42 protein-coding genes are annotated in these 41,323 nt (G+C 60.3%); 29 read left to right on the top strand and 13 right to left on the bottom strand.

From position 1 onward, the window contains the following. Positions 1-86: 86 nt before the first annotated feature. Positions 87-806: a M23 family metallopeptidase gene (locus NQ018_RS09005; protein WP_257060483.1), complete on the bottom strand. Its 720-nt coding sequence runs from the start codon at positions 804-806 to the stop codon at positions 87-89. 195 nt (positions 807-1,001) lie between these two features. Here NQ018_RS09005 and NQ018_RS09010 point away from each other — a divergent pair, with 195 nt between their 5' ends. The 4 genes from NQ018_RS09010 to NQ018_RS09025 all read left to right on the top strand — a co-directional run bounded on the left by NQ018_RS09010 (position 1,002) and on the right by NQ018_RS09025 (position 5,957). Next, complete coding sequence (locus NQ018_RS09010; RefSeq protein WP_257060484.1) at positions 1,002-2,693, top strand: cell division protein PerM; 1,692 nt, start codon at positions 1,002-1,004, stop codon at positions 2,691-2,693. Positions 2,694-2,834: 141 nt separating this feature from the next. Next, a complete protein-coding gene (purN, locus tag NQ018_RS09015; protein WP_257060530.1) occupies positions 2,835-3,440 on the top strand; it encodes a phosphoribosylglycinamide formyltransferase in 606 nt (201 codons plus the stop codon). Then, positions 3,437-5,023 carry a bifunctional phosphoribosylaminoimidazolecarboxamide formyltransferase/IMP cyclohydrolase gene (purH, locus tag NQ018_RS09020; protein WP_257060485.1) on the top strand — a complete coding sequence of 529 codons (1,587 nt, stop codon included), beginning with the start codon at positions 3,437-3,439 and terminating at the stop codon, positions 5,021-5,023. Before purN ends, purH begins: the two co-directional genes overlap by 4 nt. A 103-nt stretch (positions 5,024-5,126) precedes the next feature. After that, entirely contained in the window at positions 5,127-5,957 is an 831-nt protein-coding gene (locus tag NQ018_RS09025) for an HpcH/HpaI aldolase/citrate lyase family protein (RefSeq protein WP_257060486.1), read from the top strand. On the opposite strand, the gene NQ018_RS09030 is transcribed toward NQ018_RS09025, so the two are convergent. From NQ018_RS09030 to NQ018_RS09065, 8 genes are all read right to left on the bottom strand, one after another. Further along, positions 5,938-6,609, bottom strand: coding sequence for a TetR/AcrR family transcriptional regulator (locus NQ018_RS09030; protein ID WP_257060487.1), 672 nt, complete (start codon positions 6,607-6,609; stop codon positions 5,938-5,940). The two genes, NQ018_RS09025 and NQ018_RS09030, sit on opposite strands and share 20 nt — an antisense overlap. A gap of 94 nt (positions 6,610-6,703) precedes the next feature. Then, the gene (locus NQ018_RS09035; RefSeq protein WP_257060488.1) at positions 6,704-7,576 is read right to left on the bottom strand and encodes a putative nucleotidyltransferase substrate binding domain-containing protein; all 873 of its coding nucleotides are present in this window, start codon (positions 7,574-7,576) and stop codon (positions 6,704-6,706) included. A 421-nt stretch (positions 7,577-7,997) separates the two neighbouring features. Further along, positions 7,998-8,246, bottom strand: a complete 249-nt coding sequence (gene rpsR, locus NQ018_RS09040) for a 30S ribosomal protein S18 (RefSeq protein ID WP_257038339.1) — start codon at positions 8,244-8,246, stop codon at positions 7,998-8,000. Between the two features lie 12 nt (positions 8,247-8,258). After that, entirely contained in the window at positions 8,259-8,564 is a 306-nt protein-coding gene (rpsN, locus tag NQ018_RS09045) for a 30S ribosomal protein S14 (RefSeq protein ID WP_257038340.1), read from the bottom strand. A 3-nt stretch (positions 8,565-8,567) separates the two neighbouring features. Continuing rightward, on the bottom strand, positions 8,568-8,732 hold the full coding sequence (rpmG, locus tag NQ018_RS09050; protein ID WP_006063179.1) for a 50S ribosomal protein L33: 165 nt from the start codon (positions 8,730-8,732) through the stop codon (positions 8,568-8,570). 3 nt (positions 8,733-8,735) lie between these two features. Continuing rightward, complete coding sequence (rpmB, locus tag NQ018_RS09055) at positions 8,736-8,972, bottom strand: 50S ribosomal protein L28 (RefSeq protein WP_257038341.1); 237 nt, start codon at positions 8,970-8,972, stop codon at positions 8,736-8,738. Positions 8,973-9,282: 310 nt separating this feature from the next. After that, positions 9,283-9,951 carry a response regulator transcription factor gene (locus NQ018_RS09060; protein WP_257060489.1) on the bottom strand — a complete coding sequence of 223 codons (669 nt, stop codon included), beginning with the start codon at positions 9,949-9,951 and terminating at the stop codon, positions 9,283-9,285. Positions 9,952-9,963: 12 nt separating this feature from the next. After that, positions 9,964-11,031 (bottom strand): sensor histidine kinase, encoded by a 1,068-nt coding sequence (locus NQ018_RS09065; protein WP_257060490.1) that lies wholly within the window; start codon positions 11,029-11,031, stop codon positions 9,964-9,966. A gap of 200 nt (positions 11,032-11,231) precedes the next feature. Between NQ018_RS09065 and NQ018_RS09070 the strand changes: the two genes are divergently transcribed. The 8 genes from NQ018_RS09070 to NQ018_RS09105 all read left to right on the top strand — a co-directional run bounded on the left by NQ018_RS09070 (position 11,232) and on the right by NQ018_RS09105 (position 18,124). Beyond that, entirely contained in the window at positions 11,232-12,473 is a 1,242-nt protein-coding gene (locus NQ018_RS09070) for a DUF418 domain-containing protein (RefSeq protein ID WP_257060495.1), read from the top strand. A gap of 281 nt (positions 12,474-12,754) precedes the next feature. Beyond that, the gene (locus tag NQ018_RS09075) at positions 12,755-13,021 is read left to right on the top strand and encodes a type B 50S ribosomal protein L31 (protein WP_257038345.1); all 267 of its coding nucleotides are present in this window, start codon (positions 12,755-12,757) and stop codon (positions 13,019-13,021) included. A gap of 14 nt (positions 13,022-13,035) precedes the next feature. Beyond that, positions 13,036-13,209, top strand: coding sequence for a 50S ribosomal protein L32 (gene rpmF, locus NQ018_RS09080; RefSeq protein WP_013241515.1), 174 nt, complete (start codon positions 13,036-13,038; stop codon positions 13,207-13,209). A gap of 175 nt (positions 13,210-13,384) precedes the next feature. Beyond that, a complete protein-coding gene (locus tag NQ018_RS09085; RefSeq protein ID WP_257060497.1) occupies positions 13,385-14,077 on the top strand; it encodes a response regulator transcription factor in 693 nt (230 codons plus the stop codon). A gap of 71 nt (positions 14,078-14,148) precedes the next feature. After that, on the top strand, positions 14,149-15,573 hold the full coding sequence (locus tag NQ018_RS09090) for a HAMP domain-containing sensor histidine kinase (RefSeq protein WP_257060500.1): 1,425 nt from the start codon (positions 14,149-14,151) through the stop codon (positions 15,571-15,573). A gap of 155 nt (positions 15,574-15,728) precedes the next feature. After that, positions 15,729-17,195, top strand: a complete 1,467-nt coding sequence (locus tag NQ018_RS09095) for a S1C family serine protease (protein ID WP_257060502.1) — start codon at positions 15,729-15,731, stop codon at positions 17,193-17,195. Between the two features lie 174 nt (positions 17,196-17,369). Further along, positions 17,370-17,939, top strand: coding sequence for a MogA/MoaB family molybdenum cofactor biosynthesis protein (locus tag NQ018_RS09100; protein WP_257038349.1), 570 nt, complete (start codon positions 17,370-17,372; stop codon positions 17,937-17,939). Beyond that, complete coding sequence (locus tag NQ018_RS09105) at positions 17,936-18,124, top strand: hypothetical protein (protein ID WP_257060505.1); 189 nt, start codon at positions 17,936-17,938, stop codon at positions 18,122-18,124. Before NQ018_RS09100 ends, NQ018_RS09105 begins: the two co-directional genes overlap by 4 nt. A 65-nt stretch (positions 18,125-18,189) precedes the next feature. Here NQ018_RS09105 and mscL read toward each other — a convergent pair whose 3' ends face one another. The 3 genes from mscL to NQ018_RS09120 are packed head-to-tail and all read right to left on the bottom strand — an operon-like array spanning position 18,190 to position 19,851. Further along, positions 18,190-18,597 carry a large conductance mechanosensitive channel protein MscL gene (gene mscL / locus NQ018_RS09110; protein WP_257038351.1) on the bottom strand — a complete coding sequence of 136 codons (408 nt, stop codon included), beginning with the start codon at positions 18,595-18,597 and terminating at the stop codon, positions 18,190-18,192. 42 nt (positions 18,598-18,639) lie between these two features. Beyond that, entirely contained in the window at positions 18,640-19,278 is a 639-nt protein-coding gene (locus NQ018_RS09115) for an SAF domain-containing protein (RefSeq protein WP_257060506.1), read from the bottom strand. Positions 19,279-19,284: 6 nt separating this feature from the next. Then, positions 19,285-19,851 (bottom strand): 5-formyltetrahydrofolate cyclo-ligase, encoded by a 567-nt coding sequence (locus NQ018_RS09120; RefSeq protein ID WP_257060507.1) that lies wholly within the window; start codon positions 19,849-19,851, stop codon positions 19,285-19,287. Between the two features lie 86 nt (positions 19,852-19,937). On the opposite strand from NQ018_RS09120, the gene NQ018_RS09125 reads away from it, so the two are divergent. The 6 genes from NQ018_RS09125 (at position 19,938) to NQ018_RS09150 (ending at position 25,281) form a co-directional block, all read left to right on the top strand. Continuing rightward, entirely contained in the window at positions 19,938-20,846 is a 909-nt protein-coding gene (locus NQ018_RS09125) for a UTP--glucose-1-phosphate uridylyltransferase (protein WP_257060508.1), read from the top strand. A 115-nt stretch (positions 20,847-20,961) separates the two neighbouring features. Further along, positions 20,962-22,227, top strand: coding sequence for a molybdotransferase-like divisome protein Glp (gene glp, locus NQ018_RS09130; protein WP_257060510.1), 1,266 nt, complete (start codon positions 20,962-20,964; stop codon positions 22,225-22,227). Positions 22,228-22,244: 17 nt separating this feature from the next. Next, complete coding sequence (locus NQ018_RS09135; protein ID WP_306429017.1) at positions 22,245-22,901, top strand: GNAT family N-acetyltransferase; 657 nt, start codon at positions 22,245-22,247, stop codon at positions 22,899-22,901. Between the two features lie 105 nt (positions 22,902-23,006). Beyond that, positions 23,007-24,032 carry a divisome protein SepX/GlpR gene (gene sepX / locus NQ018_RS09140; RefSeq protein ID WP_257060511.1) on the top strand — a complete coding sequence of 342 codons (1,026 nt, stop codon included), beginning with the start codon at positions 23,007-23,009 and terminating at the stop codon, positions 24,030-24,032. Between the two features lie 156 nt (positions 24,033-24,188). Next, positions 24,189-24,590: a DoxX family protein gene (locus NQ018_RS09145; RefSeq protein WP_257060512.1), complete on the top strand. Its 402-nt coding sequence runs from the start codon at positions 24,189-24,191 to the stop codon at positions 24,588-24,590. Further along, positions 24,562-25,281: a zf-HC2 domain-containing protein gene (locus NQ018_RS09150; protein ID WP_257060513.1), complete on the top strand. Its 720-nt coding sequence runs from the start codon at positions 24,562-24,564 to the stop codon at positions 25,279-25,281. Before NQ018_RS09145 ends, NQ018_RS09150 begins: the two co-directional genes overlap by 29 nt. A 17-nt stretch (positions 25,282-25,298) precedes the next feature. Here NQ018_RS09150 and NQ018_RS09155 read toward each other — a convergent pair whose 3' ends face one another. Further along, positions 25,299-26,789, bottom strand: coding sequence for a dolichyl-phosphate-mannose--protein mannosyltransferase (locus NQ018_RS09155; RefSeq protein WP_257060533.1), 1,491 nt, complete (start codon positions 26,787-26,789; stop codon positions 25,299-25,301). 230 nt (positions 26,790-27,019) lie between these two features. On the opposite strand from NQ018_RS09155, the gene rsmI reads away from it, so the two are divergent. The 11 genes from rsmI to NQ018_RS09210 all read left to right on the top strand — a co-directional run bounded on the left by rsmI (position 27,020) and on the right by NQ018_RS09210 (position 41,160). Continuing rightward, complete coding sequence (gene rsmI, locus NQ018_RS09160) at positions 27,020-27,868, top strand: 16S rRNA (cytidine(1402)-2'-O)-methyltransferase (RefSeq protein WP_257060514.1); 849 nt, start codon at positions 27,020-27,022, stop codon at positions 27,866-27,868. Positions 27,869-28,135: 267 nt separating this feature from the next. Continuing rightward, the gene (locus NQ018_RS09165) at positions 28,136-29,974 is read left to right on the top strand and encodes a BCCT family transporter (RefSeq protein WP_373566930.1); all 1,839 of its coding nucleotides are present in this window, start codon (positions 28,136-28,138) and stop codon (positions 29,972-29,974) included. A 117-nt stretch (positions 29,975-30,091) separates the two neighbouring features. Next, complete coding sequence (gene metG / locus NQ018_RS09170; protein ID WP_257060519.1) at positions 30,092-31,924, top strand: methionine--tRNA ligase; 1,833 nt, start codon at positions 30,092-30,094, stop codon at positions 31,922-31,924. 20 nt (positions 31,925-31,944) lie between these two features. Beyond that, positions 31,945-32,778, top strand: a complete 834-nt coding sequence (locus tag NQ018_RS09175; RefSeq protein WP_257060521.1) for a TatD family hydrolase — start codon at positions 31,945-31,947, stop codon at positions 32,776-32,778. A 258-nt stretch (positions 32,779-33,036) separates the two neighbouring features. Beyond that, positions 33,037-34,173, top strand: coding sequence for a resuscitation-promoting factor (locus NQ018_RS09180; protein WP_257053602.1), 1,137 nt, complete (start codon positions 33,037-33,039; stop codon positions 34,171-34,173). A 467-nt stretch (positions 34,174-34,640) separates the two neighbouring features. Continuing rightward, the gene (gene istA / locus NQ018_RS09185; RefSeq protein WP_257060523.1) at positions 34,641-36,248 is read left to right on the top strand and encodes an IS21 family transposase; all 1,608 of its coding nucleotides are present in this window, start codon (positions 34,641-34,643) and stop codon (positions 36,246-36,248) included. A gap of 16 nt (positions 36,249-36,264) precedes the next feature. Then, entirely contained in the window at positions 36,265-37,023 is a 759-nt protein-coding gene (locus NQ018_RS09190) for an ATP-binding protein (RefSeq protein ID WP_257060524.1), read from the top strand. A gap of 135 nt (positions 37,024-37,158) precedes the next feature. Next, positions 37,159-37,407 (top strand): hypothetical protein, encoded by a 249-nt coding sequence (locus NQ018_RS09195; RefSeq protein WP_257060526.1) that lies wholly within the window; start codon positions 37,159-37,161, stop codon positions 37,405-37,407. Between the two features lie 21 nt (positions 37,408-37,428). Beyond that, positions 37,429-38,304 (top strand): 16S rRNA (adenine(1518)-N(6)/adenine(1519)-N(6))-dimethyltransferase RsmA, encoded by an 876-nt coding sequence (gene rsmA, locus NQ018_RS09200; RefSeq protein WP_257038365.1) that lies wholly within the window; start codon positions 37,429-37,431, stop codon positions 38,302-38,304. Then, positions 38,297-39,259 (top strand): 4-(cytidine 5'-diphospho)-2-C-methyl-D-erythritol kinase, encoded by a 963-nt coding sequence (locus tag NQ018_RS09205; RefSeq protein WP_257060527.1) that lies wholly within the window; start codon positions 38,297-38,299, stop codon positions 39,257-39,259. The genes rsmA and NQ018_RS09205 overlap by 8 nt, the downstream gene beginning before the upstream one ends. Positions 39,260-39,264: 5 nt before the next feature. Beyond that, the gene (locus NQ018_RS09210; protein WP_257060529.1) at positions 39,265-41,160 is read left to right on the top strand and encodes an ABC-F family ATP-binding cassette domain-containing protein; all 1,896 of its coding nucleotides are present in this window, start codon (positions 39,265-39,267) and stop codon (positions 41,158-41,160) included. The last annotated feature ends 163 nt before the right edge of the window (positions 41,161-41,323 follow it).

Genomic DNA, 41,323 nt, shown 5'->3' on the forward strand with positions numbered 1-41,323 from the left:
CCCCCAAACCCCCACACCAACCCGCCCAACAAAAAACCCAGCTCCAAAAAAGGAGCTGGGATGGGAAGTCAAAGCTCAAACGCTAGTTAGGAGATAACAATGCCGCGCTCTGCGAACCATGAGACTGGGTCCACTGCGCCTTGGCCGCCGGGGTGCACCTGGAAGTGGAGGTGGGAGCCGGTGGAGAAGCCACGGTTGCCCATGCCTGCGATGTTCTGGCCAGCCTCAACGCGCTCACCAACGCTGACGGCGAGGGTTTCCATGTGGCCGTAGACGGTGATGGTGCCGTCGTCGTGGCGGATGCGGATCCAGTTGCCGTAGCCTGAGGCTGGGCCGGAGTCGATGACCTCGCCTGCCATTGCCGCGTAAATTGGAGTGCCGACGGCGTTTGCAATGTCAATGCCGGAGTGGAACGCGCCCCAACGTGGGCCGTAGCCGGAGGTAAATGCGCCTTCGGCAGGGCGTGCCACACTCACCTTGACGGTGCGTGCCTTTTGGTCAGCCTCGGTGAGCTGAGTTGCCAGCTCCTGGGCCTTCGCGAGCTGCTCGTTGATGCCAGCGAATGGCTTGAACTCGTTGATTGGCAGAATCTGTGGGGCTGCCTCTGGGGTGATCGGTGCAACTTGATCGTTTGCCAGTGCGATCTCGGAGGTGTTGGTGTTCGCGGTGTGTGCGAGTGCTACGCCGGTTGCGCCGGCGGTGGACACGGCTCCGGTTGCAACGGCAACAAAAGCAACGCTGCTTTTGATCTGAGAGGTGGACTGCTTGCGGTGCTTTCCACCGGCTACGCGCCGCGACTGCTTCATTGAAGGCCTACTTCCCGTTTTGTTACATTCCGTAACCAAGTTGTTATCTACCGGAGCCAACAGTAATGGTTTGTAACGATTTGAGCAAGCGAATCGAAAAATAACTTTAGTTTGTTCCAAAACCCCACAGAACCGGCGGGCTAAACCACAAGGATGAACCACGGTTGGCTAACACTTCGTGGCAGAGTTGAACCCATGAGTTCTCAACGCACTCGCCGACCCCGCACACGCCCGGCCGGCGCGGTCCCGGAGGGGAAGTCGCGTCCGGTTGCCGTCGTCCGTAAGCAGGAGCCCCAGACCCCCGAGCCGCAACCAGTGGAGGCCTTGCCTACCTTGCGCACGCGGCTGCGTCGTTTTGCTCCGGTGGTGCTCCTGAACAATGCCTTGATTCTGCTGTTGAGCATTGCCTTTGCGCTGATTGCGCTGATGTCTACGGCTACGTCGATGGCGGCGTTGGCGGCAGGTACTGCGGAAGCATGGATGGTTTTCCAGCTCATCGACGTCCATGGCCGAGGCCAGCAAATCGGAGTGTTGCCGATGCTGCCTGCGCTTCTCATGGTGTGGGGATTTTCGCGCCGCATCTACCGGGCGGTGAAGGAGCGGGTGTCGCTGGCGGATCTTGCGGTTCTGGCGGTGCTGACCCTGGGCGTGCCACTCATTGTGACGTTGGTCATGTGGGGCATGCTTCTCGACGCTTCCGTGGTCTACGACCTCACCGAACCACACCTCGGCCGCGCGATTGGCATGACCCTGCTGCTTCACGCCACCGCGCTCATTGCGGGCATGGGAGTGCGATTGTGGAAGGCGCTGGCGCGGAAGTTCGGGGTTGCGCTGTGGATTATCGACGCTGCCAAGGCGGCAGCCATCAGCGTTGGCCTGCTCCTTGCGGTGAGCTTGGCGGTGTATGCCGTGAGTTTGGCTGTGCACTGGCAGCAGGTACAGGCGTCCACGTCTACCTTTACGCAATGGGGAACCGCCGGTGCTTGGGGTTTGAGTGTGCTGTATCTGCCCAACGTGGCCGTCGGTGCGCTTGCGGTTATGTTTGGTTCCGAGGTCTACCTGGGGGCCGGCGGTGTCTCCCTGTTTGGTGTGAACATGGTGAACCTGCCGCCGCTGCCGATCCTCGCGGGCATTCCTAGCTCGGCGGCGGCGTGGGCACCGGCGCTGCTGGTGGTTGTGCTGGGTGTTTTGGTGTGGCGGGTGTACCGTGCCGGAGGCTCGGGTGTGGCGGGTGAAGTGGGCAAGCACTGGGGATTCCTAGGTAGCCTCACGCAGGCCGGTATTGCGGCATTGATTATGTTGCTGCTCGTCATCGCCGCCGGAGGCAATCTGGGTGTGTACGGCGAGTTCGGTCCAAATCTATGGCTGACCCCTTTGTTTGCGTTTGTGTGGGTTGGCTACGTGCTCGCCGCTGCTGCAGGTGTTCGGATGCTGCAACAGCGTGGCCGTGGCGACCGCCGCCGTGGCGAAAACGAAAGCCTGGCGGCAGAGGACACGGTAGTTGAGCCGGCGGAAGATGCGGTGCAAGCAGCGGTGGAACCCGAGGTTGAGGACAGCGCGGAGACTACTGCGGAGACTGCTGCCGTGGAGGCTGATGAGCTAGAGGAACCCGAGGAGCCCGTGGAGGCTGAGGAGCTTGAGGATCCTGAAGACGCTGACGGCGCTGATGAAGCCGAGGGCAATGACGGCGCCGAAGAACCCGAAGAACCCGAAGGCCCCGACGAGGCAGAAGAAGCCGGGTTCGAAGAAGTTCCAGAAACCCCTGAGCCGCCTACTTTCCCCGTGGAGTCTGCGGAAGGGCAGGATGCTGGGGACGTCGGCAGGCTCCTGGAAGAGGCTGAGGAGGAACCCGAAGATGCCTCCGAAGATTCCCCGAAAGAAAAGTGACCTTATATATAAGGAGTAATCTTCTGTTGCTCATGTGAAAATGGCTGTGCAAGTTGTTGGCTGGGGGAGTTTTCTCATAAGGCACGAGCGCATAACATGGAGCGAGTGGAAGGAACCAAAACTCAGTTGCGGGTTGTTGTGATGGCCTCTGGGTCGGGGACGCTGCTCCAAGCAATCCTGGACAATCAAGGTGCATACCAAGTGCAGGCGGTTGTGACGGACGTCGCCTGCCCCGCCAACGAGCGGGCAACCCGCGCAGGCGTACCCACCCAAATCGTGGAATTCGCCGCGGAACAAGACCGCACTATCTGGAACAAAAAGCTCGCCGAAGCCGTGGCTGGATACACCCCAGACCTCGTAGTTTCCGCGGGCTTCATGCGTATCCTGGGTGCCCCCTTCCTCGATGTGTTCGGTGGGCGCATTATCAACACCCACCCGGCGCTACTCCCTAGCTTTCCCGGCGCCCATGGTGTCAGGGATGCCCTTGCCTACGGGGTGAAAGTCACCGGCAGCACAGTGCATTTTGTGGACGCAGGCGTGGATACCGGAGAGATCATCGCCCAGGAACCCGTCCGCGTCCTGCCCGGGGATTCCGAAGCAGAGCTGCACGAACGCATCAAAAAGGTTGAGCGCAAGCTCATCGTAGAAGTTCTCAACACCGCCACCGTGGTCATGGGGGCGGACAACACAACCGCCACCGTGGTCATGGGGGCGGACAACACAAGGAGAGGTTTCAATCACCAATGAGTGAAGACCGCAAAGCAATCAAGCGCGCCCTGATTAGCGTCTATGACAAGTCCGGTTTGGAAGATTTGGCCCGCGCGCTGGATCAGGCCGGCGTGGAGATCGTGTCCACTGGATCCACTGCAGCAAAGATTGCTGAGCTCGGCATCAACGTCATTCCCGTGGAAAACCTCACCGGCTTCCCCGAGTGCCTTGAAGGCCGCGTCAAAACCCTGCACCCACGCGTGCACGCAGGCATCCTCGCGGACACCCGCAAAGATGATCACCTGGCGCAGCTCGAGGAGCTCGAGATCGAACCTTTCCAGCTCGTGGTGGTAAACCTGTACCCATTCGAGGCAACCGTCGCCTCCGGTGCAGACTTCGACGCCTGCGTGGAACAAATCGACATCGGCGGGCCATCCATGGTCCGCGCCGCCGCGAAGAATCACCCCTCCGTGGCAGTGGTCGTGGACCCAGCGCGCTACAACGACGTCGCCAAGGCCCTCAGCGAAGGCGGTTTCACGCGCGCGCAGCGCACAGCACTGGCAGTGGACGCATACCGCCACACCGCAGCTTACGACGTTGCAGTGGCCACCTGGATGGGTGAGCAAATCGCCCAGACCAGCGAAAACGCCAAGCAGGATGCCCAGTTCCCAGAGTGGATCGGCAGCTCCTACAACCGTGCAGGCGTGCTGCGCTACGGCGAAAACCCACACCAGGCAGCAGCACTGTACTCCGATGGCACCGGCCTGGCTGGGGCGCAGCAGCTCCACGGCAAGGAGATGAGCTACAACAACTACACCGATTCCGACGCCGCCTGGCGCGCCGCATGGGACCACGAGCGCCCCTGCGTTGCCATCATCAAGCACGCAAACCCCTGCGGCATCGCGGTGTCTGACACCTCGATCGCGGAGGCGCACCGCACCGCGCACGCCTGCGACCCCGTCTCCGCATTTGGCGGCGTGATTGCCTCCAACAGGGAAGTATCCGTGGAGATGGCGCAGCAGGTTGCGGAAATCTTCACCGAGGTCATCATCGCCCCAGGCTATGAAGATGGCGCGGTGGAAATCCTCTCCCAGAAGAAGAACATCCGCGTGCTTCAGGCAGACGCCCCGACCCAGCAGGTGCTCGAGCGCCGTGAAATCTCTGGTGGCTTGTTGGTCCAAGAGCGCGACCTCATCAACGCTGAGGGCGATTCCCCAGCAAACTGGCAACTCGTTGCCGGTGAAGCCGCCACGGATGAGCAGCTCGCCGAGCTGGAATTCGCATGGCGCGCGGTGCGTGCCGTGAAGTCCAACGCCATCCTGCTCACCAAGAACGGCGCAACCGTGGGCGTGGGCATGGGTCAGGTCAACCGTGTGGACGCCGCAAAACTCGCCGTGGAACGTGCCAACACCCTGGCCGGCGAGGAGCAGCGAGCCAAGGGAGCCGTGGCCGCGTCGGACGCCTTCTTCCCCTTCGCTGACGGTTTCCAGGTGCTTGCCGACGCCGGGGTCACCGCAGTAGTGCAGCCCGGTGGTTCCATCCGCGACGCCGAAGTGATCGAGGCTGCAAACGCAGCAGGAGTGACCATGTACCTCACCGGTGCACGGCACTTCGCGCACTAAGCGAATAAGCGGCAGGGCTCCTTCCCACAGGCGGGCAGGGGCCCTTTTCCATTGGCGGCGAAATGTGTGCGCGCGAGCGGCTGCCTTGACTAGATTTAGCCTCATGAAGATTTACGGACCAGCAATCTTGTTTGCGCCCGCGGGTCGCCCAGAAATCATCCCAAAGGCCGCGCAGAAGGCGGACATGGTGATCCTCGACCTCGAGGACGGTGCCGGCGACATAGACCGCGAAGCCGCCTACGCCAACATCCGCAACAGCGGCCTCGACCCTAAACGCACTATCGTGCGCACTGTCGGCCCCACCGACCCCAACTTCGCCCAAGACGTTGCCTTCGTGCGCACCACCGAATACACCCAGGTCATGGTGCCAAAAATCTACTCCGAGGTGCCGGCGGAGCTCGATGGACTTGAGGTCATCGCCATGATCGAAACCCCGCAAGCCGTGGTGGCCATGGAGCGCATCGCACAACACCCTAGCGTCGTGGGGCTGTTCTGGGGTGCGGAAGACCTCACCGTTGGGCTCGGCGGTACGCACTCACGCAGGCTTCCCGACGAACCCAGCCCGGGCCCATATCGCGCAACAATGAGCTTGGTGCGCTCGATGATGCTCATCCACGTCGCTGCCGCCGGCAAATTTGCCATTGACGCAGTGTATGCGGACTTCCGCGACCCGGAGGGCATGCACATCGAATGCATCGACGCCTGCCGCAGCGGTTTTGTAGCATCCGCCTGCATCCACCCCGCCCAGGTGGATACTGTGCGCAAGGCATATGCCCCGGATGCCGCGCAACTCGAATGGGCGCAGCGGGTAGCCGAGGAAGCCACCAAGCACCCCGGTGCGTTCAAGCTCGATGGTGAGATGATCGACGCCCCTCTGATCACCCAAGCCCAGCGGGTGCTGGATCGGGCCGCGGCTATTTCTCCAGAGAGTTAATTAGCTCTATCGTGCGTGCCACCCTGTCTTCTGGCAGGGCGGCGCCGAGTACGGCGAGGGCGGCGTCGGCGAGCATAATCGCGAGCGTCGGCAGGGAGTCCTCTTTGAGGGGGAATGGGGCTACGCCGTCATTGGGGCGCATTTCCACCACACTGAGTGCGATGTGGAACGGCAGGTCAGCGCGTGGATCATCAGCGCCGACGATTTCTGTGGCGATGTCTTTGAAGATCTGGCGCAGGTTCGCGCGCTGCTCATGGTAGGTGGCGAACTCCTCGCTTGCGGCAGTGGGGAGCTGGTACAGCCTGCCGACGTTCCACCGGGTGGACAGCAACAGGCGCGCCTCGGAGGCAGTGAGTGCCCAAAGGCGCAGCTCAGGGGAGTCTGAGCTTTCGCCGAAGAGATCCGCGAGCTGGGTGGAAGGCTCCATGGTGGAGCTCAACAGTGTGAGGAAAATTTCCGTCTTGGAGGGGAAATGGTAGTACAGAGACGCCTGGCGGATGCCCACCGCATCTGCAATTTGGTGCGTGGACGTGGTGGCAAAGCCCTGCTTGGTGAATAGCTCCGCGGATGCGTCGAGAATCTCCTCACGCGCGGTGCTGCCGCGGCGGCGTGGGCTGTTCTTACGGGGACGCCCGACTGCTCCTCCAGCCATGAACTCCCTTTCTCCTGGTGGATTGGCCAAGCGTTACCCCAAAGGGGTGGTGGCCAAAACAATCATCGAACTAATAACTATACAAGTGCAGGCGCTACCCAAGCGAACGCATCACGCCTGATACCATCCGCGCTGCCGCACCAAAGGTGCTGCGCTGGATGGGTAGCAGGTATGCGGCGGTGGTGTAGCTGGTGTGTACGCGGTCCGCAAAGCGGCGGAACTGCAACTGCAGTCCTGCGTCCCAGGCTTGCAAAAGATCCGAGGCTTGCGCCTCGTTGAGCACCCCAGCCTTGGTTGCGGCTTCCACGCGCTCGGGCGTGGAGGTGGCCTCTGAGCCGGCTGCCACCGACGCCCAACGGGCAATAGCAATGATGGGGTAGAGCAAGTCCTGCCGAATGTTCACCGGAACATCCTGGATGGGCAGCCCATCTTTGGTTTGGACCGCTGGGAGCTCGTAGCGGCGCGCCTCATTGAGCAGTGCGGCGTGGTCGCCGCGGTCCAAGACGGCGCGGAGGAACCAGGTTCCGGCGTCGGCAAAAATTGCCAACCCGGCACCATCAGCCTCCATGATCCGTTCCTCCCACTGCTGCCTGGTGAGCGCCTGAGCGCCAAACGGGGTCTCCTCGGTGTTGAGGCCAATGTCCTGGAGGAGAGCCGTGAGTGGTGCGCTGCTGGTGCCGGAATCGCCTACGGTGAGCCACTTAATGGGGGAAGAGGGGAGTGCGTCACCGCGGCCAACTGGGCCGGTGAGCACAATGTCTGCGCCGTTGGTGAGGCTGCGAACGCCCTCGGAGTGCAGCACGTCCGTGACAAGCTGGGAGTACCACGCCACGAGCTCATGAGGGCTTTCGTTGTGGTCAATGGCATTGCGCGCAAGGTCTTGCGACTCTGCAAGAATTCCCCGAACCATCGCAGGATCAGAACACAGAGGGGCTTGTTGTGCGAGCTCTACCAGCGAATTGTGCATGCTTTCAAGGATAGATCAGGCAACAACTGAACTTCCAACCGCGTGGGGGTTGTTGCCTTTTTTGGGTAGCTCTTCGTTCTGTGATCTGTGCGCCGGGCTTTGCATTGGGGTTGGTTTTTGGGTTGGGTTTTGGGCCGTTTTGGCGTTGGGTTTTGGGCCGTTTTTGCGTTGGTCGATAGGCAAAAGTCGATAGGCCGTTGCGTTGGTCGAAAGGGCGGCGGATTTCGGGGAAATTGGCGTGATATCGACTTTGGGATATCGACCAACGCTTCCTATCGACCAACACAACAGGCCCCACCCCTCCAAGTGCCCCAACTCCAACCCCAAAACGCAAAAACGCCCCGCCACTTCATGTGGCGGAGCGTTGTTTGACTTGAGCTGTCGTCGCCCCTTCTAATGCGTAGCTGTAACGAGCTGGCGCTTAGCGGGTGGTGAACGGCAGGAGAGCCATCTCGCGGGCGTTCTTCACTGCGGTTGCTACCTGACGCTGCTGCTGCGGGGTCAGGCCGGTGACGCGGCGGGAACGGATCTTCTGGCGATCGGAGATGAACAGACGAAGGGTCTCGATGTCCTTGTAGTCCACCTTCTCGATGCCCTTAGCCTTGAGAGGGTTCTTCTTTGGGCGGCGGGATTGCTCGATCCGCGCCTTCTTGATGTTGTTGCGCTTCATTGGAACCTCCGATTACCAGCTGGACTTACGAACGCCAGGAAGCTCACCGCGGTGAGCCATCTCGCGCAGGCGGACACGGGAAACACCGAACTTCCGCAGGAAGCCGCGTGGGCGGCCGTCGCGGGAGTCGCGGTTGCGGACGCGAACTGGGGATGCGTCGCGTGGCTGACGGTTCAGCTCAAACTGTGCGTCCAGACGGTCCTCATCAGAGGTGTTTGGGTTCTTGATGATTGCCTTGAGCTCGTTACGGCGCTCCGCGTAGCGGGCGACGATTTCCTTGCGCTGCTCGTTCTTGGCGATCTTAGACTTCTTAGCCATGAATTAACGCTCCTCGCGGAATTCGACGTGCTTGCGGACTACCGGATCGTACTTCTTCAAGGTGATGCGATCAGGGTTGTTGCGCTTGTTCTTACGGGTGACGTAGGTGTAACCGGTGCCAGCCGTAGACTTCAGCTTGATGATCGGACGAATGTCATTGCGTGCCATCTTTTAGATCTTCTCCCCACGTGCTCGGATCTTTGCAACCACGGACTCAATGCCATCGCGGTCAATGATCTTCAGGCCCTTGGTGGAAACGTTCAAGGTGATGGTACGGCCCTCAGAGGGCAGGTAGAACTTACGACGCTGCACGTTGGGGTTCCAACGGCGGGAGGTGCGTCGGTGCGAGTGTGAGACTTGCTTGCCGAAGCTCGGCTTGCGTCCCGTAACCTGGCAAATAGCCGACATAGGTTTCTTTCTCCTAGCCGCCCACTCCAAAACCTGCGGGCGCTTGCCTATCCGCGGCGCAAAATGCAAAACGCCTTTTCACAGGCGTACTACCGGGAGAAGCGAGCTGCCAAACACGAGCCGAAGGGGCGATAAACGTACATTGTGACAACAGCAAGGGAAAAGCTTACATGCTTGAGGTGAATTTTCCTAATCCCCGCCGCGTCCACAATCTTCGCCGTAGCCCGTGTGACTGCAGTGAAAAGAGAGGCGTTCCGACGCCGCCAGCGCCACCACCACTCAGGGCACCTGCGCGGAAGCAAGGTCCCATTCAGTAGCGGGGCGCCGCATCGGTACCGGGAACCGGGTCCTGTGGGTTGAGTGCCCGCGCGAGGTGGAGGGCCAACACGGTGCGGTCGCGCGCCTGAAGCTTTCGCAGCAAGGACGATACGTGATTTTTCACGGTGCCTTCCGCGAGGTGCAGCGTGCTTGCGATCTCTGCGTTGTTTGCCCCTTGGGCAACGAGTTCGGCAACGGTGCGTTCGGCGCGGGTGAGAATGGCCAGTTCTTGGGATTGCTGCGCCGCGGCTGGATTGGTGTACGCGAAGCGGGCCACGCGGGGGTCCAGCACCACACCGCCTTGGGCTACCTGGGTGATCGCCTCGGCAAGTTGTTCCGGGGACACGTCTTTGAGGATGTAGCCCGCCGCCCCGGCTTTCATGAGACTGTGGACTAGGGAGGCATCGTCAAACGTGGTGAGCACCAATATTGGGAGCTGTGGATAGTGTTTGCCCAGATCATGCACCACGTCAAGGCCGCTGAATTCGGGCATGGCGGCGTCGGTCACCACTACATCGGGCTCCCATTTGCGCACCAGTGCATTGGCGCGGCGGCCATCGGTGCTGGTGGCCACGATCTCAAAGCCTTCAAAGGTTTCCAGGAGAAGTTTGAGGCCGTCCAGGATGACGCGGTGGTCGTCAATCAGCAGAATCTTTGGCATAGCAGCATTCCTTTATTTCAGATTGGCTTCGAGCACAGCGCCCTGCTCGCTTGCCGTCAGGCGTAATGTGCCTCCCTGAGCCTCAATCCTCTCCCGCAGAGTTTTCAGCCCAAAGCCTTCGGTGATTACAGAGCCCTCAGAGGTAGCTATGCCATTGTCTTCGAGTCGGAAGTAAACCTGCCCATGCGCCTCGTGAATGCTCAGGAGGGCCTTGGTTGCTCCAGAGTGCCGGGCGGTGTTCGTGAGGGCCTCTTGGGTGATCCTGAGCAGGAGGAGCTCAACCTCGCGGGAGAGGGCGCCAATCTGAATGTTCGTGACCACCTCTAGGCCCGTTCCCTTGAATGTATCGCTCACCGCCTGCAACGCATCGGACAACGAGCCTTCCTGGAGGGCAATCGGATGGAGTGCTCGCACGGTGGAGCGCATCTCCTGCAAAGCTTGGGTGCAGGTAGCACGCGCGATTTTGAGCTGAGCTTCCGCGCGCTCGGGGCTTGTGGGGAAGGTGCGCTGGGCGACGTCGATATGTAGCCCAATGCTGGTCAGGTGGTGCCCCAAGCCGTCGTGCAGCGCCGCGGAGATGCGCGCGCGTTCGTCGGCAAGCGTGAGTTCGCGTGCCTGAGTGAGCTCCTGGCGCAACTGTGCGTTGGCTTCGCGGGCGCGGAGGACGAGCCCGCCGAGGTGCAATCCTGCCAGCAGAAACAGGGTGATCGAGGCCATGTTGAGTAATTCTTGGACCCAGGTGAGGGATGTGCCAAGGATCATCGTCGCGGCGTAGCAGCCCACTAATACGCAGGAGGTGATGGCCACTTTGTAGAGGTCTTCCAGCATGAGTGCAATGACCGCGAGCCAGAAGGGGAAGAGGGCCAGTAAGTTGTCGCTGGTCACCCACAATGCGAGCGTGCATAGGGTGAACAACAGTACGGAGAGTTTGCCTGGGGCGGTGCGCCACCAGATCCACGATGCACAGGCGAAGGCCAGCAAAAGGTATGTTGCCTCGCGGCCTCCTTGCTGGCTGTAAATTGCACTCGCCGCCAATGCCGCTGCCGTGGTGAACCCGTAATCCAGAAATGCTGATTCCATTGAGGCGAAACCTCTGGCTGCCCTGGAGCTCCTGGATGCCTTGGGGATCTGTGACGCGTCTGTGGGAGTCTGCACACTCATAGCTTCAAGCCTAAAAGGGTGCGCACCCGCAGACCCATGACTTGGGTCATGACTTCGGGGTCAAAGTGGTGACCGTGGGACGATGTCTCCACGGCGCAGCGTTCATAGCGTGGAAAACCATGAACACATTGCAAACTCAAGCTACGCCCGCAAAGGCCGCCCACCGTATCCAAGCGCTGGACGTTGCCCGTGGCGTTGCGATCCTCGGTACGTTTGCCGCCAACGTGTGGCTGTTTGCCCGCCCTTTCAATGGCATTGACCTCGGCGGCCTAGTCAGTGGCCCTGCTCTGTGGGAGCAGCTCGGCCAGCAGAGCGTGGGTGAGAAGATTGAGTCGCTGATGGGTGTCATTACCGACGGCAAGTTTCTCGGCCTGCTCACCTTGATGTTTGGTATCGGCCTAGAAATTCAGTACCAGTCCGCCTTACGCCGCGGAAGGCCCTGGCCACGCAGCTACCGCCCCCGCGCCTGGATCCTCATGCTGGAAGGCACACTGAACTACATCTTCGTATTCGCTTTTGACGTCCTAATGGGATACGCCCTCACCGCACTCGCTGTCGCGCCGCTGCTCGCTTCAAAGCATGTGAAGCGGTGGATGTGGGCGGGCCTTGTGGTCCACGTGAGCTTCCTTTCCTTCCTGGTGTGGAGCTCCCTTTCCGCCGCCGAAGCGCAAGCGGGACTGGCAACCGAAGCATCGCCATATCCCACCAGCTACTTTGCGCAAATCCAGGAGCGAATCATTAACTTTGGCATGTGGCGTTTTGAGGTGCCGATCATGTTCCTCATGGGCCTCGGCATGTTCATTGTTGGTTCCCGCCTCTACCGCGCCGGCCTGTTTGAGCCTCACGGGGCGAAGCTGCGCACGCAGATGATGGCGCTGGGCCTCGGCGCAGGTATTCCACTCGATCTCTCCCTGCGCCTGTTCTGCCCCTCGGCGTTCTCCGCGCTCGCCCGCTACGGGAGCTCCTCGCTGGTGGCGCTGGGTATCCTCTCTCTGATTGCGGCTTGGTATTGCCGACGCGCCCAGGGCTCCACGGGGCAGGGCATCTCTGGCGGCAACGAGAGTAGGGAAGTGGGCCTCATTGGTGCCCACGTTGCGAACGTGGGCAAGATGGCGCTGAGCTGCTACGTTGGCCAAAACATCTTTGGTCTCGTGGTTTTCAATTGGTTCGGAGTTGGGCGGTTGATTGAGGGTGAATACTTCACATATTGGGTCTTGGGCTTCTTTGTGCTGGGCTGCGCGCTGATGGTCGGTTGCAGCACCCTGTGGCTGCGCCGCTTTCCACGCGGGCCGATGGAGACGGTGTCCCACGCGCTTATGGATAAAGCTGCGCGCGCCCAATTGAGGCGTGAGAAGAAGTAAAGTGGCTGTGCAAATTGGGTGATAGTGAGGGGTTTTGAGGATTTCCCAAATGGTGGAAAACCCTGTAAGATTGGCAAAGTTGTCTGTGGCCTGGAGGGCGTGAGCGTGCAGAAAACCCTGCTCACCTGCGCACAAGAGAGCTGCTAGGCAGATGTAAGAAGATCATTTCGCACCCAACTCGGGCACGATCCCAGACGCCAACACTGCTTGCTTGAGTGAGTATTCTGGCAAAAGCGCTGGGAACCGACCCGAAGTCTCAATCCTGAGGGAAACGAATACATATGAAGAAGGACATCCACCCGGATTACCACCCGGTTGTGTTCCGCGATGCAGGTACTGGCTACCAGTTCCTGACTCGCTCCACCGCCACTTCTGACCGCACCGTTGAGTGGGAAGATGGCAACGAGTACCCATTGATCGTGGTTGACGTGACCAGCGAATCTCACCCATTCTGGACCGGCGCACAGCGTGTCATGGACACCGCCGGCCGTGTGGAGAAGTTCGAGCGCCGCTTCGGCGCCATGGCCCGCCGCAAGAAGAAGAACTAAGGAGGGAACAACTCATGGCAGTTCCAAAGCGCCGCATGTCTCGCGCAAACACCCACTCTCGCCGTTCCCAGTGGAAGGCTGATAACGTAGCACTCCAAGAGGTGAAGATCGACGGCCAGACCGTACGCATCCCACGCCGCCTGGTGAAGGCTGCTCAGCTTGGCCTGGTTGAGGTTGAGCAATTCTAAGCTGAGTTCCATTTTCAGCAGAATGGGCCGGTAAGGGGCGGAAAACGCATTCCCTTGCCGGTTTTTTCTATCCACGGCCCCCTGTGTCCACTTTCTGGCAAAATTACAGTAACTTTGCAGTAGCGATGCAGTCAGTTGGTGACCGTATTTTTCAAGGAAAGTAGGCAAACAGCCAATGAAAATTGTTGTCGTAGATGATGACCAAGCTGTCCGGGACTCCCTACGCCGATCCCTGGCATTCAATGGCTTCGATGTGACTACCGCAGAGGACGGCGTGGTTGCCCTCGAAGTCATTGAGCGGGAACAACCAGGCCTTGTGATCCTTGACGGCATGATGCCAAACATGGATGGCCTTGAAGTTTGCCGTTCCCTGAGGTCAAACGGTGACGAGCGCCCAATCCTCATGCTCACCGCTCGAGACGGTGTAGCTGATCGTGTTGCGGGCCTCGATGCAGGTGCCGACGACTACCTTCTCAAGCCATTCGCCTTGGAAGAGCTCCTTGCGCGCGTGCGTTCACTCCTGCGCCGTGCGGCGGCGGACGCCGTCGGTGCCGGTGACTCCAGCAAGTACAGCTTTGCTGACTTGAAGCTGGATGCGGAAACGCGTGAAGTTTCCCGCGGCGGCCGTGTGATTAGCCTCACCCGCACGGAGTTCGCACTGATGCAGTTGCTGATGGCAAACCCAAAGCGTGTGCTTTCCCGGACCACCATTTTGGAGGAGGTGTGGGGGTATGACTTCCCAACCTCCGGCAACGCGCTTGAGGTGTATATTGGTTACCTACGGAAGAAAACTGAAGCCAATGGTGAGCCTCGCCTCATCCACACCGTTCGCGGTGTTGGCTATGTGTTGAAGGAACATAACCAGTAGGGAGTTAAGTCGCGTTGATGTTGCGGAGGTCCTCGCGGCGCCCAGCCCACGGCAAAGACCATAAAGGCGGCATGGGTTCTTTTGTGGATCACGCATCATCGCGCTCCCTGAAATGGCGCATCGCCATGCTCACCGCCTCATTGGTAGCAATCGCGGTGGGCCTCATGACGATCGTGGCGTACTGGTCCGTAAACAGTACGCTGCGTAACTCAATGGATCTGGACCTCAACGCTAAAGCAGAGGCCACCCTTTCACGCCTGGAAAATTCGAGCGTTGCGCCCGAAGCCGTCCAAGAGGAACTCCAAGAGTTCCGCCGGTTCAACCCCAATTACAAAATCGCCGTGACCAACCAAAAGTGGCCGTATGCGATAGGGGATACCATCGCCGTGGCGGAAAACGCCAGCGTAAATGAGCAGGGCTACACCGCCGATTCCGTAGAGGGTATGCGGGTGCTCACCAAAGAAGATCCAAACACCGGCACCACGGTGATTGTGGCGCGGCAAAGCTCTTCTATCAACAGCATTACCAACAACCTCGGTTTTGTGCTGCTGGGTGTGAGTGTTGCCGGCATCCTTTTGGCCATTGTTGCCGGCATCTTTGTGGCCAATACTGGATTGCGCCCGGTGGTTCACCTGCGAAATGCAGTGCGTCGAGTCACGGAGACAGACGAGCTCACCCCCATCCCCGTGGAGGGACAGGACGAAATCGCGCAGCTCACCTCCAGTTTCAATGAGATGCTGGCGGCACTGGAATCTTCTCGGGCGCGGCAAGCAGAGCTGGTGGCTGACGCCGGCCATGAGCTGAAAACCCCGCTCACTTCCATGCGCACCAATATCGAGCTGCTCATGATGATGTATAAGTCTGACAGCCCGCACCTTTCCATTGCAGACCGCGAAGCACTCGAGGCGGACGTGATCGCGCAAATGGAAGAGCTTTCCACGTTGATCGGTGACCTGGTGGATCTGGCCCGCGAACAGTCCCTGGATAAGACTGAAACACTTGAGGCTGAGGTGAACTTGGAAGAGGTGGTGGAACACGCCCTAGAACGTGTGCAGCGCCGCCGAACGGACGTGACCTTCGACATCTCGGTGATCCCCTGGTGCGTGGTGGGTGACTACGCCTCCCTCAACCGCGCCTTCGTGAACGTGCTGGATAACGCCGCAAAATGGTCCCCGCAGCAAGGTACCGTGCGCGTGGAGATGGAGCAAACAGGGCGCAACACCGTCACCATTTCCGTTTCCGACTCCGGCCCAGGCGTGCCCGAGGCAGACCGCGAGCGCATCTTTGAACGCTTCTACCGCTCGGTGGAAGCCCGCGCAATGCCCGGTTCCGGGCTGGGGTTGGCGATCGTTCGCCAAGTCATGGTTCGCCACGGCGGCAGCATCGTTGCCAAAGAGTCCAACGACGGCGGCACGAAGATGGTCATGACCTTGCCTGGTTTTTCCGACGCCCCCAGCGCCGAACACACCCAGGAATCCTTGGGGGAGCAGGTCTAACGCATCACCGACCGCGGCCCAAGCTAGGTCCGCGGCTTGAGGTTGGGGATGTCAGCGGCATTCACACCGTTTCACACTGTTTCACGCAGATTTTCACAGACAAATAGCAGAAGTTCTGGATTAAACCGCCAGTTGGATGGAGCACACTTACCGCCATGAACAGCGAAAACAATAATTCTTCCACCCCTTCCAACCCTTCCACCCCTTCCAACCCTGCCGACCCGCACACTGAGCAGATCCCAGCGCAGCCTGAGAGCCCGCAACATGCATCCACGGCGGACTTCCAGCAGGTGCGCAACCCATACGCTCACCCTTCCACCCCTTCCACCCCATTCGCCCCTGAAACGCAGTCTGCTGCGGCGGCGGGGGCGTCGGAACAGCAATGGGAAGGCGCGGTGCCGGGTCCGGTTCCGGTTCCGGGTTCGGTGACGGGCGCGAGTGAGGGTGTGGGTTCGCAGCAGGAGCATTCCACGGTGACGCTGTTGGGACCCAGTGAGGAGTTGAATGCCGCGCAGCAACCGGCGGCGCCGAAGAAGAGCCGCACTGTGCCGCTGACCGGAGCGATTGCGCTTGCGTTGGTGGCGGCAATCGGCTCGGGCACGCTCACCGGGGTGTACGCCAGCCGGAACCAGGAGGTGACCTCCACCTCTGCGGTGTTGGAGCAACTCCGCACGCCGGTGTCCAATGAGGGGGCAACCGTAGCAGCGGCCGGGTCAGTGGAGCAGGTGGCCGCAGCGGTGTTGCCTTCCGTGGTGAGCATTCAGGTGTCCACCCGAACGGGCGTAAGTGAGGGTTCCGGTTCCATCATCTCCAGCGACGGCTACGTGCTCACCAATAATCACGTTGTGTCCGCAGCCGCTGAGGGGGCGTCCCAGGTAGTGGTTACCCTCAACGATGGCCGGGAACTGCTCGCTGATTTTGTAGCGGGAGATGGCAACACGGACGTTGCGGTGATCAAGATCCGCGATGTTGCAGATCTCCCGGTGATGAGTTTTGGCGATTCCAGCAGCCTGCAGGTGGGGCAGGAAGTGGTGGCAATTGGTTCTCCGCTTGGGCTTTCCGCAACGGTGACCTCCGGTATCGTGTCCGCGATGAACCGCCCCGTGCGCGCCGGTGGCTCCAATACCGGTGAGTCCACGCTCATTGACGCGATCCAAACCGATGCCGCAATTAACCCCGGCAACTCTGGTGGCCCGCTGGTGGATATGAACGGCAACCTTGTGGGAATGAACTCGGTGATTGCCTCGTTGAGCTCCGGTTCGGATTCCTCCGGTTCCATTGGCCTCGGTTTTGCAATCCCGGCGAACTTTGCCCGTCGCGTGGCTGACCAACTGATTGCAACTGGGCAGGTGACCCACCCAATGCTCGGGGTGCAGCTTAACCCGAACTCCAACGTGCGTGGCGCGATGATCAGTGAGGTCACCCCCGGCGGTCCAAGCGAGGCCGCCGGCCTGCAAGCCGGTGACGTGGTGACCAGGATCAATGACCGCAGCATTGACTCCACGGATGCGCTGATTGCCGCTGTGCGCAGCAGTGAATTTGGTCAAACGGTCACGCTCGTTGTGGAGGATGCAAATGGAGGAAACTCCCGCGAGGTCCAGGTCACGCTCACCGGCGAATAGGGCCGTATGGCAAATGGTGCTCAATAAGGCGCCATAAAATTCACCGCAGAAGGATTTCCCCCTAAGAACTCGCCCGCGGTACAGGCCCACAGCTTAGACTGCAAGAAGCTGCGCCTGTACCGGCGAGCACCAACCAAGCACATACCCCCCAACGCATAGAACAGGTACCGCGTAATGAGCCACCCTTTCATCGGCGCACTTGAAGATTCCATCGAGCCAGACGAGGCATTCTTCCTGGCCTCAGAAGCCGAGGGTGCAGCTCCACCGCCGCGCCGCGCGCTGGTGGTGTTGATTAGTGACCACACCATTGGCTCCGGCGAAGATACGGACCGGCTGTGCACTGAGCTGCTCACCGAAGGCGGGTTTGTGGTGGATGGGGTGCTGGCGGTGCATAAGTCGCGCTCGAAGATCCGCCAGGCAATTGAAACGGCTGTGGTGGGCGGCGTGGACCTGGTGCTCACCGTGGGCGGCACCGGTGTGGGCCCGCGCGACAAAACCCCAGAGGCCACCCGGGATGTGTTGGATCAAGACGTCCCCGGCGTTGCCCAAGCGATCCGCGCATCCGGCCTGGCCTGCGGTGCCGTGGACGCCGGCACCTCCCGCGGCATCTCCGGCATTTCAGGTTCCACCGTGATCATCAACCTTGCGGATTCCCGCGCTGCGATCCGCGACGGCATGGCCACCCTCACCCCGCTCGTCCACCACCTCATCGACCAATTGCGCAGGGCCGAGGTACAGGCGTGAGCAAACAGCGCAGGAGGGTCAAGCGGCTTTCCGACGTCCCCTATGACCGCTCTTGGGATACAGACCCCACCTGGCCGGCCGCAACTGAAGCAACAGCCGCGCCTGAAGTAGAGGTGGAGGGCTCAGAAGAAAGCAATGACCTGGAGTTTTACCAGGCACAGCGCCCGCCTCACTATGGGGAATAACAACAATCGCCGTACCCCGAAAGGTACGGCGATGACGCGTTTGCAGCAGATTGACTGCGTGCAGATTACTGCAGCTTGTTCTGCTTGAGAAGGTCGCGGATCTCGGTGAGCAGCTCTGCCTCGATGGAAGCAGGAGCCTCTGGCTCCTCCTGAACACCCTTGCGGGCAGCCTGCATCTCGTTGAGCTTGTTCATCGGGGCAACCAGGATGAAGTACACAACTGCAGCAACAATGAGGAAGTTGATTGCAGCGGTGATCACAGCACCGAAGTCCACAAAGGTGGCTGGGTTGCTGGAGATGATGTGGAAGCCCAGGCCGGAAACGTCGGCACCGCCGATGGAGGCGATCATCGGGTTGATGATGTAATCGGAGAAAGCGGTCACGATTGCGGTGAACGCGGAGCCGATCACAACGGCTACGGCAAGCTCAACAACGTTGCCGCGGAGGATGAAGTCTTTGAAACCCTTCAGCATTGAATAACCTTTTCTTTAAAAAGCGGGGGTTGGTTCGGGTGATCACCTTATAGGACTGTGGTGCTGTTGTGCACGGGCGCCACTGATCACCACAGCCAAGGGCCGCTCCAAGGCCGCCGAGGCCACCGTGTGTGCAGCATGGGTTTCAAGTGCAATAAGCGCCAACCCCTGTTGCTCGCTGGAGGCATAAAGTACCACTCCACCTGCGGCAATAACCTCAGAATTGTGGCTAATTACATCTACTGTATCGCCGTGTTGCAACATGCTGGCAAGCTGTGGATCTGCCAATTTGAGTGGGACGATATTGGTTTCAGGGGCAAATGTGGTGTTGCCCACGTTTCTGGTGGTAAGGCTGGGGTCCATGACATCTTGCGGGGCCGCGAACATCCCCGGTTGACGGTGAGTCACCGAAATCAATCCCGCTACCTGCTCTGTGGAAGTAGCCGCTGATTCCGGCGCCCAAGCGGAAGGCACGGAGATCACGGCCACGGCTTCTTCCGGGATTACCCGCCCAGGGGAGATCTCCTGGGTGTATTGCACCACCTGGGAACGGGGTTCGTGGCTGCCCAGCAGCGCGCTGAGCAAGGCGGCGATCACCAAGATGGCGGCCAGCCCGCGGCGAAGATACAGGCTGCGGCGATACCCAGGGTGGAGGAGGGAAGAGAGTTGGTCAAGGCGCATATGTGTTTAGACTGCGCCCGTGCCCCCAACGGTTCCATCGGGGGTGAGTACAAAATCTGCTGCGGCGTCGTGCGGCTGCGCGGGGATGTCTCCGCGCACTTCCTCTGGGTAGAGCAGCACTACGGTTGGGGTGCTCACACCTTCGAGTGCTCGGTCGTAGAAACCGGCTCCGCGGCCGATGCGGGTGCCGTCGGGACGCGCACCCATTGCGGGCACCACGATGAGGTCGAGCTCATGTAGCACGCTGCTGTCTCGCTGCGCTTCGGGAGCCGGGATGCCAAAGCGGCCTAGCTTGAGGCTCTGCGGGCCGGCGTAGGTGCCCCAATGCAGCAGGGAGTGGTCTTGAATGACCGGCAGCCATACGGTGGCGAGTTTGCCCAGCGTGGGGAGCAGGAGCTCACCGCCAGGTTCGCCGTCTTCGGGGACGTACGCCGCGATCTGTGTGGCGCCTTGCCGCGCCAAGAGTGCTGTGAGGTGGGTGCAGATGGCGGCGTCGGCACGCTCTCTTTCCTGCTTGCCGAGTGCCTGCCTGCTGCTTCGCAGAATCTGACGCATCGCTGCTTTGGAGTGCATGGCTCACAATGCTAGTGAAGATTTGTGTGCCTAAAAACCAGTGGCGCTGCAATTTTCCAGCACTGTGCGGCGGTAGGGTGGGGAGTATGACTGACTTTCTTCGCGCGGTGAAAACGGTGATTGTTCCCGCGGCGGGCCTGGGCACCAGGTTCCTTCCCGCCACAAAAACCGTGCCCAAGGAGTTGCTCCCCGTGGTGGATACCCCAGGCATTGAGCTGATTGCCCAGGAGGCGGCTGCTCTTGGTGCAACCCGTCTGGCAATCATCACCGCGCCGAACAAACAGGAAGTGTTGGAACACTTCAAGCCCTGCCCTGAGCTGGAGGAAACCCTTGCCAGCCGAGGGAAGGAGGAGCAGTTGCGCAAGGTTCGCCGGGCGGGGTCGTTGATTTCCCCCGTAGCCGTGGAGCAGGAAAAGCCCCTCGGTTTGGGGCACGCAGTGGGCCTCGCGGAGGCAGTGCTGGATGAGGATGAAGACGTTGTAGCAGTAATGCTTCCCGACGACCTGGTGCTGCCCACCGGCGTCCTAGAAAAGATGCTGGAAGTGCGCAATGAGCTGGGTGGATCCGTGCTCTGTGCCTTCGACGTGCCGGAGGATGAGACGTACAACTACGGCGTGTTTGACATTGAAGAAGCGGAATACCAAGGCCCACACCATGTGAAAAAGGTGCGCGGGATGGTGGAAAAGCCCAGCGTGGAGGACGCTCCATCAACGTTTGTGGCCACCGGACGCTACCTGCTGGACCGCGCCATCTTTGATGCGCTGCGCCAGATCACCCCGGGTGCCGGTGGGGAACTGCAGCTCACTGACGCGATCTCCCTGCTCATCGAGCAAGGTCACCCCGTGCACATCGTGGTTCATGAGGGCAAGCGCCATGACCTGGGCAATCCCGGCGGCTACATTCCGGCCGTGGTGGACTTTGGATTGGCGGACCCCGTGTATGGGCCACATCTGAAAAAAGTTCTGCGCGCGATTCTGGAAGAGCACGGCGCGTAGAGACGCCGGAAGCCATTTGCGGTGAGGGTGGTGACGGCTGAAGAAGAGCGGCTGTTTCCACATCACCCCTGCTACGCTCCACAGGAGATCCCAACACCAAGATTGGAGGCTTCAGGTGCGCTCGGTTGAGCAACAACTCGCACTGGTCACTCAGGCGGCGATTGCCCCTGAGCCAGTTCGCATTGCTATCGCAGAAGCTCTCGGCCTGATGTGCGCTGAGGAAGTGCAGGCCACACGCCCCCTACCTGGGTTCGACCAGGCAGTGATTGATGGCTACGCCGTGCGCGCAGTTGATATTGGTGGGGAACGTGGGCTCGGACAGCCCCAGGATGAACCTATCGCACAGATGGAGGCCTCTCTCCCAGTGGTTGGCGAGGTTTCCGCAGGTTCTCAGCGCCCCCTGCGCCTGCAGCCGAAGCAAGCGGTTCGGGTGCATACTGGCGCACCGATCCCCACATTGGCCGATGCGGTGGTTCCGCTCGAATGGACTGACCGCGGCCGCAAACGCATGACCGTGACTCGCCCCGTGCGCAGCGGTGAATTTGTGCGCCGACAGGGCGACGACATTCGCCCCGGCGACGTCGCCGTAAGCAGCGGCGCAATCCTCGGCCCTGCGCACATCGGTCTGCTCGCGGCTGTCGGGCGTTCCAAAGTGCTGGTGTATCCGCGTCCGCGTATGTCCGTGATCTCGGTGGGGCACGAGCTGGTGGACATCGATCGCGATCCCGGCCTCGGGCAAATCTTGGACGTCAATTCTTATGCGCTCGCCGCAGCCGGCAGGGATGCGGGTGCCGACGTGCACCGGGTGGGCATCGCAGCAGGGGAGCCGCGCAGGTTGCGCGAGATTGTGGAATCTCAGATGCTGCGCAGTGAGATCATTGTGATCTCCGGTGCCGTGGGTGGCTCGGGGTCGGAGGAAATCCGCAGGGTGCTGGCAGACCTGGGGCAGATCGACACCACCCGCGTGGCCATGCACCCCGGATCTGTGCAGGGCTTTGGCCTGCTGGGTGAGCAGCAGATCCCAGTGTTCTTGCTGCCCAGCAACCCGGTGTCTGCCCTGGTGATCTTTGAGGTGTTCATCCGCCCGATGGTGCGGATGTGCCTGGGCAAGCGCAGCCCGCATCGCCGCACCGTGCGCGCGCGTGCGCTTAACCGGGTGGATTCGCGTGTGGATCGCCGAGGATTTGTGCGCGCTCGGTTGATGCGTGACGCTCAAACGCAGGACTACCTGGTGGAGGCACTCGGTGGGGCCAATGGCGCCCCGGCACACCTGCTGGCTGGGCTTTCAGAGGCAAACGCCATGATTCGCATTCCAGAGTCCGCCGCTGAGGTTCGCCCAGGTGACATCGTGGACGTGATGTTCCTGTCCCAGCAGCAGTAGCTGGTGAAGCGGTGTTTTTGAGTAGGCTGTTTGAACGCTCCACGCCGGCGGTGGGTGCCCCGAACCCCCGGACTCCCGGCTTCGGCGAGTACACGGAAACAGTGGAAGTGTCCGGGCATAAGGTGCGGCTGCGCCCCCTGGAGGTCAGGGATGGCGCGGCGTGGCGCATGTTGCGGATCGCAGACCAGCAATACCTGCAGCCAGTGGAGCCTACCGTGGAGGGGACGTGGACGCAGGCGCACAGCAGTAGTGCGTGGCGTGCGCACTACATTCAACTGCGCGAGCTGGGCCACGCGGGGGCGGCAGTGGCTTGCGTCATTGAGGTGGATGGCCAGTTTGCGGGTCAAGTGACTATCGGCAACATCACCCGTGGGGTGGCCAATGAGGCCTGGATCGGCTACTGGGTGGCCTCGCGCTACACCGGCCGCGGCATTGGCACCATCGCCTGTGCCCTGGGCACTCGCCATGCTTTTCAGCGCGTGGGTGTGCACAGACTGACTGCAACGCACTTGCCGGAAAACATCGCCTCGGAAAAAATCCTCGAGCACAATGGGTTCCGCAGGGAAGGTTTCCTGCTGCGCAACTTACATATTGATGGTCAGTGGCGGGATCACTATCTCCTGGCCCAAACGGTGGAAGAGTACCAAGATTGGCTGCGTACTCGGCGCGCCTGAATCCTCCCGGCTTACCCCGGCAATAGGGTAGTGGGGATAGAAGTGGCGCTGGCCGATGCCAGCACAAAACGCTGTGATTTGAAGGTTTAGAAGGGCAGTGAGCTGGTGTCTGGAACTCTAGCGATCGTACTGATCATCCTGGTGTGGCTGTTCGTGCTGGCGCCTTGGCTGCTGCGCGGGCAAAAGCCAATCCGCAAAGCTGGAGAGGCCTTTGATGAGACCCGCGTAGTCTACACGGGTGGTTCCGAAGAACTTCCAATGAAGCGCCGCCCCAACCTCAAGGCCGGTGACGTGCACCTTTCCGCCTCTGAATTCGAGGCTCACGAAGATGCAGAAGCCGCCAATGCCCCTGGGGATGCTGAGGTGTCTGAGGACGAGGTGTTGGTGGAAGACACCGTGGTGCTGCCCAAGGTTGCAGATGAAGAGCACGAGCGCACGGATGCGGAAACCTCACCGCGGGTGTGGGTGGATGAGGACGGCACTTACGAGTTCAACGACGCCTACACCGCCGCCGCTGATTTCCTTCACCCAGCCGCAAAGGACCCGCAGGACCTTAGTGAATCCGCAGTTCACCAGGACGATGACGCGGCAGATTCCGCGGAGCTCACCGAAGAGGACATTGAGTTCGCCGAGTCCCGCCGTGGGCGCGGCGGCTATGATCCGATCGCTGACGACGCCCACAGCGCCGATCGTTTTCAGCGCCGGCGGAGGACTCTCGGTGGCTTCGCGGTACTGATTGTGCTCACCGCGATCGCCGCTGTGATCTTGGGCGGCTGGGCCTGGGCGGGCGTCGGCACCGCTGTGCTGCTCGGTGCGGTGTACCTGCTGGCTCTGCGAAGCCAAGTGCGTGCGGAAGAAGAGCTGCGTCAGCGTCGGGTGCGTCAGTTGCGCCGTGCCCGCCTCGGTGTGCGCAGCGCGAACGATGACTTGTTGGGCATTCCGCAGCGCCTGCGCCACCCTGGTGCCGTGGTGCTTGAAATTGATGATGAGAGCCCCGATTTTGTGGATCTGGACGAGCTCACCATGGATTCGGTATTGCCACCCGTGGGACCTGCTTCTTCTACCGAAGAGAGGCCGCACGGTGCTGCAGCGGGGACGGACGCCGACGTGTCCCATCTGCGCGTAAGCTAAGGTGCGTCTGACGCCCTCATCGCTGGCACCGGAAGCCGAACTGGAACCGGAACTGGAATCGGATTCGGATTTGGATTCGGGTTAGGGAGCGTGGTGAGTTTCGTGCAGGACCCCTGGATCCAGTAGTTGCGGGAAGGTGCGGGAAGGAGAAAGCCAATGGACAGGCAGGTAGTACGTGATGCCGCGCTGCTGATATTGCGTGCAACGCTTGGTGTAGTGTTCATCGCTCATGGCTTTGACCGTTTTTTCCTCACTGGGCTCACGGAGACAACTGGCCAGTTCAGTGCATGGGGAGTGCCGCAGCCGAAGTTCAGTGCATTCCTTGTGGCCACCGCAGAGATGATCGGTGGGGCGCTGCTCACCCTGGGGTTGCTCACCACATTTTTTGCCGGCGCGCTGGCGCTGCTTGTGCTCGCCGCAATCTATTTTGTGCACCTGCCGGAGGGCTTTTCCGGGCTCGAGCTGCCTGTTGTGATGATCGCGGCCCTGATCACGGTGTTGGTGTTTGGCGCCGGGCGTGCGAGCCTCGATGAGGTACTCAGCCGTGCTGAGTTGTAGCGAAGTACAAAAAGCACTTTCCGCGCGTCTTGACGGGGAGGAGCACGGCTTAAACGTGAGTGACGATGCGATCGACGCTCACCTTGCCACCTGTGCAGATTGCCAGGAGTTTTATAATCGGGCGGCGCTGCTGAACCGTAACCTCCACTTCCAGGACCCACCGGCAGACTTCTCACTAGATTCCGCCCCGGATTTGTCCAAGATCATCATCGAGGGCGTGGAACCGCAATGGCGCAGGCAAGCGGCAACCCGTGCGCTTGGGATGGCGCTTGCTCGCGTGGCAACGGTGCTGCTCGGCGTCGCGTGGATTGCGTGGGCGGTGGGGTACCTGCAGCAGTCATTGGCCATCGATGCCTCCCTTGACCCCGCCGGATATCAACTGGTCACCGAGGCCGCCATTGTGCGTTTTGCCCTGGGCTTTGTGTGCTTCTTTGCGGCCTGGCAGCCGCGCGTGGTTTCGGGTGTGGTGGTGTTGCTGAGTGCGCTGTGGATGTTCCATTTTGGCTTTAATCTGCGCAACTTCCTGCTCGGTGAGCTGCCCGAGCCCATGCTGTGGCAAGCCGCCCTGCTGGGCCTGACCGTGGTGGTGCTGGGAGCAACCTGGCTGGCCACCAACGGTTGGGTGGTGCTCCAGGAGGCGCTGCGTGCACTCGGATTCGGGGTTGGGGTCGGCGAGCCCAAATGGCGATAGCCTGCGGGCCTAGCAGGTTAGCGCCAGGCCGGCAGCCACATGAGCATGTTGTAGAAGCTGTCCGGGATCTGCAACCCGTAGAGAATGGGGCTATACAGCACAAAACTTGCAATGACCATGCCCAGGTACACAGGCACCGCAATGCGCAGCGCAGGGTGAGTGCTTTGGCGCATGGTGCCAAGCATGCAGGCGATCATCACCAGCACAAACGGGATGAGTGCGGTGGCGTAGAAGAAGTACATTTGGCGGTCGTAGCTTGCCACCCATGGGATGAACCCTGCGGCAAAGCCCACTAACGGAATGACATACATCCGCCATTGGTTCTTCTTCACCGCAGCCCACAGCGCCCACAGCACCACCGGAACGATGAGCCACCATATGATTGGCGTGCCAAAGAGGTAGAGCATCTTCCTGCAGGTCTGCTCCCCACAAGCGATGTCCGTGGTGGAGAGGTAGAGGATGGGTTTGAGGCCTACTAGCCACTCCCAGGGTTTGGAGTCAAAGGGGTGGTCATGCCCGCTTGAGGTGGTCAGCGACGCATGAAAGTTCAGCACCGAAGAGTGGTAGTACACCCACCCCGCGAGCGCATCGGGTAGCGCCTGCATCCAGGAATCGGCGGGGATGGTGCCGTTGGAGGCGGCATGGCGGTACACCGAGGTTTCCTGTGCAAACCAGGCCCGCCACGTCCACGCATACACCGCGATTGGCAGCAGCACCAGCGCAGCGAAAGCCCGCACGGCATCGAGGAACCATTGCCGCAGGGAGGGAGCCACCCGCGCGTGCAGCAACACTGCGAGCACCCCGAAGAATGCCATGTAGTAGAGCCCAGACCACTTCACTGCCAACGCCAAACCAAGGAAGACGCCGCAGGCGATCCGCCACCAGCGCCAGGCAAACTTGGGCTGCGCGGTAGCTTCCGTCCCAGTCAGATCCCCCTCAGAATCCCCACTTTGCTCGTGTTTTCCGGCCGCAGCCTGCAGGCTCGCCAGTGCGCGCGACTCGGTCAGTTGCCAGTCTCGAATCAGCGCCCAGCAGGCCAGTACGATGAACAGCGCCTGGATGATGTCTAACATGCCGAAACGCGAGGTCACCAACAGTACGCCGTCAAAAGTGGCGAGCAGCCCCGCGAACAACGCCACCCAGCCGGAGCCAGAAAGCCTGCGCGCGATAGCCATAATCACCAAGACCACGCCCACGCCACACAGCGCGGTGACCACGCGCCAACCCATTGGCGAATAGCCAAAGAGCATCTCGCCCCAAGCAATCATTTGCTTTGCCAGCGGTGGGTGCACCACGAGGCCATACCCCGGATTGGATTCAATGCCGCCAATCGCCAGGTTCTGCCAACTGCGCACGATATCCCACGCCTGCGGCACATAGTGCTTCTCATCAAACACCGGCGTCCCACCTGCCTGGGCGGAATTGAGCCCAATAAAACGCGTAAACAGCGCCAGCAACGCCACCGCGGCGGTGGTCACGGTATCAAAGCGGCTCCACTGGTATTGCATGCGAGCCAGGCGCAGCGTGGAGGGAGTTGGGGCAATTTCCGACGCCAACGCGGTATCCTCCCGCACCTGCGCAGGCCCTGTTGAGGGTTGCGTGGGGGTTGGGTGTGGGGTGGATGCCTGCGAGTTGGAGTTCACGGGTGCCGATTCTACTGTGAAGCGGCCCGCCCGCATAAGCCTCTGCAATGTTCTTTGCGATGTTGCGGGAGTACCGTCGTGGCACACTGAGGTGCATGACTTCCTCCCACTCCCTGCCCAAGGGCATCATTTTGGCTGCAACTCCGCTCGGCAATATCGGCGATGCCACTGATCGCCTCAAAGAGGGGTTGGCCTACGCGGATGTGATTGCGGCTGAGGATACGCGCAGAGTGCGCAGCTTGGCACAGGCGTTGGGGATTGAAATTCGCGGCAAAGTGGTGTCCAACTTTGACCACAACGAGCAGTCCCGCGCGGCGCAGTTGGTGGAGTTGGCCCACAATCAGACGGTGTTGGTGGTCACCGACGCCGGGATGCCGATCGTGAGCGACCCCGGCTTCCCCCTTATTGAGGCCGCACACGCCGCTGGGGTCCAGTTGACGTGCTTCCCGGGGGCGTCGGCAGTGCCCACCGCTTTGGCACTTTCCGGACTGAAAGTGGGGAAGTTTGCCTTTGATGGTTTTGCTCCGCGCAAGCCGGGTGCGCGGCGCGCGTGGTTGGAGTCTTTGCGGCAGGAACAGCGGGCTGTGGTGTTCTTTGAGTCGCCGCATCGATTGGCGGAAACGCTGGCCACCGCTGTGGAGGTGCTGGGTCCGCAGCGTCTGGTGGCGGTGTGTCGTGAGCTCACCAAGACGTATGAAGAGGTGCGTCGTGGGACTCTTGATGAGATGGCTGAGTGGGCCGTGGACCATGCTCGTGGGGAAATTACCGTGGTGCTTGACGGCGCAGGAGAATTAGAAGTTGATCTGGATTCCCTGTTGGATCAGGTGGAACAACTTCAGGCGGAGGGGATGCGTTTGAAGGATGCGTGTAAACAGGCTGCACAGGGCACGCAGTACTCCGGCCGCGAGCTGTACCAGGCTGCCTTGGACCGCGAACAGGCATGAGAGACGCCGCGTTCGCGTTCTGGCTCTGAAAGTTATGAAATTGTAAAGGTTGAGCTAATGGGGCTCGCAATCCTGCGTTTTGCGGGCGAGGGTGGGGGATGGAAAAACTGGAAGTGCCCTTGGGAAATGTCGAATACTTCTCTGCAATGTGGGTAAGGTCTCCCCACTAGCAAAAGTGATAACAAAACATTCCTGATTGGGTGCATAGCAGGCGAAAATGAGGCATAAAATTTGCCATGCGCTGCAATATTCCACACAGTGGAATGTATGGAAGAAAATATGACAAATCCACAAAGCGGGGTTGGGCGTGCCCCGCAAGAGGGGGCTATGCCAACGCAAACGCCCACAGCTCCCACTACTCCGGCAGCTCACGAGACTTCCGAGGTTCAGGAGGCTCAAGCAACGGCCACGCAAGAGCTGGCCACGATGCTGGACGCAGACTTCAGTTCCATCGACGCCTCCGCGCAAGAAGATGAAACAGTTGCGCTCGCAGCCGATAGTGAGGACAGCAAGATCGACTGGACCATTACCGGCATCGCCGGTGTGCTCATCGCAGCGGTTGTGCTGTGGGGTCTGCTCGGCTCGGAGAGCTTTGCGGCCTTTGCCTCCCGCGCACTAGAGATCGTGGTGAACAACTTTGGTTGGGCGTTCATCCTGTTCACCACCGTGTTTGTGGTGTTTGTGGTTGCGATTGCGGCCTCGAAGTTTGGCACCATCAAACTGGGTGCGATTAATGAGGAGCCTGAGTTTTCCACGGTGAGCTGGATCGCCATGATGTTCGCCGCCGGCATGGGTATTGGTTTGATGTTCTACGGTGCGTCGGAGCCGCTGGCCTTCTACCGGGATGGTGTTCCTGGCCGTAACCCCAATGAGGTGGGCACCTCTATGGCCACCGCGATGTTCCACTGGACGCTGCACCCGTGGGCTATCTATGCGATCGTCGGTTTGGCAATCGCATACTCCACCTACCGCATCGGGCGTAAGCAATTGCTTTCCAGCGCCTTTGTGCCGCTGATTGGTGAAAAGGGCGCCGCAGGCCCGCTGGGTAAGTGCATTGACATTCTGGCAATCTTTGCCACGGTGTTTGGTACCGCCTGTTCCCTGGGCCTGGGTGCGCTGCAGATTCAGGCAGGCTTGGAGGCATCCGGGCTGATTGAAAACCCATCGAACTCCGTGGTGATCGGCATCGTCTTGGTGCTCACCCTGGCCTTCATCCTTTCCGCACTGTCTGGCGTGGGCAAGGGCATTCAGTACCTTTCCAACACGAACATGGTGTTTGCCGCGCTGCTGGCAGTCTTTGTGTTCATCGTTGGGCCAACCATCTCCATCCTGAACCTCATCCCAGGTTCAATTGGTAATTACTTGGACCAATTCACGATGATGATCGGGCGTACCGCTGAGTCCGCAAACGGCACCGCCGGCGATTGGCTGAGCTCCTGGTCCATCTTCTACTGGGCATGGTGGATTTCCTGGTCCCCATTCGTGGGCATGTTCCTGGCGCGTATTTCCCGTGGCCGCTCCGTGCGTGAATTCTGCATTGGTGTGCTCCTGGTGCCAGCGGGTGTTTCCACCATTTGGTTCGCAATCTTCGGTGGCACCGCCATCCACCTCGAGCAGCAGGGGCGTTCCATTGCGGCTGATTCCCCTGAGCAGGAACTGTTCAACCTTCTGGGAACCTTCCCCGGTGGTACGGTGGCCGGATTTGTTGCCATGTTGCTGCTGGCTACCTTCTTTATTACCTCCGCGGACTCCGCTTCCACTGTGATGGGATCCATGTCCCAAAACGGCCGCGCCAACGCAACGCCTTGGCTCTCCGCAATCTGGGGTGCGCTGACCGCCGCGGTTGGGCTCACGCTGCTGCTCACCAACGAGGACGCCCTCTCCAACCTCCAAAACGTCACCATTGTTGCGGCTTCGCCATTCCTGGTGGTGCTCATCGCCTTGATGTTCGCCATCGTGAAGGACCTGCGCAATGACGTTATTTACCTGGAGTACCGCGAGGCTCAAGCGTTCCAGCGCAAGCTCGCCCGCGAGCGCCGGCTCCTGCGCGAGCACCAGGAGATCGAGGAAGCAAAGCGCCGCCTGCGCCTGCGTCCCCGCGCATAGCAGCCCTGCATCCCTGGAGCGTTGGCCGCGTCGAGAGTTGCGTTGATGATTGCGCCGATCTTCGCGGCAACAATCCAGAAATATCGTTTCGGCCTGCAGTTCGTTAAAGTAGTGGCCATGTCTAAGTCTGTACTTGTTAGCGTTGCATGGCCCTATGCCAATGGTCCCCGCCACATCGGTCACGTGGCGGGTTTTGGTGTTCCTTCGGACGTTTTCGCACGATTCCAGCGAATGCGCGGCGCCAATGTGCTGATGGTTTCCGGTACAGATGAGCACGGAACGCCGCTGCTGGTGCAGGCAGATAAGGAAGGCGTGACCGTCAAGGAGCTCGCGGACCGCTACAACCGCCAGATTGTGCAGGACCTCGCTGGCCTTGGTCTTTCCTATGACCTGTTTACCCGCACCACCACCCGTAATCACTACGCGGTGGTGCAGGAACTGTTCCGTGGGCTGTATGAAAACGGCTACATGATCAAGCAGACCACCATGGGTGCGATCTCCCCGTCCACCGGCCGCACCCTCCCGGACCGCTACATTGAGGGCACCTGCCCAATCTGTGGCGCGCCGGGAGCCCGCGGTGACCAGTGCGATAACTGTGGCAACCAGCTTGACCCCGCAGACCTCATTGATCCGGTTTCCAAGATCAATGGTGAAACACCACAGTTCGTGGAAACCGAGCACTTCCTGCTTGACCTGCCCGCGCTGGCGGATGCGCTCGCTGACTGGTTGAAGGCGCGCCAGGATTGGCGCCCCAATGTGCTGAAGTTCTCGCTCAACCTGCTGGAGGACCTGCGTCCACGCGCGATGAGCCGTGACATCGACTGGGGCATCCCCATTCCAGTGGAGGGGTGGGAGGAGAACCCGTCCAAGAAGCTGTACGTGTGGTTCGACGCCGTGGTGGGCTACCTCTCTGCCTCCATCGAATGGGCGTACCGCAACGGCACTCCGGATGCTTGGAAAGAGTTTTGGCAAAATCCTGAGGCGCGCTCGTACTACTTCATGGGGAAAGACAACATTACGTTCCACTCCCAGATTTGGCCCGCTGAGCTGCTGGGTTATGCAGGCAAGGGTGCTAAAGGTGGGGAAGTGAAGGCCCTTGGCGAGTTGAACCTGCCCACTGAGGTGGTGTCTTCAGAGTTCCTCACCATGTCCGGTTCCAAGTTCTCCTCCTCCAAGGGCGTGGTGATTTACGTCAAGGACTTCCTCAAGGAGTTCGGCCCGGACCCACTGCGCTATTTCATCGCGGTGGCTGGCCCGGAGAACAATGACACCGACTTCACCTGGGACGAGTTCGTTCGCCGCGTGAACAACGAGCTGGCAAACGGCTGGGGCAACCTGGTGAATCGCACGGTGTCCATGGCACACAAGAACTTTGGCGAGGTTCCCACCCCAGGCGAGTTGCAGGAGGCAGACCAGAAGCTGCTGAACCTCGCGGAGGAGGCGTTCGCTGTGGTTGCAGAGGCGCTGGAGCATTCTAAGTTCAAGCAGGGTATTTCCCACGCCATGCATGTGGTCGGTGAGGCCAATGCCTACATTGCGGAGCAGGAGCCCTGGAAACTCGCGAAAGTTGAGGCTCAGCGTGAGCGCTTGGCCACCGTCCTGTGGACTGCGCTGCAGGTGATCAGTGACATCAACGTGCTGCTCACCCCATACTTGCCGCACATTGCGCAAAATGTCCATGAGACGTTGGGCCGCCAGGGCGTATGGGCTGCAAAGCCGCAGGTTGTTGAGGTCAGCGACGACATGCCGGTTGAGCCAGTGGGCGTTGGCGTGCCGGAGCTGGGGCAGCAGTACCCGGTAATCATGGGTGACTACCAGGAGCAGCAGGCCAAGTGGCAGCGCATCGCGGTGGAGCCGGGCGTGCCGCTTGAGAAGCCGGCACCGCTGATTGCAAAGCTGGATCCCGAGCTCGGCGAGACCGGCCCTGAGTGGGCTCCGGTGCAGGCCTAGCAGGCATTGGGTACAGATTCATGAGCAAGAAGAAGCCACGTCCGGAGCCCGCCCCGTATCACCGGGAGATTCCCGGGCTTATCGACGCGCACACGCACCTCACGAGCTGCAAGGATCCCAGCGAGGACCTGTTGGCACGGGCGAGCGCTGCTGGGGTGCGGTGGGTGTGCACGGTGGGCGACGGCTTGGCGGAGGCACAAGCGGCACTCGCTTTGGCACACAAGCACGAGCAGGTGTTCGCCGCCTGCGCGATTCACCCCACCAAGGCGCATCAGCTAGATGAGCAGGCACGCGGGGAGTTGCAGCGACTTGCCGCCGATCCCCGATGCGTGGCAGTGGGGGAGACGGGGCTGGATACGTACTGGATCACCCACGACCCTGAACACACCGCTGACTTGGACACTCAAATTGAGGCGTTACGTTGGCACGCCGAGTTGGCGAACACCGTGGCCAAGCCGCTGATGATTCACAACCGCGAGGCCGACGCACAACTCATGGAGGTGCTCGGGGAGCTGGATATGCAGGTTCCCGTAATGCTGCACTGCTTCTCCTCCGAATTGGATGTGGCTCAGGAGGCCATTGCCAGGGGTTACATCTTGAGCTTCGCGGGAAACGTGACATTCCGCCGGAATGAGCACCTGCGAGAGGCGGCGCGGATCGCCCCAATTGAGCAGGTGTTTATTGAAACGGATGCGCCGTACATGACCCCAGAACCCTTCCGGGGTGCCCGCAACGAACCCGCGCTGATCGGCCACACCGCGGTGTGCATCGCGGATGTTCGCGACATGCCGGTGGATGATTTTGCCGAGCAAATGGAGCGCAACTTCCGCCGGATCTACCAGATCCAGGGGTAGGGTTCCCGCGCGGCAGGAGCGAGGTGCCAAGTGATGTGCCTTGATTTCGGGCAGATCGACATTAAGCTTCCACCCTTGGCACCGAACCCAGGTAACAAATCCGTAACTAATGTTACCTGTGTGACTCAAGTGGCTAATGCTGTGACCTGCGCAAAAGATTCTCGACTTTTTCTCTCCGTTACCGTATTGTGATTTTTTGATTCCGTTAAAGTTTCCCTTTGACGGCAAGCAAAACGAGTTAGGAAAACGTTTCTTCACATGGGTAAGCGCAGCATCAACCGGATTAACCGTGACCACAGGGCCCGCAACAAGGCCGTCAAGGTAGCCACCGGCGGTTTGGTAGCTTCCCTGGCAGTAGGTGGCGTTGCTGCGGCGCAGTTCAAAAAGGACGTTGTTTTGGACGTCAATGGTGAGCCGGTGAACATGGTGACCCTGGCCTCAACCGTCCAGGGCGCGCTGGACCAAGCTGGTATCCAAGTAGGCCCCAACGATGTGGTGTACCCCGCACCCTCGGAGAAGCTCAGCAAGAATGAGCAGGTGACCATCCGCACCGCCAAGCAGGTTGCCGTGGTCATCGACGGCAGCACCAAGCAAATCACCACCAACGCCACCACCGTGGAAGAGCTCATCTCCGAGCTCGGCAACCGCTTCACCCCCACCAGCGCCAGTGGTGAAGAGCGCATCCCCGAAGAAGGTATGCAGCTTTCCGTGGTCGCGCCAAAGATTATTTCCATTACCGACGGCACCAACACGGTATTCACCGAAGTCTCCGCCCAAACCGTGGAGGACGTGCTCACCCAGCGCGGCATCCAGGTGGACGCCGATGACGTGGTGATCCCTGCACCGGAAACCCCAGTGACCCGCATGATGCAAATCAAGGTGGATCGCGTGGACGTGGAGCAATTCAAGGTTACGGAGCCATTTGAACCCGAGCCGATCTTTGAAGATGACCCAACCCTGACCCAGGGTGAAGAGCAGGTAGTTGTGCCAGCCGTGCCAGGTGAGCGTGAGGTAGAGCGCAAGATTACCCGCGTGAATGGCCTGGAAGTTGCCAACGAGGTGGTCTCTGAAACCATCCTTCGCGAGGCAACCCCCGCAACCATCAAGCGCGGCACCAAACCAGCTTCCACCGCACCAAGCGTGGCCGACGGCTCCGTCTGGGATGCCCTCGCACAGTGCGAGGCAACCGGCAACTGGTCCATTAACACTGGCAATGGATTCTCCGGTGGCCTGCAGTTCACCCCTTCCACCTGGCTGGCATACGGCGGCGGCGAGTACGCCCCAGAGGCTTGGATGGCCACCCGTGAAGAGCAAATCGCCGTGGCAACCAAGGTGCAGCAGGGCCAAGGCTGGGGCGCGTGGCCGGCATGTACCGCAAAGTTGGGCCTGCGGTAAGAGGAGAACAAATCACTTTCAGGGGGACTGGGACCAGCGCAATCCGTGCGCTGGTCCTTTTGCGCTGCGCACAGCAGAACTGGTGGTGAGTATCTGTGCCCACTAGCAAAGAAGCACACAAGCACTGTGTGGATGAAGGCAGAGATCGCGAGTGAGTGCGGCGAACACGTCTGGTGCCTCCTTTCGCGATTCCCATCGCTTCACCTGCTGCCCCTCACCTCAGGAATTTCGACAGGGCCTGACCAGCCCAAGCAGCCTGGCCTCCTCATGGCGCTTGCCGGCACCATCTTGGGATAAGTGTTCACCATATTGTGTCGATTCGGGGTAGTTGGTACCGCGAGTCCGCGTAGTTGGTACCGGTGTTCCACGTATCCGGTACTGCAAGGGGTTTTCTTTCATAGTTGATGCTGGCGACACCGCAATCCGGTGGTGTCGCGTCAACTTTTACTTGGAAGGAGCCGGTCCTTGTGGCTAACTTCAAACAGATCATCGCGATGTGCCTTGATGGTGCTAGCTACGCGCAGATCACACACGCATTGGGATGTTCACGACGAGAAGTATCCCGCGCAAAGAAAGTCATCAACGATGAGGTACTAACTCCAGAGCGTTTCCGTCAGCTCCCACCGGGATGGTTTGATGATCGATTCAGTGATGGCCGGAGTAAGCGGACGATGTCCTACGACCAGCCTGATTTTCATGCTCTTGCACGCAAGCTGAAAAGTACGAAGCACGTGACCAGGCACAAGCTGTGGATGGACTACTTGTCGCAGCCTTGTCCGACGGATAAGGCAAAGTACCAGTACTCCCAGTTTTGCAGTGGGCTCAATGAATTTCTGCGTGCTAATGATCTTGTCGAAGTCGTCACCCATGAGCCCGGGCAAGAGCTTTATGTCGACTGGGCCGGTGACAAAGTGCCAGTGGTGGATCAGGCCAGTGGTGATACCGCATTCAAGGCGTCATTGTTTGTCGCGGTCAGCCCGTACTCAGGACTGATGTACGTTACTGCTGCTGCGAATGAGAAGATGCCGGCTTGGATTGAGTGCCATGTTAAGGCGTTGAACTATCTTGGCAAATTACCGGCGGTCATCGTGCCGGATAATGCTTCTACGGCGACTTATCGGCCGAAAAAGACCTCTACATATCGGATGGTCTCTGACCGCTACGCAGCGTTTGGTGACTATTACGGGGTCACGATTGTGCCGACTCGGCCCGGCAGGCCACGCGACAAAGCGGCAGTAGAACGTGCCGTGAAAATCGCCTACACCAAAATCCTGGGTTACTTCAGCTACGAGGTCTTCTATAGCCTTGATGAGCTTAATGAGGCGATCGCTGATCGGCTTGCCGATATCAACAGCGCAATGACGCGGCCTGATGGCTCAACACGGCGCATGCGCTTTGATAAAGAAGAGGCACCAGTGATGCGCGATCTTCCGCCGACGCCGTTTACGGAAGTGTCTTATAAGCGGCTTAAAGTCGATCGTAATTGGCACATCACCTGTGACTATCAGTACTACTCTGTGCCATTTCAGCTGGTAGGAGAATCGGTAACAGTCAGGCTCACCCCGCAACTGGTGAGCATCTTCAGCGGGGAGCTGCTTGTTGCTGAACACACGCGCCTTCACGGATTTAAATACCGGTATTCCACAAACCCTCAGCATGCACCGCGTGGCGATGATGAAGGCCACAAGGCGCTTACCCGTGATGAGCTTTTGGCCTGGGCCTCGTCGTTTGGGGCAGCAACGCACGCAGTCATAGCGATGATCCTCGACCGCAATAGTGCCGCCGTACCCCGCGGACTCATCCAGGCACGCAACGTGCTGGCCAACCTGGGCAAAAAGCACAACAAAGCCACCCTGGAACCTGCATGCCAGCAGGTCTTAGACAAGAAACTGGCCCCCACGATGGCAGTGATCAAACGCATCCAGACTGACATTGCCCACGTCCAACAACATCCCGGGTCACCAGGGCTAAAAACACAGCCTGTGGCCAAGCGCCAACCACGCCCAAGTACCCCGCTTACCGGCGAGGTGGCCGATGCCGTCTTTATCCGGCCTGCTGATCACTACGAAAACTAGAAGGAGTGTAAAAATCATGAGCAGCATCGATGACGAGATTGTGCGGGCGAAAATGCGCAAGCTTCGCGTATCAACCTTCGCTGACATCTTCTACGAGGTTGTCAAGGACGAGGCCTATGCGGATGCGCTACCAGAAGATATCTTCCTCGCCGCAGTCGAAGAAGCCTACACACAACGCCAACAGCGCAACATTGCCAAGGCTATCACCCAGGCTAAATTCCGATACCCGGATGCGAGCCTTGCTGAAGTCACCCGGGCAGAACAACGCGGCATCAACATGCGCCAGCTGAAACGGATCGCAGCGACCAACTGGCGGGAAAACCCGACCAACATTCACATCCTCGCACCGACGGGAACAGGCAAGACATACATTGCCTGCGCCATCGGCATCGCCGCATGCAAGGCTGGATATTCCGTGGCGTATTACCGGCTGGATCAACTTGTAGATATGCTCGCGGTCTTCTCACCGACTGACCAAAACTACCTCGATAAGATGCGGAAACTGATCAACGTCGATGTCCTTATCATCGACGATTTTATGACCATGAGCATCAACCAGCGCGGGCAAGAAGACCTAACCAAGATCATATTCGACCGCGACGGTCGGCTCCCGACACTTATCTCCTCCCAATCGGCCGCCGCCTACTGGGTTGAAACACTGCCAGACAGAGTCGGAGCCGATTCACTCGTTAGCCGCCTCAACAACGGCCACCGAATCCGTATCGGAGACTTCGACATGCGCAAGGCCACCGCCCCAATAGAACCGGACGAATAAAGCAAACAACCGGGCCGACTCGGTCGGCCCGGCCCCGGTACCAACTACCCGGAACCCGGCAGTACCGGGTCTCCGGAACACCGGTACCAAAAACCCGCATCTGACATATTGGCCGTTCTTAGGATCGTTGCAGCAATGGCCCGTGGGGCCTTCACCACAAACGAAGCCGCAGAGGAGGAACCCGCCAATGCCCTGATTGCCGGGGCGCAGCAACTGGTACCAGGGCAGGAACACCCCGGAGATGAGGTCCCAGGCGATCATCACCGCCTGCATCGAGATTGGCTTATCCTCGGCGGACCTGTTCTGAGCACTCAGCTGGCGCCACTGGCCTCCAGAGTGGTGAGTCTCAAACGCTTGGACTTTGAGGTCCTAGCCAGGCAGTAGCGGGTGGTAGATTGTGTGTTCATGGAAACACATGTGGCGCTGCTGGGTCCGCAGGAAATTCGCACCCTGGCCGAGGCCTTGGAGGTTCAACCCACCAAGAAGCTCGGCCAAAACTTTGTGCATGACCCAAACACGGTCCGCATGATTGTTGCGGCTGCTGAGATCACCGAGGAAGACCACGTCATTGAGGTAGGCCCCGGATTGGGGTCGCTCACCTTGGCGCTGTTGGACACGGCTCATCAAGTCACCGCAGTGGAGATTGATCCCCGCCTTGCCGCACAACTGCCCATCACGGTCGCACAGCGCGCGGCGCAGGTGGCTGATCGCCTCACCATCATTGAGCGTGACGCTCTGAAGATCCAGGAGCAGGACATTCACCAGCCCACGGCATTGGTGGCCAACTTACCCTACAACGTGTCCGTGCCGGTGCTCCTGCACTTGCTGCGGATTTTCCCCTCGATCCGGCGGGTGCTCGTGATGGTGCAGGCTGAGGTGGCGGATCGTTTGGCGGCCACTCCTGGCAGCAAGATCTACGGCGTACCGAGCGTGAAGGCCGCGTTTTATGGTTCGGTGCGCCGCGCCGGATCCATTGGGAAAAATGTGTTCTGGCCTGCGCCAAAAATTGAGTCGGGCTTGGTGCGGATTGATTGCTTTGCCCCTGGGGAAAGCCCCTGGCCGGTTACTGAGGAACTTCGCGCGCAGGTGTTTCCGATTGTGGATGCGGCCTTTGCGCAACGTCGGAAAACGTTGCGCTCGGCGCTGAAACCCCTGGTGGGCGCGGAAGTCTTGGAAGCTGCAGGCGTGGATCCAAGTCGGCGCGGTGAGACGCTTGGGGTGGAGGAGTACATTCGCATCGCCCTAGCTCAGCAGGCGGTGGAAGGCGGCGGCGATGCCTAGGCAGCAAACGCAGTCCACCGCGGTGCAAGACAGCATCGTGGCCGTCGCGCATGCGAAAGTGAACCTGCATCTTGGGGTGGGGCCGCTGCGCGAGGATGGCTACCACGACCTGGTCACGGTCTTCCAGGCGCTTTCGCTTTCCGACGAGCTCACGTTGCGCCCCTTGCAAGGCCGCGCGGCTCGCGGGGAGTTCGTGCAAAGCCTGGAGATCACCTCCAGCGATCCCCGCATGAGCATCGGCGTGCCAGCGGATCACACGAACCTCGCCTGGAAGGCAGCGGAATCCCTCTACGCCTGGCACCTAGACCAAGGCGGAGCACAGTTGCCTCCGGTGGAGCTTGAACTGCACAAAGGTATTCCCACCGCCGGTGGCATGGCCGGGGGCAGTGCCGACGCCGCCGCCGCCCTGCGGGCGGTGAGTGCCTACCTGCCTGGCGACGTCGATACGCCCACCCTCCTTGCCCTCGCCGCCGAGCTGGGCTCGGATGTGCCATTTACCCTGCTCGGGGAGACGTGTCTGGGCACTGGCCGTGGGGAGAACTTGGTGCCGATGATGTCTCGTGGCACCTATCACTGGGCATTGGCTTTTGCCGAGGAGGGGCTTTCCACCCCGCGGGTGTTTGCAAAGTTAGATACGCTGCAGCGCACCCCACGCTTGGACACGCAGGCCCTAGCTACGGCGCTGATCAGCGGGGACCCGCGGGAGGTGGCAAAGTACCTTCACAATGACCTCCAAGCTGCTGCGCTTTCCATCCGCCCGGCGCTGCGCAAAACCCTGGAAGTGGGTGTGGCCGCGGGTGCGTTGAAGGGCATCGTCTCGGGTTCGGGGCCAACGTGCGCGTTTTTGTGTGAGAGCGAGGCGCAGGCGAGTGAAGTGGTAGCGGAATTGCAATTGTTTGGACGTGCGGCCTACGCATCTGGCCCGGACCTCGGCGCGTATGTGAAAGGGATGTGACCCTAGTGGCGAACTTGATCAATCTGGAGACGGTGAGTAAGTCTTTTGGCCTGAAAACCTTGCTCGACAATGTGAGTTTGGGCATTCAGACCGGGGATCGAATCGGCGTGGTTGGGCTCAACGGCGGTGGCAAAACCACGCTGCTGGAGGTGCTCACGGGCATCGAGCCGCCAGACTCCGGCCGAGTGAGCCACAACTCGGCGCTGCGTATGGCGGTGGTGACGCAGCGCGCGGAGCTGGATCCGGAGGCGAGCATTGCCGACGTTGTCATTGCACCACTTGGCCTGCAAACCTACGAATGGGCCTCCAATGCGAAGGTGCGGGAGGTGCTCGCGGGGATCGGCGTGGACGCGCTCGGTTTGGATACCTTGGTGGGACAGCTTTCCGGTGGTGAGCGCCGCCGAGTGAACCTGGCGGCCGCGCTGGTGCAGGACTTGGACCTGGTGGTGCTGGACGAGCCCACCAACCACCTGGATGTAGAGGGCGTGCAGTGGCTTGCCCAGCACCTGCTTTCACGAAACATCGCGGTAGTGGTGGTGACGCACGACCGCTGGTTCTTGGATACCGTGGCAACCCGCACTTGGGAGGTCCACGACGGGCAGGTGGACACTTACGAGGGTGGCTACAACGATTGGATTTTTGCCCGCGCCGAGCGCGCCCGCCAAGCTGACGCGATGGAGCAGCGCAGGCAAAACCTCGCGCGCAAAGAATTGGCATGGTTGCGCAGGGGAGCGCCGGCGCGTACCTCCAAGCCTCGCTACCGCATTGAAGCTGCAGAGGCGCTGATCGCCAACGTGCCTGCCCCTCGTGACACGGTGGAGCTCATGGCATTTGCCAAGCAGCGCCAAGGCAAAGTTGTGGTGGAGCTGGAGGATGCGCGCATTGAAACGCCGGCTCCGGAATCACGGGTGTTGGTGAATGACCTCACCTGGCGCCTCGCACCAGGTGAACGCATTGGTGTGGTGGGGGTGAACGGCTCAGGGAAAACTACCTTGTTGCGTGCCCTCGCCGGGGCTCACCCGCTGAGCGCCGGGCGCCGTATTGAGGGCAAGACTGTGCGTTTGGGCTGGTTGCGCCAGGAATTGGATGACCTGGATCCGAATCTACGGCTGCTGGATGCCGTGGAGGAAGTGGCCAGCTACGTACACTTTGGCAAGAAGGAGCTTTCCGCTTCCCAACTTGCAGAGCGCCTTGGCTTTTCCGCGAAGCGTCAGCGTACCCCGGTGGGTGACCTCTCCGGTGGCGAGCGCCGCCGCCTCCAGCTCACCAGGGTGCTCATGAGTGAGCCCAACCTCCTGCTGCTGGATGAGCCAACCAACGATCTGGACATTGATACGCTCCAAGAGCTGGAATCATTGCTGGATTCCTGGCCGGGCACCCTGGTAGTGATCTCCCACGACCGCTACCTCATTGAGCGTATCGCCGACTCCACCTGGGCCCTGTTCGGAGACGGCACCCTGACCAACTTGCCCGGCGGTATTGAGGAGTACCTGCGCCGAAGAGAACAAATGGCAGGCGCGGTGAAGGGGCAAGGGGATCCGCGAGGTGTAGGCGCCACTGTGGGTGCCACGGCCCCTGCTGCTGACTCGCAATCACAGCAAGCACAGCCGGGACAGCAGGCCCAGCCGGAAACGGCGGGAAACGCGGGAAATGCTGGAGTAACGAGCGCGCTGAGCAACCAGGAGATCCGGGAACTCAACAAGAAGATGGCCGCGGTGGAACGCAAGATGGCCAAACTTGACCCGCAGATTGATGCGTTGCATGAAAAGATGGCTGCTGCAGCAGCCGCCATGGAGACCGATGCGTTGGTGGAGCTCGACGCCCAGCTCAAAGCACTCCAACAGGAGCGCGAAGCCCTTGAAATGGAGTGGATGGAACTGGGCGAGCAGCTTGAGGCCTAAGCGCTGGCGCCTGGACGCCCAGCCTGAGCGCTAGGTTAGGGCGTGTCTCCTAATTGTGGGCCTGTGCTCGAGCATGATTGAGGTGTGTCACAACGGTCTAGATTTACGCAGTTCACGAATGCACAGTGGGAGCGAGTTGAACCACTTCTGCCAACGAATGAGG

The organism is Corynebacterium kozikiae (assembly GCF_024580965.1).
Lineage (GTDB): Bacteria > Actinomycetota > Actinomycetes > Mycobacteriales > Mycobacteriaceae > Corynebacterium > Corynebacterium kozikiae.

Bases quoted from the DNA above. Each gene is read 5' to 3' on its own strand.
- NQ018_RS09005 (WP_257060483.1), bottom strand. From the start codon at position 806: ATGAAGCAGTCGCGGCGCGTAGCCGGTGGAAAGCACCGCAAGCAGTCC.
- NQ018_RS09010 (WP_257060484.1), top strand. From the start codon at position 1,002: ATGAGTTCTCAACGCACTCGCCGACCCCGCACACGCCCGGCCGGCGCG.
- purN (WP_257060530.1), top strand. From the start codon at position 2,835: ATGGCCTCTGGGTCGGGGACGCTGCTCCAAGCAATCCTGGACAATCAA.
- purH (WP_257060485.1), top strand. From the start codon at position 3,437: ATGAGTGAAGACCGCAAAGCAATCAAGCGCGCCCTGATTAGCGTCTAT.
- NQ018_RS09025 (WP_257060486.1), top strand. From the start codon at position 5,127: ATGAAGATTTACGGACCAGCAATCTTGTTTGCGCCCGCGGGTCGCCCA.
- NQ018_RS09030 (WP_257060487.1), bottom strand. From the start codon at position 6,609: ATGGCTGGAGGAGCAGTCGGGCGTCCCCGTAAGAACAGCCCACGCCGC.
- NQ018_RS09035 (WP_257060488.1), bottom strand. From the start codon at position 7,576: ATGCACAATTCGCTGGTAGAGCTCGCACAACAAGCCCCTCTGTGTTCT.
- rpsR (WP_257038339.1), bottom strand. From the start codon at position 8,246: ATGAAGCGCAACAACATCAAGAAGGCGCGGATCGAGCAATCCCGCCGC.
- rpsN (WP_257038340.1), bottom strand. From the start codon at position 8,564: ATGGCTAAGAAGTCTAAGATCGCCAAGAACGAGCAGCGCAAGGAAATC.
- rpmG (WP_006063179.1), bottom strand. From the start codon at position 8,732: ATGGCACGCAATGACATTCGTCCGATCATCAAGCTGAAGTCTACGGCT.
- rpmB (WP_257038341.1), bottom strand. From the start codon at position 8,972: ATGTCGGCTATTTGCCAGGTTACGGGACGCAAGCCGAGCTTCGGCAAG.
- NQ018_RS09060 (WP_257060489.1), bottom strand. From the start codon at position 9,951: ATGCCAAAGATTCTGCTGATTGACGACCACCGCGTCATCCTGGACGGC.
- NQ018_RS09065 (WP_257060490.1), bottom strand. From the start codon at position 11,031: ATGGAATCAGCATTTCTGGATTACGGGTTCACCACGGCAGCGGCATTG.
- NQ018_RS09070 (WP_257060495.1), top strand. From the start codon at position 11,232: ATGAACACATTGCAAACTCAAGCTACGCCCGCAAAGGCCGCCCACCGT.
- NQ018_RS09075 (WP_257038345.1), top strand. From the start codon at position 12,755: ATGAAGAAGGACATCCACCCGGATTACCACCCGGTTGTGTTCCGCGAT.
- rpmF (WP_013241515.1), top strand. From the start codon at position 13,036: ATGGCAGTTCCAAAGCGCCGCATGTCTCGCGCAAACACCCACTCTCGC.
- NQ018_RS09085 (WP_257060497.1), top strand. From the start codon at position 13,385: ATGAAAATTGTTGTCGTAGATGATGACCAAGCTGTCCGGGACTCCCTA.
- NQ018_RS09090 (WP_257060500.1), top strand. From the start codon at position 14,149: ATGGGTTCTTTTGTGGATCACGCATCATCGCGCTCCCTGAAATGGCGC.
- NQ018_RS09095 (WP_257060502.1), top strand. From the start codon at position 15,729: ATGAACAGCGAAAACAATAATTCTTCCACCCCTTCCAACCCTTCCACC.
- NQ018_RS09100 (WP_257038349.1), top strand. From the start codon at position 17,370: ATGAGCCACCCTTTCATCGGCGCACTTGAAGATTCCATCGAGCCAGAC.
- mscL (WP_257038351.1), bottom strand. From the start codon at position 18,597: ATGCTGAAGGGTTTCAAAGACTTCATCCTCCGCGGCAACGTTGTTGAG.
- NQ018_RS09115 (WP_257060506.1), bottom strand. From the start codon at position 19,278: ATGCGCCTTGACCAACTCTCTTCCCTCCTCCACCCTGGGTATCGCCGC.
- NQ018_RS09120 (WP_257060507.1), bottom strand. From the start codon at position 19,851: ATGCACTCCAAAGCAGCGATGCGTCAGATTCTGCGAAGCAGCAGGCAG.
- NQ018_RS09125 (WP_257060508.1), top strand. From the start codon at position 19,938: ATGACTGACTTTCTTCGCGCGGTGAAAACGGTGATTGTTCCCGCGGCG.
- NQ018_RS09145 (WP_257060512.1), top strand. From the start codon at position 24,189: ATGGACAGGCAGGTAGTACGTGATGCCGCGCTGCTGATATTGCGTGCA.
- NQ018_RS09150 (WP_257060513.1), top strand. From the start codon at position 24,562: ATGAGGTACTCAGCCGTGCTGAGTTGTAGCGAAGTACAAAAAGCACTT.
- NQ018_RS09155 (WP_257060533.1), bottom strand. From the start codon at position 26,789: ATGCAATACCAGTGGAGCCGCTTTGATACCGTGACCACCGCCGCGGTG.
- rsmI (WP_257060514.1), top strand. From the start codon at position 27,020: ATGACTTCCTCCCACTCCCTGCCCAAGGGCATCATTTTGGCTGCAACT.
- NQ018_RS09165 (WP_373566930.1), top strand. From the start codon at position 28,136: ATGGAAGAAAATATGACAAATCCACAAAGCGGGGTTGGGCGTGCCCCG.
- metG (WP_257060519.1), top strand. From the start codon at position 30,092: ATGTCTAAGTCTGTACTTGTTAGCGTTGCATGGCCCTATGCCAATGGT.
- NQ018_RS09175 (WP_257060521.1), top strand. From the start codon at position 31,945: ATGAGCAAGAAGAAGCCACGTCCGGAGCCCGCCCCGTATCACCGGGAG.
- NQ018_RS09180 (WP_257053602.1), top strand. From the start codon at position 33,037: ATGGGTAAGCGCAGCATCAACCGGATTAACCGTGACCACAGGGCCCGC.
- NQ018_RS09190 (WP_257060524.1), top strand. From the start codon at position 36,265: ATGAGCAGCATCGATGACGAGATTGTGCGGGCGAAAATGCGCAAGCTT.
- NQ018_RS09195 (WP_257060526.1), top strand. From the start codon at position 37,159: ATGGCCCGTGGGGCCTTCACCACAAACGAAGCCGCAGAGGAGGAACCC.
- rsmA (WP_257038365.1), top strand. From the start codon at position 37,429: ATGGAAACACATGTGGCGCTGCTGGGTCCGCAGGAAATTCGCACCCTG.
- NQ018_RS09205 (WP_257060527.1), top strand. From the start codon at position 38,297: ATGCCTAGGCAGCAAACGCAGTCCACCGCGGTGCAAGACAGCATCGTG.